Raw genomic sequence first — 48,233 nt, 5'->3', positions numbered from 1 at the left:
ATTTGAAGTAGTCATAATTCGTCCTCAATGTGTAAACACATTTCAGGACGGGACAACCTAGCCAAAAAAGCCACCAGTTTTCACTGGTGGCTTAAATCTAAATTACCGCCTTCATGACGGTGGTTACAACTTTCCCGATTACCGCGAACTCGTCGAGTTTCTCCTCATTCACGATAAACGAATCATATTCTTCTTTGTTGTCTGAGATGACGTTATAGCCCTCAGCCATGATGTCGTACTTCAGGCGCTTTATGTAAACGTGCTTACCAATGCGAACAACATAGACACCATGCTTTACTGGGTGATCGAGTTCTCGGGTATCGACTAATACTTCATCTCCGTCGCTCAAAGTGTCTTCCATTGAGTCACCGTGGCAAATAATGATACGAGCATCTTCTTCTGTCAGGCCGAAACGTCTTAACCACAAGCAAGGTAGGAATTCGGTTCTGAGTTGGTACTCGGTATCGTTTTGAGAACCAAACCCACAAGAGGCATAAACGTTGTACACGGGTACAGCGCACATATCGCCTATTTGAGAAGTGGCTTTCACAGACTTAACATTCGAAATCTCTGTGACGTTGTCATCGGTGATGTGATGAGATTTACTTAACCAATTGTTTCTCATGGTTTTATCATTCCAACAGAAAATGGACTTTGCAATAGCCTCTCTCCACAAACTCACAACCCAGTCTCCATAAAGAGACTAAAGAGCACATTAAAGCGTATTACCCTAGTAACGAAGTCATCGCATAACAAACTATAGCCGCAGTTTAAGGTCGGTATTGTATATGACTACCTGCGATAAACTGCAAACCGCTAAGAACTATAACACGCCATTACTGTGGTGGATATGATGCTAAGCCTTTGAATATTAGACATGTGTTAGACGCTGCATTTAATTTTCAATATTTTAGCTCTCTAAGCAATATTTGAGAATTAAGCTCACTGCAATCACAGCCAGAATAAATGCCGCTAAAGTCACACTGAGCACTGTTTCGATTCGTAAAAAACAGAAGCGAACAGAGTGGTAAACATCTTTCTAAAAATAGCCAGCCTCTGCTGGCTATTTTTTTACCCGCTATTCAGAGATTTAAGGTAACATCCCCTCACTATTTCTATCTAAGACACCCTATCAATGGCTCTCAAACCAACAATCTATAAGTTTCGTATTTCTTTAACCGATATGAATCGCGACTATTACGACTCTTTTAATCTAACGGTTGCTCAACACCCTTCTGAAACAGAACAACGCATGATGGCTCGTATCATTGCTTTCTGTATCAATGCATCTCCTGAACTTGAGTTCACTAAAGGGTTGTCTAGCATTGAAGAACCCGATTTATGGCAGAAGTCGTTAGATGACCAAATCTTAGAGTGGATTGATGTTGGTGAACCCGATCCAGAACGCGTTAAGAAAGCGACTCGCCTATCTAAGTCTGTTAGCGTGTTCAGCTTCAACACTAAATCGAATGTTTGGTGGGAACAGAACAAAGGTAAATTCGGTTATCTGAAGGCTCAGATCGTTCGTCTAGACAACGATGGTATTGAGCAGCTAGCAGCGATGACACAACGTACTATGGACCTTTCAGTAATGCTGTCGGGTAACTCTGCGTTCGTAAACAGCGACACGCAATCTGCAGAAGTAACGTGGGAAGAGCTACAGAGTAATGACTGAGACCCAAACTCAGACTGAACCTCAGCGCCAAACTAAGCTCGAAGCGTGTTTGCAGCTCGCAGGTCTCGATTCAGTCAAAGCGCTGACGACTGGCTATGAAAAAGAGTTAAAGTCATTTATTGATGAAAACCATGCTCTGTTCAGACACGCTTGCGAGAACAAGCCGGACAACTCTGCACGTCAGACGTTGCTCGGCCTGTTAACCAAGGTACATATCGATGCAAGCTATCGCTTTGAAAGCAATAAAGAAGCGAATGAGGCAATGCAAAATGTATTCGATACTACAGTGGGCACTGAGCACAGCGACAAGTTTCAAAACTCTAACGCTCAGCAGTTACAGTTAATCACTCATTTGTGGTTGTTCGTTCAGGGACGACTAGGAATGGATTACAGCCTTGCTAATGATCACGCAGCAGTAGCCGCTTCGTTGCTATATCGCGTATCAAGAAACACCGATGATGAGATTCGCGTAGAGTTCATGGCAAGTTTTTATGATGGTTTGAACCTCTATCAAGCTGAGAATAAGCCGTCCGGTTTTGTTCATTACTTTAAACGTTTGTTTAATCTTACTTAAGCATTCCACCAGCTGCTGTACCCAAATTTGCGCTTTATAGATTCTGTAGAGCGCATCTAATTTCCGGTCCAACCAACCCACATCGAAAATGCAGATTCCCTATTACGCTCGTTCCTCACTTTAGGGAATGACGAAAGTAACTAAGTCACTCATTCTGCAAGATCATCAGTGTTTGCTTCTAATAGGCTGGCGTAGAATACACTCTGAACCCCCACCCTCGTATTTTACCTCACTCGCCGTCATCCTCGAGAAGGAGGAACGACTGAGTTGAGGATCTAATACCAAGTCAGAAACTACACAGACAAACAGATTCCCTATTACACTCGTTCCTCGCTTTAGAGAATGACGACATTCTCAGTCATTGCAGTTTACTTCATTGCAAGCACAAAAAAGCCCCCACAAGATACCGCGCTTCAGCACTGTTGTTTATCCGATTGCAACCCAAAAACCATACGTTAGAGACGAACAAAGTCTTGTTGTGATAATGATACTTCTCATAACACGACGAATTAAAGCTACGTATATGGCAAGGTTACTTTACAACTATAACTTATCAATTTATTCAAAAAGTGCATATTTTTCAGATAATTATTCTCAAATGGAAATATCAGTTATGTGACGAGCAGAAGCATTTTCTCTTGTGATGATCAGTACACTTAATTTTATAAAATGATAATAAAAAACCTGCAAATACAACTAACGTTAACTTTAAATTATCTTGTTTTATAAGCGGAGAATTAAAATGAAAATATGGTCTGTATCCTTTCTTGCAACTGCAGTAGCTGTCGCTCTAAGCAGTAATGCGATAGCTTGTACTGGGCTTATTGTTGGCAAAGAAGCGTCGAACGACGGTAGCATTATGATTGCTCGTAATGAAGATTTTAGCATTAACAACTGGAACAAATACCTAAAGTATCGACCTGCGCAAGATAACCAAGAAGGTGACTGGCAGTTAGGTAACGGGTTAATTGTTCCGATGCCAAAGCACTTCTTTGCTTACTCTGCGATACCAGACTGGGATGCGGATACCGTTAATCGCGACGGAAAATTCTATGAAGAACGTGGGATTAATGAACACAACGTTGCCATTTCAGCAACAACCAGCGCAGAAATAAACGACAAAGTCGCCAAGGTAGATCCTTTAATCGACAATGGCGTAATCGAAGCCATTATACCTACGTTAATCCTTCCTCAGGCAGAAAACGCAAAACAAGCCGTAGAGTTACTCGGTCATTACATCGAAACCTATGGTGCTGGTGAAGGAAACAGTCTCTATATTGCAGACACCAATGAGGCGTGGTTATTTGAAATTGGTTCAGGTCACCATTGGATTGCTGTAAAAGTACCAGATGACAGTTACGCCATGATTGCAAATGGCTTACGTGTACATGGTGTGAACTTGGCAAACAAAGAGGTACTGCATTCAAAAGACATATTCGAGTTTGTAGAACAAAACAAACTGCTTGATAACGCAGATGAAAAATCTTTCAATTTTGCTAAAGCATTCGGAGTTATTGGTGATGAGTATAATATCGATCGTGAATGGTTAGGCCAAAAAATACTGACACCTTCGCTGCATCAACAAAGTCGCATGACGCAATACCCTTTGTTTATGAAACCTGATACAAAAATCTCAGTTGAAAATGTGGCAGAGGTACTTAGCGCGACTTATAAAGACACGGTTTTGGAAGGAAAATCGAAACGACCAATTAGAGTTGAACGTCAACTAGAGTCGCATATTATTCAGCTTCGCCCTGAGATGCCAGAAGAGCTTCAAGGTATTATTTGGCAAAGCTTCGGCGTGTTACCAGAATCTGTTTTAGTGCCGTTATACTCAACCCTACAAGATTACCCAAAAGCGTACCAAGTAGGCGATGATAACTACAGTGATGACTCTGCTTATTGGCAGTTCCGTAGTTTAACCGCCCTCGCTTCTACAAACCCAGATAAGTATTTACCAGTACTAAAAGCAACTTGGGACAAAGAAGAAACTCAACTATACAAGCAGGTCGCACACTTAGATAAAACGTTAACAGACATGTATAAAGTAGATAAACAAGCGGCTCTGAACATGGCTGCCGACTACTCATACGGACAGCTTAAGCGTACCTTAGATATGGCAACTGAGCTTAGATACAAAATGATTACAGATTTGACTAAAAGCACAGAGAAGAAATACTCAGAGGAAGAGTTTAAGAAAATAGTAAATCTGTAGGCTTATGAAGCAACCAATAAAAACGGAGCATAATGCTCCGTTTTTTTATCTGAATAGGTTTAGTTCTAACGCAGGCCGTGTAAGAACTCATGGCGCGTTGCTGGGTTTGATCTAAAAATACCCCCCAGAGCTGTTGTTGTTGTTTCGCTGGTTGCGTCCATTACACCACGAGATTTCACGCAGTAATGAACCGCATCCATGGTTACAGCAACATCATCCGTTTCTAGTAGCGTTTGCAATGCTACAAGGATTTGCTGTGTCATGCGCTCTTGAACTTGAGGACGTTGAGCAAAGAAACGAACGATTCTGTTGATCTTCGAAAGACCAATGATCTTACCTTGAGGAATGTAAGCGACTGCGGTTTTACCATCAATGGTGACTAAGTGATGCTCACATGTGCTGGTGACGGTAATGTCTTTTACACGAACCATTTCACGAACACCCATCTTGTTTTCGATCACGGTGATTTTAGGGAAATTGGCGTAATCCAAACCAGAGAAAATCTCATCCACATACATTTTTGCAATACGTTGCGGCGTTTCTTCCAGACTGTCATCTGCAAGATCAAGTTCAAGGAGAGTTAGAATCTCACGCATATGGTGTTCGATTCGTTCCTTTTTCTCTTCTCGGCTAACCTGGTTAGGACGCATTGGTGTCTCTAATCCGCGGCTTGCTAGCGCATCTTTAACCAACTTCGCTGATTCGCTAAGACCTGACATTGAACTTCCTCTTTTAATACCCCTTCTGGATGGCAAACAAGGATACTCGGAATTTTGATTAAATACACCCATATTTTAAGGGAGGTCATTATTTACGGGGCTTAAACTATGCTAAAGTGGCTGCAATTTCGTTGGCGAACATCTGTGATTTGATAATTATGGAGCCACTATTGCCAACCACTAAATCAAAATAATAACGACCAAAGGATTTCAATTATGGGCTGTTGCGACGCTCCGGGCTTAATGCCAATTGAAGAAGCACTAGATAAGCTGCTATCACCAATCAAACCAATCCAAGCGACTTTATCTCTACCTCTTGCTGAAGCATTAGGTTATGTCCTTGCTGAAGATATTCTTTCCCCTATTTTCGTACCTCCTTTTGATAACTCAGCAATGGATGGCTATGCACTGCGCTTAGCAGACCTAGAGAACGGTAAAGTACTACCATTAGCAGGCAAATCTTTTGCAGGCCAACCGTTCGAAGGTGAATGGCCAAGCAACACCTGTATTCGCATTATGACTGGCGCAAAGATCCCTGAAGGTTGTGACGCCGTAATCATGCAAGAAAATACAGTTGAAACTGATACTGGCATTGAAATTCAACAAGACGACATCAAGCTGAACAATAACATTCGCCCTACTGGTGATGACATCAAACAAGGTGATATCGTTCTTAGCCGCGGTGAACGTTTAACACCTCGTGACATTCCAATGATTGCTTCGCTGGGTGTGAGCCACGTGACAGTGTTACAGAAGCCTAAAGTCGCGTTCTTTTCTACCGGCGATGAGCTAAAGCCACTAGGTCAACCGCTTGAAGACGGTCAGATCTACGACAGCAACCGCTACGGCATTAAACCGCTGATTGAAGCGTTTGGTTGTGAAGCTATAGACCTAGGCATCATCCCAGATTGCCCTGCAACGCTTAAAGAGACCTTCGAGAAAGCACAGCAAATATCAGACGTGGTTGTGACTTCTGGCGGCGTAAGCGTTGGCGAAGCAGATTACACCAAAGATATTTTGGAAGAACTCGGTCAAATCGGCTTCTGGAAGCTAGCTATCAAGCCCGGTAAACCGTTCGCATTTGGTGAATTGGATAACGCGTGGTTCTGCGGCTTACCGGGTAATCCAGTGTCGGCAATGATGACCATGTATGTTTTGGTTCAACCTATGCTTGCTAAATTGGCTGGTCACACAGCGTGGACAGCTCCGGAATCTATTCCTGCTATCACCAAGTCTGCATTCAAAAAAGGCCCAGGCCGTACTGATTACCAGCGTGGCATTTACTCGATTGAAAACGGTCAATTTGTGGTAGAAACAACGGGTAACCAAAGCTCTGGCGCTTTCCGCTCAATGAGTTTAGCAAACTGCTTTGTGGTACTAGAGCGCGAACGCGGCCGTGTTGAAGTCGGTGAAACGGTTCAGATCCAACTGTTTAACTCGACGCTTTACTAACGAGGCTTACTGATGGAAATACTGTCTGACGTAGAGATGCTTCGCTACAACCGTCAAATCATTCTTAAGCAGTTTGATTTTGAAGGCCAAGAAGCACTAAAGCAGAGCTCAATCTTAGTATTAGGGGCTGGAGGCTTAGGTTGTGCCTCCGCTCAATACCTTGCGACTGCGGGCATTGGTAAGCTAACACTGATCGATGATGATATTGTCGAGCTTTCTAACTTGCAACGACAAGTCCTTCACACCGATGCTGACATTGGTAAGAAGAAAGTCAATTCTGCCGCTGAGTCGCTGCAGGTATTGAACCCTCATCTGACAATTGAAACTGTCGACCACAGGCTTGATGACCAAGCTCTTGGCAAGTTGATTGAAACTCACTCGCTTGTTCTCGACGCAAGTGACAACGTAGAAACGCGCAATCAGTTGAACCTCTTGTGCTACACATCGAAAACGCCATTAGTTTCAGGTGCTGCGATTCGCATGGAAGGTCAGATTAGCGTATTCACTTATCAAGACGCCGACGCGCCGTGTTATCAGTGCTTGAGTGCTCTATTCGGCAACGCTGCACTAAGCTGTGTTGAAGCCGGTGTGATGGCACCGGTAGTTGGCATGGTGGGCGCAGCTCAGGCTTTGGAAGCTATCAAAGTTATTGCTAAGTTTGGACAACCAAAGCAAGGCAAACTTTTAATTCTCGATGCCATGTCTCACAGCTGGCGTGAAATGAATTTAATGAAGATGCCTAATTGCTCGGTGTGCGGATAGACTAAGCATATCCCCCCTCTAATCGACAACCTAAGCCTTGACTAAAAGTCAGGGCTTTTTTAGGTCTCAACATCAGCTTCTCAAATCGATTTATCAATTTGAAATGATCTATAAAATATTAGTTTCATTTGAATTCTCATTTTGAGAATATATTGCACATCTCAGTAATTTAGAATATAAACAATAAAAATCAACAACTTAAAAGTGGCACGTAACTTGTAAAAGTATCTAGACCTTCTATGACAAGGATGTAGATATGAGAATTACAACGTTAAGTTTGCTATTAAGTGCGCCTTTGGTCGCCAACGCAGCGCCATTCGATACCTGTCCGAGCCAGGCTTACCTATTCCAATCGACACCCGTACAAGTTTGGGGCGTGAACCTAGTGACAGGCTCAACCACCCTGTTAGAAGACGATACGGGCATGAACGCCAATATCAATGGTGTTGGTTTCGACTTTCAAGACAGATATATTTATGGCTATGACACTACCAACAAACGCTTGGTGCGCCTTGGACAGGATTTCCAAGCAGAAGTGATCAATACCAGTGGATTACCAACCGATCACACTTTCTATGTCGGCGATGTCTATGACCATGTGTATTACCTTTACCGTACAGGAAAAGGCTTGTTCACCGTTGATCTATCGCCGTTAGACGCCGACCCAAACGCAACTGTTACAGTTAACAAAATAGCTGGTAGCCCGGCAACCGTAAAACTGACTGATTTCGCTTTCCACCCAAGTGATGGTTCTTTATATGGTATCGATAATAACTCCGGAGGCTTATACAGCTTCAATCCTACAACCGGTGCCGAAACTTACATCGGTGATACTGGTGAGTTAGGTACATTCGGAGCGGGTTATTTTGATGTAAACGGCTATTACTACGTATCTCGAAATCAAGACGGGAAAATCTACCGTATCAATCTGTCTCCAGACAACGCGAGCAATATCGCAGCAGGAATTGTTCCAGCCGTTGAATTTGTATCGAATGGGCCTTCTTCTAATCAAAATGATGGCGCTCGTTGTGCGAATGCGCCAGTTGTGGATGAAGATTCCAACATCGACTTTGGTGATGCGCCAGACAGCTACCTAACCCTACTCGCCAGCAATGGTCCTCGACATGAACTTGATGGTGTGACTTGGTTAGGCACTGATGCACCCGATGCCGACCTTGATGGCTACGTAACTCCACAATCGGATGAAAGTGTTGGCATTGATGACGAGTGGGCAAACGGTGGTATCGGTTTTGTTACGGCGCTTGAAGCCGGGCTTGATTCAAAAGTGGTGATTGAAGCTTCAACAACCGGTTACCTTTCGGCGTGGATAGACTGGAACCAAGATGGCAGCTTCGATGGTGCTAACGAGCAAGTATTTACCGACTACCAACTGGATGCTGGTGAAAACGATCTGTTCCTAAATGTCGATATCAACGCACTAACGGGGACTACTTGGGCTCGCTTCAGATTCAGCCAACAAACCAACCTGAGCTACTTTGGTGGTTCGACATCTGGTGAGGTAGTTGATATTCAAGTTGATGTTCTTAACGACGGCGCTACAGCCCGTTACTTCCCAAGTGCTTCTGGTTACGCAACCTTGGCGTATGAAGATAACTGGCCTTATAAAGCTGATTACGACATGAATGATGCTGTTCTTATGTATCGCATTACCGAGATCCTTAAAGATGGAAAAGTCGTTAAATCAACCATCGATGGACGTCTTGCTGCAGTAGGTGCTTCGTACAGAAATGGTTTTGCGGTTCGACTTCCTAATCTAGACCCAAGCTTAGTGAGTAGCGGAAGCTCTTACATGAAGCACAATGGTGTGTTCACTGATTTAGACTTGGAGCAAGGACGTAGCGAGGCAATCTTTGTTATTGCTAACGACCTTACAGAGAAAATCAGTACTAGTTGTACCTTCTACCGCACCATCAGCTCTTGTAAAGAAGATGAGCAATTCGCTTTCCAAATCGGGATTACGTTAGCTGGCGATGGAGTGAGTACTGGCAGTTGGACTGACATGCCTTACGACCCATTTATTTTCGCGACGCCTGGGTATTATCATGGTGAAAACCTACCTCTACATCCAGGGCGCAGCTGGGAGGTGCACTTGCCAGACCAAGCTCCAACCGAGGCGTTTGATACCGCTAATCTCTTTGAAGCAGGACTAGGCGTTGATGACAGCAATCCATCAACAGGCAAATATTTCAAAACTGCAGACAACCACCCGTGGGCACTGCTGATTACTTCAGACACGGAATGGCAATGGCCACTGGAATATGTAGATATCGTCACCGCCTATCCAAACTTTGCGAACTTTGCTGAATCCGGCGGTACTCAATCCACCGATTGGTTCCAAACACCTGCCGCTGACCAATGTTACTTGCCTTAGGAGAATGATTATGAATATGCCAATTAAACAGACAGTAACAAACGGTCGCCAAAACTTTAGCAATGCTATCTTATCTAGTCTGTCGAATGCTGCACTTAAGAAAAATACGGCTCAGTCGCAGTCAATACGTATTCCATTACTAATCGCATCACTAACGTTGGTAGGGTGTGGTGGCGGAGGCGGCGATGGAGGAGCATCAACTCCTAACCCATCGCCTTCAACACCAGTGACGTCAACACCAGTGACGTCAACACCAGCGACGTCAACACCAGTGGCGTCAGCGCCAGTTACATCACCATCAGTGGTCTCATCACCAGTCACCGTCGCTATAAATCCGGCACCGACACCAGTTAATGCGGTTATCTCCAACGGCCCGCAAGCGTACAAAATGGATGAGCTCGTAATACCTGATGGTTTCGATTATAACTCTGTAGATCAATTCGACCTCAATATTGATATCAGCCACATCTCAACCGATCGTTCGTTTGTATCTGTATATAGCCGATTTACCACAAGAGCAGATTCAACCTACAAGCCGGATTATTCAAGTAAGGTCATTGGAGGCCCTTTAGACAACGGTACATTTACATCCAACTTTTCGGCGCCGCTAAGCGAAGATATTCTGTTGATTGAGATCTGGTTTTATGATGGTCAAGCGCCGCTGCAACAAGTCGTTGCAAGTGACGGATCACAAATCACTTGGTAAACGTAAAGGAATGAAAAGTGCTGAGTTCACTTAGACAATGGCTAAATTCAGTTGGAGTTAGGCAGCAGTCTCGAAGTTGAAAGTCGAATAACAATGCATAAAGGTGAGCAATGAGGCTCACCTTTTTATTTGGGCGCAATTTCAATTTTCAGTACTGGTTATGTTCACTTTATCGAAAGCCTGTCTTATCTTTTAAAGATGACTTTCAAAGGCTTACTTTATGAAACAGTTGAAAATAGGATTCGTTATATTATCGATTGGTATTGGGCTACTTTTATTTCTCACCTATTTCCCGATGACATCTTCTACCGGAGAACGCATTGAAGCCAGAGTCATCTCCAATACGCTCACTCAATCCCTTGACGGACATAGACGCTACCTCACGGTTGAAACTCAAGACAACGAAATATTTCGCGTTTCCATTCCACCAACAACAGACTGCCCTCTTGATTCTGTGGTCGTGCTTGATACATTAAACAATCAAATAACCGGACAAAGCAGCTATCAGTACATCCACTGCCGGGCTGCGCCTTAGTCGCCGATATAACAACAAGAATGGATATAAGAAGAATGAATCAGCCACTCATTTCACCAGAACAACTTCAACAACGTTTGCTAGAAGAAGACAACATTGTAATCCTCGACGCCAGTATCGAATTTCAGATCCCAAGTGAGTCAGAAAAGATCAAAGGACAAATGATACCTAGTGCGATTCGTTTCGATTACGACAAAGACTTTTGTAACAAGCACACTCTGCTCCCTCACATGTTCCCGACCGAAAAACACTTCAATACACGCGCACAAGAAATTGGTATCAATCAAGACAGTACGATAGTGGTTTACGATAACTCAGGAACTTTTGCCTCGCCTCGCGCATGGTGGATGTTTATAGCAATGGGACATAACAACGTTTATATCTTAGATGGCGGTTTACCAGCATGGATAGATGCAGGTTACGTAACAGACACTAACTATAAAACAGAATTTCAAGCCGGGAATTTTGATGGGAGTATTCAAGACGACTATTTTGTTAATGCTCAACAAATCGAAAGCTATTCCGCTCACAAGAGCGCGAACATTGTAGATGCGCGTTCTCAAGCTCGCTTCGATTCAGAAGTTCCAGAACCACGTGAAGGCTTACGTAGTGGCCACATCCCAAACTCAGTTTGCTTGCCGTTCGCACAAGTCTTAAATGCAGGTAAATTGAAGCCTCAAGAAGAGTTAGTTGACATTTTCTCGACTCTAAACTTAACCCCCTCTCAACCAATGTTCTTTAGCTGTGGCTCTGGTGTGACGGCTTGCATCATTTTATTAGCCGCTAAACTGGCTGGTTATTCAAGTGATATGGGCGTTTACGATGGCTCATGGACTGAATGGGGCGCAAATGAAAAACTACCTATTACCGTAACTAAAAAGTAATTCAGCTTCGCTTAATGATACTGTTAGAATATACTGTACATGCATACGGAGCTCACTAAAGGTTATGGCTGAAGCCCATGACACTTAAGCATCTTATTGCTCAATCAGCTAGGCACTTATGAACTCAAGCGTTTAACACGGTTGTAACTTGAAGACGCAGTCACTTGAAGACACCTAGGTAGTGACAGAGTTAACACTACGTAGGTGTAGAGCCATCCGATTTTTAACAAAAACTGTGATTAATCATGGGTTAATTGTCAGCACGTTTATGAGTGTTAATATTTCATTCAAGAATCTCTGTTCGTAGCCGTTACACTATTTAATCATTGATATATTTTTTATGCCTCGTTGTATTAATCACACTGGCGATATAAACGTTTGTCACTTGCAGTCTGTTAAAAGTAGTCACCAACAAAAGGCATCTCATGGCTCTATTTAAGAAAAATATCTGGTCGCTGTACGCTCTGATCGTGCTGCTTACCCTGATACTTTTCAGCGCCTTTGGCATAACCAAGTGGCAATCAAACAGAGATGACTTTACTAAGCAACAACATATCCAAGTCGAGATCTTCTCTAGCTCAGTAAACTCTCTATTAACTAGCCAAGAAGCACTGCTTGAAGTGGTTGGGCATCAACTTGCTCAGCAGTCCGACTTTACCCGAACGGCTTCGATTCAAATTCGACCAATATTAGATAAACTGCTTGATACTCATCCTGCAATAGCCGCTTTCGGGTTACTAAATCCTCAAGGGGATTACCTGTCAATCAGCTCAAACCTACAGCTGTCTGACCAATTTAACTTACTGGATCTCCCATACACCAAAGACTCATTTCTAGAGGCTGTATCTAGTAATAAAATGGTTTTGGGGCGCACTTATTTCCATGATTCTCTTAACAGCCTCGTGATCCCAATGAGAAAATCCATTTCTCTCGATGGCAAGAACGTTGATGCAGTCATGACCGCAGGTTTACGCTTAGACAGCACAATTTTGTTTGAAAACAATGCGCACGCAGGCAATTACAACACGTTAACTCTACTTAGAACCGACAACTATCGTCAGTTTTTTTCTAGCGATATCGAGTCGCTAGACGCTTATTTAAAACCGGTTGATAACGTTCTAATGGATCGCATTACCAAAAGCTTTTCTGAGCAAGTGACTGTCAGCGTCAAAGAAGCGAAAACAGGAAAATACACATATTCTTTCTGTATCGATGATAGCGCTTTCCCATCGCTCGTTAGCGCTAAATACATTCCAGACTACAAGCTTTGGGTTGTCGGCCGAACAGACCTAGCACACGTTGATGGTATATTCGCAAAAGAGTTTGGTGCTCTTTTCTTTGTTTTTGTTGTTCTTCAGTTTGGTTTCTATTTTTTAGTAAAATCGATTGCGAAGAACGAACAACGAACTCGCAGCCAATTGATTTACCAAGCCAATCACGATCCATTAACCTCTCTCCCCAACCGCTCCTATATGCGTAAAAACATTGGCAAGTGGATTGAAGATGAGTCAGACCCATTCTCAATGCTGTTTATCGACATCGATAACTTCAAATGTGTTAATGATACCCATGGACATGACTTCGGAGACAAGGTGCTCAAACAAATTGCATTACGTTTGATGCGGTTTCGCTCCAGAGTCAGCCTATTGGTACGAGAATCCAGTGATGAGTTCTTGTTTTTAACAACGCTGAATAGTGAATCTGAAATTAAGCGACTATCAGAACGAATTATTGAAGTACTTTCTCAACCTTATGAAGTTGAAAGCGCTCAATTTTTGTTGAGTTGCAGTGTAGGTATTGCCCGCTTCCCAGACCACGGAAGAGATTTAGATAGCCTGTTACGCTCTGCCGATATTTCGATGTACAAAGCGAAACAGCAGCAAAACTCATACAGTATTTTTACTACTGAGATGCAAGACGCCCACCTCTACAAAATGAGAGTAGAACAAAGGCTTCGTATCGCTATCGATAAACAAGCTTTATTTATGGTTTTTCAACCATTGGTTCGTGCCGATGAAAGTACTCACGGTGTAGAAGCGCTTGTGCGTTGGGTAGATGATGAACTGGGTTTTGTCCCGCCAGACGTATTTATTCCTATTGCTGAAAGCACAGGTTTAATGCAAAAACTCGGCACCTTTATTATTGAATCCAGCGTTATGCAGATCGCTCATTTACACCGAACGATAGAACAAAAGATCGGTCTTTCGATCAATATATCCGTACGTCAGTTTTCACATAAGTCGTTCTCAGAACACCTATTCACTACGCTTGAGAAATATCAGTTCTCACCAAGCTGTTTAACGCTCGAGATTACTGAAAGCTTGTTCATTGAAGATGTGGCTATAGTGAAACCACTGTTTGAAGCCCTCAAAGAAAACGATATTAAGATTTCTCTAGATGACTTCGGTACGGGCTACTCGTCATTGAGCATGTTAAAAGCACTCCCTATCGACGAACTTAAGATTGATAAGAGTTTCATTGAAAACATAGCAGTCGATCAACAGTCACTAACAATGGTCCAGAACATCATCGCTATCGGTAAAAACTTCGGTATGGTGGTGTTGGCAGAAGGCGTAGAATCAAACGAACACTTCGCGATTCTAAAAGCATGTGGATGTGACTTGATGCAAGGTTACTACTTCTCTCGTCCTATTCCTTATGATGAACTGTGCACGTATCTCTCCTCGCTCCCCAAAATCACGAGTAAAGAGTCAGAACCTATTCTTTAGAGAGAGCAAAAGGGAGCCCAAACGGGCTCCCCAGGTTTATATTTTGCTAATCATCTAACTCAGCATGTTTCATCTGCTCATCCAAGTTAAGCACCGTCAAAGCATTACTTACGCTGGTTGCAATCACGTCTACTACGCCGGTTCTTAATGCACCTAATAAAGCTAATGGCTTACTGTTCTCGGCAGCGATGGCAATTACCTCAGCGATTGGGCGGAACTCTTCCAGGCCTAAGCCGATGACTCGGTCACTCATCACAGTGTTTGCGGCTTTGCCGTGTACATCAAAAAAGTCATAACCCGCAAAGTCACCGACCACGCCTTGTAGTAAACGAGATTGGACGACCTCTCCCGCCGTAAACCAACCTAGGTCGACCATGTAGCTGTTTTCACTCATATCACCAATACCGACTAATGCAACATCTGCCTTACGAGCTAGATCGAGTGTTTGCTTAACGGTGCTGTTTTCCATGAACGCGGATTTTTGTGCTTTGTTCTCTGCATAAGCAGGCGCATACAAGGTTTCAGAAGATCCACCGTATTTCTTGGCGAGTTGTCTACATATATGGTCGGCATTAAACATACCGCCTCTTGGGTGAATGCCGCCGATACCACATACGAATTTACAGTCACGTGGGGTAATTACCCCAGTATGGTGAGCAACCGACGATACGTTTCGGCCTTGGCCAACCGTGACTACCATGCCGTTTTTTAGGGTGCTCGTTAGGTAGTTCGACACCAAACCCGCAACCTGTAACCGCTGCTTCTCTTCATTTGGTTGGTCTAGTGCAACCAATGCACGCTTAACACCAAATCGTTCGATCAAACGTTGTTCGATCTTCGCGCTGAATACTGGGTGGTATTTCACGGTGATCTCGACAATCCCTTCATCGCGGGCTTGCTTGAGCATTCGACCAACCTTTGCACGAGAGATAGAGAATTTTTTAGAGATCTCTTCTTGTGTAGCGCCATCTTGATAGTAAGCAACGGCTACTTCAGTGAGGAGATCAGTATTTTCTTCGGAAACATCTTGGATATTCTTACTCATATACCACTCAACCAATATTTAACAATTATTTTACCTGCTGCACTTCCTAATAAAGGAGAGCTCAGTAAGTGATACACAAGCTTACACCCTGAACATATGTAACATCAAGGAGCATTTGATCAGCATAGTGTCCTTGATTTTACTGTTGATTAATTTACCTCACTTTGCCCGCTAAACGTTTGCTTGCATACCCCATGGTTACTAGAGCGAAATATATTTGACTGAAGTCACCATACAGCACTATTTACCGTTGACTTTGGGGCTAGATCGGATAAATATGGCTACATCATTTACTCATCGAGCGATCAAATGTTCTGTGCAAATGTTCGTTCGGAGAAAAATTTAAATTAATGTAAGTTTGACTCACTGGTACAACCATGAGGAACTTCATTAGTTCGCTTGCAAATGCCCACACCTCTCCCATTAAAGGGGTGTTCTGCGATACATAGGATGATCAAAATGAGCAATAAATTAGAGCAACTTCGTAAACTAACAACTGTTGTAGCTGACACTGGCGATATCGAAGCTATCAGCAAGTACACTCCTGAAGATGCAACAACTAACCCATCTCTAATTCTTAAAGCCGCTCAAATTGCTGAGTACGCACCTCTAATCGATGCTTCTATCGAATACGCTAAAGCGCAAAGTGGCGACAAAGCACAACAAGTTCAAGACACTTGTGACATGCTTAACGTGAACATCGGTAAAGAAATCCTTAACGTTGTACCTGGCCGCATCTCTACTGAAGTAGATGCTCGTCTTTCTTACGACATGGAAGGCAGCGTTGCTAAAGCTCGTCAACTTATCAAAATGTACAACGACGCTGGCATCACTAACGACCGCATCCTTATCAAACTGGCTTCTACTTGGGAAGGCATCCGTGCTGCTGAAATCCTAGAGAAAGAAGGCATCAACTGTAACCTAACGCTTCTATTCTCTTTCGCTCAAGCTCGTGCTTGTGCTGAAGCTGGCGTATTCCTAATCTCTCCTTTCGTTGGTCGCATCATGGACTGGTACAAAGCGAAAGAAGGTCGAGATTTCGAAGCTTCAGAAGATCCAGGCGTAATCTCTGTTTCAGACATCTACAACTACTACAAAGAGCACGGCTACAAGACTGTTGTTATGGGCGCAAGCTTCCGTAACATCGGCGAGATCCTTGAACTTGCTGGTTGTGACCGTCTAACTATCGCTCCTCAACTTCTAGCAGACCTAGAAGCAGCTGAAGGCGAAGTAGTAGAGAAGCTAATTGACTCTAACGGTACTAAAGAGCGTCCTGCTGCAATGACTCACGCTGAGTTCCTATGGGATCACAACCAAGACCCAATGGCTGTAGAGAAGCTAGCTGAAGGCATCCGCAACTTCGCCGTAGACCAAGGCAAACTAGAAGACATGATCGCAGCTAAGCTGTAATCACTACTTAATAAATAAGAGGAACGAATTTCGTTCCTCTTTTACATCTATCCACGAATTTTTAATTTCGAATCAATTTTGGAAGCAATTATGAACCGCAAACATCTAGCTAACGCTATTCGTGCTCTAAGCATGGACGGCGTACAACAAGCAAACTCTGGTCACCCTGGCGCACCTATGGGTATGGCTGACATCGCTGAAGTACTTTGGCGTTCTCACCTGAACCATAACCCATCAAACCCAGAGTGGGCTGACCGCGACCGTTTTATCCTGTCTAACGGCCACGGCTCAATGCTGATCTACTCTCTGCTTCACCTAGCAGGTTACGAGCTTTCAATTGAAGATCTTAAGAACTTCCGTCAACTGCACTCTAAGACTCCAGGTCACCCAGAATACGGTTACGCACCAGGTATCGAGACGACTACAGGTCCTCTAGGTCAAGGCATCACCAACGCTGTTGGTATGGCGATGGCTGAGAAAGCACTTGCGGCACAGTTCAACAAAGAAGGCCACGACATCGTAGACCACTACACTTATGCATTCATGGGTGATGGCTGTCTGATGGAAGGCATTTCTCACGAAGCATGTTCTCTAGCGGGTACGCTAGGTCTTGGTAAGCTGGTTGCTTTCTGGGATGACAACGGCATCTCTATCGATGGTGAAGTTGAAGGCTGGTTCTCTGACGATACACCTAAGCGTTTTGAAGCTTACGGCTGGCACGTAATCCCAGCGGTAGATGGCCACGACTCTGACGCTATCAACGCGGCTATCGAAGCAGCTAAAGCGGATCCTCGTCCGACTCTAATTTGTACTAAAACAGTAATCGGCTTTGGTTCTCCAAACAAAGCAGGCACGCACGACTGTCACGGTGCACCATTAGGCGCTGACGAAATCGCAGCAACTCGTAAACAACTAGGTTGGGAGCACGGTCCTTTTGAAATTCCGTCGGAAGTTTACTCAGAGTGGGATGCGAAAGAAGCAGGCGCAGCTAAGGAAGCAGCGTGGAACGAGAAACTTGCAGCTTATGAAGCAGCATACCCTGAGCTGGCAGCTGAATTCAAACGCCGCGTAAACGGTGATCTTCCTGCTGAATGGGAAGAGAAAGCATCGGCAATCATCGCTGATCTTCAAGCTAACCCTGCAAACATCGCATCACGTAAAGCATCTCAAAATGCACTAGAAGCGTTCGGTGCTATGCTACCTGAATTCATGGGCGGCTCTGCTGACCTTGCGCCTTCTAACCTGACTATGTGGTCTGGTTCTAAGTCTCTTGAAGCAAATGACTTCTCTGGTAACTACATCCACTACGGTGTACGTGAATTCGGTATGACGGCTATCATGAACGGTATCGCTCTGCACGGTGGTTTCGTACCATACGGCGCAACGTTCCTAATGTTCATGGAATACGCTCGTAACGCTATGCGTATGGCTGCTCTGATGAAAACTCAGAACATCCAAGTTTACACGCACGATTCTATCGGCCTAGGCGAAGATGGTCCTACTCACCAACCAGTTGAGCAGATCGCTTCTCTACGTCTGACTCCAAACATGAGCACATGGCGTCCATGTGACCAAGTTGAGTCTGCTGTTGCTTGGAAACTGGCAATCGAGCGTAAAGATGGTCCTTCTGCACTTATCTTCTCTCGTCAAAACCTTGCACAACAAGATCGTGACGCTGAGCAAGTAGCAAACATCGCTAAGGGTGGTTACATCCTGAAAGATTGCGCTGGCAAGCCAGAGCTTATCCTTATCGCAACGGGTTCTGAAGTTGAGCTAGCGGTTAGCGCTGCTGCTGAACTAACAGCTGAAGGCAAGAAAGTACGCGTAGTCTCTATGCCTGCTACTGACGCATTCGACAAGCAAGACGCTGAATACCGTGAGTCTGTACTTCCATCTGACGTTACGGCACGTATCGCTGTAGAAGCTGGCATCGCTGACTTCTGGTACAAGTACGTTGGTTTCGGTGGCAAGATCATCGGTATGACAACGTTCGGCGAATCTGCACCAGCAGGCGAGCTATTCAAGATGTTCGGTTTCACTACTGAAAACGTAGTAAACACAGCAAAAGAGATTCTTGCTTAGTCTTGATTAAATTGCCTCGCCCTTAATTAGGTTGATGCATTATTAGTTCTACAATACCAAACGTATAAAGTGAAACTAAAAGGCCTGACTTCGATAGTCAGGCCTTGATTACCGCTTAACAGAAATGTCTAACGTTACAGGATCATTTCACATAGCTGGCTTTTTGTTTACCAGAATCTTAACTCTCTACTTATCGCTCCATACTGCCATTTCATTACCACTTGGCTCTCTAAAATGGAAGCGTCGCCCGCCGGGAAAGCTGAATATCTCACGGTTTATCTCGCCACCAGCATCAGTCACATCACGCTTGGTTTGCTCAAGATCTTCGCTATAAAAAACCATCAACGCCGCACCACCTTCAGCATTGGACGCTAGATCCGCTAAATAAAACCCACCCATTAAGCCTTTACCTTCAAAAGCAGAATACTCAGGGCCGTAGTCTTCAAAGACCCAACCAAACACTTGGCTGAAAAATGCCTTCGTGGCGGCAATGTCTCGCGCTGCAAATTCAATGTAGTTAATTGAGCCGTGTTCCATAACGGGTTCCTTCTGCTTTATGCTTTATGCCTTTTCCCTAATGATAATATCTTACGCCCTAATTAGAATAGCTTATGCCCTAATAATAATGGGTAGCGGGCTTGAAGATCTAATCTTAGACAATCACGTCAACTGACATCACTTTTTACGAACAACGGGGTAATCAGAACCATGTAGCTCTTGCACAAAGCCAGAACCATCACCACTGTGCGTGATCCATACTTTTTCTTTCGCTCGCGTCATTGCCACGTAAAACAAACGACGCTCTTCCGCATAAGGGAACACATCCGAAGATTCAGTCAACGCGCCATCAATGTGCAATTGTTTCTTCTTCGCGGGGAACTGTCCTTCATCAACGCAAAGAATAATCACGAAATCCGCTTCTTTACCCTTACTCGCGTGACAAGTCATGAAGCTGATATCAATTGAGGTATAGATCTTTTTCCAGTCTTCCAACAGCTCTGGTTTGTGGTAATGATTTCGCCCAAGCAACATCACTGATTTATTCGCTTTACCTTTTGCTTGCCTGTTTATCTGATCGAGGATCTTCTCAACTTCTTTGCTTGGCGCACTATAAACCGACTTCTGCTTCTGTTGTTTGAAGCTGTTGAGCTCTTTTGGTAATTGAATCGGGTTTTCCTGCACAAAGCGATTGGCAACCGAACCTAACTGATTGTTAAATCGATAAGTCGTATCTAGATGATGAATTGTCGAGCTCTCAAAACGATCTTTAAAGCCCGTCGTTAGATCAACATCTGCACCCGCGAACTGGTAAATTGACTGCCAGTCATCACCTACGGCAAAAATAGAAGCTTGGTGCTGCGCTTTCGATTGATTGCACAAGGCTTCAACCAAGGCTAAACGATCTGGTGAGATATCTTGATATTCATCGATCATGATGAACTTCCAAGGCGAAATGAATTTCCCCTTCTCGACATACTGTGTCGCTCGGCTGATCATGATTGAGAAGTCGATATGATTCTGTTCTTTCAATTCCTTTTGCCAAGCGGTTACGCATGGCCAACACAGTGAAAGCTCGCTATTGAGGCGCGTATAGTCACGGTGATCAATCAGTTGTTGCTGTACTTCTTTTTTCGTTAAACCCGATGCATTCAACTGTTCAAGTTGCTTTTCAAGCCAACCAATCAATTTAAGATTTGAAACATGACTACCTAGCTCATCATCACCGGTTAAATAAGCAATTGGCCATTTAGACAAGTGCTTTTGCCAACGTTTAAAGTTGGTCGGCGTCATCCAGTGCTTCTTCAACCAATCAATGCACCATGCTTGGCGTTGGTTGTCATCGAGTGCGAGCGGAGAAATAACCACGCGTTCGGGTTCAACTTGATTCAGTATCTTTAGACCCAACTGGTGGAAAGTACTGACTTGCACCTTCTCGGCTGATATGCCAATTTTGCTGTTAAGGCGCTGCTTCATCTCTTCCGCGGCTTCACGACCAAAGGCGAGCAGTAACAACTCTTTAGCTTGAGCTTGGTGGCTTTGCAATAAATACGCGACGCGAGCGGTGAGAACACTGGTTTTACCTGAGCCTGCGCCCGCTAAAATAAGGTTGTGATCATCATTCATCAAGACCGCATATTGTTGCGACAAGTTCAGGGGTGACGACTCACATTGAGCAAACAATACTTCCCAATTTTGTCTTTCTGTCTCTAACCACTGTTGATTCCTCTCGGCTTGCTGAATTTCCGTTTCAGACAACCATGGCTGCATTCGAGCAATGCGGTTTGGCATGCGCTGTGCCGCTTCCTCTAGAGTCATCGTCATATTTTCCAGACCTGCGTTGACCATGTCGACCCAAGTCTTCACTTTAGAATGCGGTAGGAAAGCAGGAAGTTGCTCAAGACGTGTCAATTCATCTTCCCATTGAGGAACGTGCTCTGCCAACTGTTCACATTGTCTGTCATGCCACTTCTGATAAGCAGCAACCGATGCGCGCGCAAATTGACGACATTGTTCCCATGGAAGGCCTTGGACTAACCAGCTTCGCTGTTTGCCATCTTGTTGATTAGCAAAAAACTGCAACGATCCCCAAAACAATCCGCGCTTTATCGCGATCTTGCCACTCCAAATAGTGAAAGGGATACGTTCTTCACTGCCTACTGAAGATAACAGCAGGCGTGGACCATCAAGCTCAACTTGATGATATTCATTTTGAATAAAAAACTGTGCAGTCTTATTAGCGCTTAGCTGCATTGGAGCGTGCTCTTTAATTGGGAATATTGAATTTATATCATGATGCAGTGAGAATTAATAATGTCTCACTGCTTATCGACGCTTTCATAACCACCTAGGGGCAATTATGGATAAGTATCAAATTCTTGTGCTTGATTTCTGTTAGGATTATGGTTTTAGTGTGTCAAGTGAGCGACTGTGGACTTCTCAGCAAAACTACGCCTTTATTGGGCGAATAAAACCATAAATTACAGCGTATTAATTCTCATCACTCTGCTCGGTGTTGTAGTACCTGCTTGGTATTATGGTCAAAACACACTGATCACACCATTAATTTTAGGGGTTATTGCTGCGGCTCTTGCTGAAAGTGATGACAGTTTTACTGGCCGTCTCAAAGCACTCACATTGACCTTTATCTGTTTCGCTGTAGCCGCTTTCTCTATCGAGATCCTGTTCGATACACCTTGGCTGTTCGCGATAGGGCTTTTCGTTTCAACCTTCTCTTTTATTATACTCGGTGCAATTGGCCCTAAATACGCCAGTATCGCGTTTGGTTCGCTGCTTGTTGCTATCTATACCATGCTCGGTGCCCATGAGAGCACCAACCTTTGGTTTCAACCGCTTCTACTTTTAACCGGCGCCGCTTGGTACTACTTCATGTCGATGATTTGGCAGATTGTTTGGCCGATGCAGCCCGTACAGCAAAACCTGGCGACGGTATTCGATCAAATCGGCAATTACATCGGCTCAAAAGCGGAACTCTTCTACCCTGTATCTGACCTTATTCCTCAGCCACATCGCATTATTGAAGCTAAGTTAAACGCCAGTACCGTTAATGCACTCAACATGTGTAAAGCAACACTGCTTAACCGATCTAAGCGCGGGCACATTGATGGTCCGAGTGACCGATTCCTAAACACCTATTTCATCGCACAAGACATTCATGAACGCGTAAGCTCTACCCACTACCGCTATCAAGAGCTGGCAAAGCACTTTGAACGCTCTGATGTGTTGTTTCGATTCAAGTATCTACTAGAAGCCCAAGCCACAGCCTGTAAAGAAGTGGCGAGCTCATTGAAAGTCGGAGCTGAATACCAACATGGCGATAAGTCTGTATTAGCACTTGATGAGTTAATGTCTTCGCTTAACCATCTTAACCAACAGAACAAGCCCGAGTGGAAATCACTGCTCAACCAACTGGATTACTTATTCAATAACCTAGCTACCGTCGAAAAGCAGCTCTCGAATATCAGTAACCCGGATGCGGAAAAGTTGGAAGAAGACGTATTGGACGATACCAACCCTCATACTTTGACGGCAATGTGGCACAAGATCAAAGCCAACCTGAATACCGACTCGATGCTGTTTCGTCATGCAATTCGTATGGCAATCACATTGACGCTCGGCTACGGGATCATTCAAGGTTTTGAGATTGAAAGAGGTTATTGGATTTTGCTAACAACACTGTTTGTGTGCCAACCAAACTACAGTGCAACGCGACAAAAGCTGACGGCTCGTGTCATTGGCACCGTCGCAGGCTTGTTGATTGGAGTACCGTTGTTGACCTTTTTCCCATCTCAAGAGAGTCAGCTGGTATTCATTGTGGTCAGTGGCGTGATGTTCTTCGCTTTCCGTATCAATAACTACGGTTTCGCGACCGCCTTTATCACACTGCTTGTGCTCTTTTGCTTCAATCAATTAGGGGAAGGCTACGCAGTTGTATTGCCCAGACTAGCAGATACCTTCATTGGCAGCGCGCTCGCTGTTTTAGCGGTTAGCTATATTTTACCGGACTGGCAATCAAAACGACTTCACAAGGTGATGGCAGATGCGCTTGATTCCAATAAAGATTATCTCGCTCAGATCATTGGCCAATACCGTGTAGGCAAAAAAGACAGCCTTAGCTATCGTATTGCACGCCGCAGTGCACATAACAATGATGCAAATCTGACTGCCGCTGTTAGTAGCATGCTGGTTGAGCCGGGTAAGTATCGTACATCTGAAGATGAGAGCTTCCGATTCCTAACACTCAATCATGCACTACTCAGCTATATCTCTGCTCTGGGAGCTCATAGAACACGTATCGATGACGAAGCGACACACAAACTGGTACTGGACGCACACAGAGTAATACACGAGCATCTCGACGCTCTCAACGACCAGCTGTTTTGTCATCAAGAACAATGCGAAGTAAAAAACGCTTACGATCCTGAACTTGATAAGCGTTTAAGTGAATGGCGAGAAGAGGATGAGAGCTCTGTTAGAATGGTTCTACAACAGCTACATTTGATTTATCGAATGCTTCCAGAACTGCATACCTTAGCCACAAAATTTGCAGTTAAAGTTAAGATTGAAAAGCCGCTTGAAAAAGAAGTTTCAAGATAAAAAACAAAACAACAGTAAAAACAAAAAGATAATGAAGTTGCTCATTTTTTGAACACTCCGTATGTTTATACATTGCTCTACCAAAAGGCTCATCTAGGTAGAGCAACCACTTGCCTACCCTTTATCTACAAGGGCCGTTCAAATCTTACACGCATGCAAACTTGCTGACTTTGATTGACTCATCCATAACTTTGCCTAACATTCCTCGGACAAAAAACAACCAAAGGGATCTATAGTTGTCTTAGTTTTAGGAAACTTCAAACTTCATTTAATATTCACTTAATCTTGTTTGATTTATTGAATCAGTAAGCTATGCTCTATTGAGCATATGGATTTGAACTAAGGTCTCATTATGAATACACAGCAATTTGAAGCATTTAAGCAGAAAATACAGCTCCTTAACCCGCAGCAATTGAAAGCACTTCAAGGTGAAATAGACGAAAACCTTGAAACAGATCAACCTTCTCTTTTGACAGACGAAGAGTTAAACGTACTGAATGAGTTGTTCAATTAATAGACTAATGTCACTATTTTAGCTTAAATCCACCTGATCTTAGTAATTTGTAGCCGTTCTCCATTGCACTCAAAATATCGTCCGCCTAGACTCATTTCATACGTCAATAAAAGGTTCTGCTATGTCGATATCTGGTATTCAATCTGGTTACGCCATCATTCAGCAGTCAACCAACATGGCTGAAGAAGCCGCTATCGAGCTTAACCAAAACTCCAAACACTCTCCAAAAACCAACGACACTTTCCAAACTAGCGATTTGAGCTTCAATCAAATAGAACCTGAACAATCCATTTCGTTTAAAGAGAAAGAGCCTGAACCAGCTTCTTCCTCTACTGAAGCGTTATTAAAGCTGACACAGAGCGCAAATTACAACCGTGTTGGTGCGAGTGTGGTTGATCGTCAAAACGAAGCCATTGGTAGCCTTCTCGATATCCATATCTGATTCGAGCTACTATTTATCGATTTGATGGTTACCCTCTTTTTGACTAACAAATGGCTCTAAATCCATACAAACTGTAACTCATTATATCAGGCACTTGTTTCTGGTTTATTACTCGGTAGAATCAGCGCAAATCAATTTTGCTGCACAAACTTTACTTCATACTATTTATGCCAAAACTAAATCTGCATCGCCGTGACTATGTTTCTATTTTAGGAGGCGACATCTCCGCAGACGAATTAGAAAAGAAGCTCCAGCCTCATTTTGATAAGCCAGTGAATAAACTGACTCCGAGCCCTTATCTGACTGAAAAAAACCTTACACGTCGCTGGGCGGCTCTCGATAATGCAGACTCGCAGCAAGAACTGCTCGACCCTCATACTCAAAGCCAGATTCAGGCTTATGAGAAAAACATAGAGCACTTTATTGGCACGGTAAAAGTCCCTGTTGGTATATCTGGCCCTTTAAGAGTCAATGGCCTGTTTGCTAAAGGCGACTACCTAGTCCCACTTGCAACCACTGAAGCGGCGCTTGTCGCGTCGTATAACCGTGGTTCAAAGCTGATCACAGCTTGTGGTGGTGCAAGTGCAATGTTGCTCAATGAAGGCGTAACACGCACTCCTGGTTTCGCATTCCAAGGATTAGTTGAAGCAGGACAGTTTGTGGCATGGGCAGTGACCCAGTATGACCAATTTAAAACCTTAGCTGAATCAACAACGTCGCACGGCAAACTTACCGACATCAATATCAACATCGAAGGTAACCATGTTTACTTGGTGTTTGAATTTCTAACCGGAGACGCTTCTGGTCAGAATATGGTAACTATCGCGACCAACGCTGTATTTGAGTACATCATAGAAAATACGCCGGTTAAGCCCGATCATGCTTTCCTTGATGGCAACTTATCAGGCGATAAGAAAGCCAATACACAAACCTTGCGCAGCGTTCGTGGTAAAAAAGTCACAGCCGAGGTCAATATCTCTGCTGAGCTTGTCGCTAAGTACCTCCACACCACACCAGAGAAGATGGTGCAGTTCGGACAAATGACCACAGTCGGTGGCGCTCTAAGCGGTACGATTGGTATCAATGCTCATTATGCCAATGCACTTGCTGCACTCTACATTGCTTGCGGTCAAGACGCGGCGTGTGTTGCTGAGTCTGCGATTGGTATGACTCGTATGGAGCTCAACAAAGAAGGTGGTTTGTACGCGAGTGTAACGCTGCCTAACTTGATGTTAGGAACAGTCGGTGGCGGTACTGGCCTACCAAGCCAAAAAGCGTGTCTCGATTTACTAGGGCTACACGGCAACGGTAAATCACAAGCCTTAGCTGAGGTTTGTGCGGTTTTATGTTTGGCGGGTGAGCTATCGATTGTAGGCGCATTCTGTGCGGGTCACTTTTCGTGCGCTCATCACAAGTTAGCGCGCTAGTTTCTGTTATAAAACCTTAAACCGACCGTTGTCACGCATTGAGTGAGTTGTGTATGGATTACTTACATTTATCGCGAGTGAGCCTTAAACACCTCACTGCGCTTCATATTATGCTGAACACCCACAGCGTCACTCAAACGTCAGAGCAACTCTTTGTCAGCCCTTCGAGTGTGAGTAAGACATTGTCTCAGCTGCGTGACATCCTTAATGACGAACTTTTCTATCGAGACGGCACCAAGCTGATCCCGACTCCCTTTGCCCTGAAAATAGCGCCCACTGTTCACGCGATCCTTTCCAGCATGAACGGGTTACTTCACCAAAAGAGTTTTACTCCTCAGGAGTATCAAGGCAGCTTTTCACTTTCGATGCGTGAAAGTACCTTCGAAGTGTTTGCCTCGAAGATCAGCAAAATCACCACTGAACTTGCACCAAAAGCCAAACTTAATATCTATTCGAAACAGGAGCTTGGATTCGATGCTTTGCTCAGTGGTAAGGTCAACTTGATCCTGTTGCCACACGATATCTCTCAACCCCCAACGGATAATAAAGAGCTGGTGTGGGAAACAATTCTTCCTGATGAAATGGTTTGTTTGATGGGCGCACACCACCCTCTCGCTCAGCAAGAACTAACGGTTGAAGGTTATTTAGATTACAAACATATTGGAATCTTAGATAACGAACTGTCTAAGCCTTACTTTGAGCAAAACTTAGTGCAATGTCATAAGCCTAGAGAGATGGCGATATCGGTAGCGGACTTTGGCGCGGCGGCGGTGTTATGTCACCACACACCTTTCTTGTTCACTTGCTCAAAACAATGGGCTGAGCATGCCAAACAAGCACAAGGCTTGGTAAGTAAACCGCTTCCTTTTGATTACGGAAAAGTGGCGTATAGCTTGGTGTGGAACAAGCCAAACATGAATGATCAGGCGATCAAATGGTTGTGTGACTTGTTTTTAGAAGCCTAACTCTTTTCGCATTGATGACCGAAAATATTAGGTATAAACCTCAGGGGTTTGCATTGCTCTTTGAACAATTGAGTAGAGCTTATCGTGAAAGCTCTGCATTTGTTGTTCGGTGCATTTAGGCCACTCTAAAGCTTCGCCAATTACCCCATGATGTTGAAACGCATTTAACCGAATTCGAACATCACTTGGCAAACCCTTCAAGTAATACCCGACCTGCTCTACCTCGATATCTAGGTCACTTTTATTAGGAATATGCAGTAACCGAACTTCATGTAATTTGCCTTTATCAGCTAAGTAGTTAATGGTTTCAAACACTCGATGGTTCCCTCTACCCACTAACCATTGATGCGTTTCAGATTGCCATGATTTTAGGTCGATCATCGCACCATCAAGGTAAGGTAATACCTTATCCCAACCTTGCTGTGTCAACGAGCCATTACTATCAATAAAACACGTTAAGTGTGCCAATTGCGGATCGCTTTTGATCGCCTGAAATAGCTCGACGATAAACGGCAATTGCATGGTCGCCTCGCCACCCGAAACGGTAATACCGCTCAGGAAGAATTGATTGTGCCTAACCAGTTCAAGCACATCTGATACCGTCATCGTGGTGATTTTGGGGCTAGACTTATGATCACAGATATCGACGCACTGATCGCAGTTGGTACACGCTAACGGACCCCACTTCACTTTGCCTTCAATAAGACTCAGAGCACTGCTCGGGCAGCCACTCACGCAGTCTCCACAATGGTTACAGTGGTTGATGGTGTGTGGATTATGACAAGTGATGCAATCGAAATTACACCCCTGTAGGAACAGCATCAAGCGATTTCCTGGTCCATCAACACAAGAAAAGGTCAGCACACGGCTGACCTTCGCTTGTTTTTCTGTCTTATTATTTTTAACCCTAGCCATTTGAGTTGTTAGATCAGAAATTTTCATAATTCACATTGTTCGTATTCGAGAAACACATAACATGCGTACGTTAAAGCTATTCGTATGCCGGCGACATCTCTAAGCTCGCTACGCGTGGTTTACGCTCTAGTATGCCCGTATTTTTTGCAGCTTCAGCACCAAGGAAAGTGGTATTGGTGCGTGAACCTTGCTCGTCATATTTGGCAATGTCAGACAGCTTAATCATATAACCTGTCACACGAACCAAATCGTTCGATGCTACGTTAGCGGTGAACTCACGGTAACCCGCTTGAATCGCCCCTTTACACAGGTTGAACATCGCTTCTGGATTGGACTTCACCGTTTCGTCGATGGTCAGAATGTCGCTGATACCCGACGTGTAGAACTTGTGGTGACCAGCCGTCGCACGTACGTAAGACACTGGATCTGGTTCTGTTCCATAAGGGATGCGTACACCCGGCGTCACATCTTCATCGAGGCTGATACCACCTTGAGCGTGTAACAGAGCCTTACCTTCCAGCCCATATTTCACTTCCGAGTTTTCAACAATCTCAGCCAGCTTTTCAGAAATACGATGGCCTAACTGATTTGCTTGTTCATCGTGACCATAGCGCCCTGCTTTGCCTTCTTTTTCCATTAAGATGTTAACCGCCTCAGCCATGCCATAAATACCAAACATTGGCGCAAAGCGATCTTCTTCAATTAAGCCTTCTTTGGTTAAGAAGCCTTCGAAGAAGTTAGACTCTTCATGTAAGAAGCGACTACGTGCATTCATCAATTCGATCATGATGCTGCTGTAGTTAGGTAGTACTTGCTGTAAGAAGTCTACGCTGTCTTCAGATTTCAGAGCCACTTGCTTGAGGTTCATACGTACTAGCGTGTTTGAACCACCCGCCAGAGGCAAAGAGTTGTAGCAACTCACGATGCCAAAACGCTTATCTCCGTACGCAGCGGCGTGTGCAGGATAATTGGCAATGTGCGGCTTGCTGCATTCACAGATATTGCTCGCAGCATGACGAAGCAGGTCATCAGATGTGACTGCAGGGTCGTACATAAAGGTTAAGTTAGGTGCGATCTGCTTGAGTTCAGCATCCACACGTAAAATAGTGCGACATACAATGTTGTCACTAGGGCCAATATTAACGTGCATGAAGGCATCTGGCAGCGTGCGATCCAGCATGATCCAGAACAGCTTCAGCTTTTGGTATACCTGCTCATCCGTCAAACCGCCAACAAAAGGCATCAACACATCGTCCAACTGGCCTAAGTAAACCGGAATTGAAGTCACTGATGGAACGTGATGATAAAGGATGGTGAGCATGTTCAATGCTTCGTCGAAATTAGTAGCCGCGCTAAGCTCTAAATACTTGGAGCCTTGATGTAAGTATTTAGAATAATCAGGAAGCACATAGCGCGGCTTAAATGGGGCGTGACCTTCAAACATGTCACACAGCACACCTTGTTGTAAGGCTTGCTCTACTTCATTGCTTACCGGCATATACGGCAGACTGGCTTCAGCTTCTAAGGCAAGATAGCTCGACTTCTGTTTTGGGGACAGGTTGGCATCTGAAATGATATTGCTAAAGCGTTGTTGTTGTTCTGAAAGTGTTGAAGAAGTAGATGACACAGATTGGTGGCTCATGGTTAAACCCTTAATATTATTATGGGCTTATTTTATATCTCACACTTACATTTCCACTAATGAAATGTATGCAAGCCTACATTTCCAAAATGGAAAACACCATTTGTAACTTAGTAATTTATGAATAGATAGCTTGTAAATTTTGTGAATAGACAGTTTTTAAATTGGCCATTTGCCAATTAACGATGGTTGTTTATCGATGATTGTCGTTGGGGAAGGGAAAGAATGAGCAGAAGAGATTAGGCCGCTTAATTGAACCGTTTAGTTTAAAACGCAAGTGCGTATAAATAGAAAACCCACATAACGGATCCAAAGATCGTTGATGTGGGTTTAGTCAATTAAGCGTGAGTGCGGTTATCTGGAGTTATCTATACGTCAACTCCAGATACGTCAACTACAGACAAGTAACCTATAGATGAGGAACCACTTGTTTACGGCCTACACCCATCAGAACCTTCAAAGTACCTTGTGGGGTGTCGATTGAAAACGGTGTTGAGACTTCAACAATCGAAAAACCTGCTGCGCTCAATACATTCTGGGAGCGCTGTTCGCTGACCCCAAAATCTTCGCTGTCGTTTTCTAAGTACCAATCCCAGTGTACAAAAACCCCATCGTTTTCTAACAGAGTATAAATAAGGCTGACCGTATCTTGTAGGTTCGGAATAAAGCCACATACCGAAGAGGCTACCACTAAGTCAAACTGATTTCTGAATGCTGGGTGTTGGGCTGCAAGTCCGCGCGATAAGATATCAACGACAGGCTCTACATTAGACAGCTCTTTTTTATCTAACTCTTCAATCATCCCTTCTGAGATATCGAGAGCGATAATCTCTTTTGCAAAAGGAGATATTTTCTGGCTGAGTAATCCTGTACCACAACCAAAATCAAGGACACGGGTTCCGTTCAAATCAACGAGCTGTGTTAACTGGTCAAATGCGGACTGTGCGAATACAGCAGTAGCGGGGTCGTTATCCCAATCAGGTGCGTACTCGTCCCATTGTTTCGCCATCATGGCCTCCATCTTTACTTCTTGTAGGTTCGGAACGCCCCCAGAATAAACCAAATTAGTCAATTCGTCATAGAGTTATCATGCAAAGATGGACTATTTCTAAGATAGTCAGCACAATATTCAGATAATATGCACCGCCACCCGCTCAATATGGAAATGAAATGAACCTTTCTCAAGTCCAAGCCTTTTGTTCTGTTGCTGATTTAGGATCCGTCTCTGAAGCTGCGCGACAGCTTGAATGTAACCGAACCAAACTGAGCATGTCGATCAAAGCCTTGGAAAAAGAGTTAGATGTCGAACTGTTTGTTCGAAGCGGTAACCATGTCGAGCTGTCTGAGGCAGGTAAGGCCATATATAAAGACTGTGAAGGCATGTTGGTAACGGCAGCACGCATTAAGCAAACCTGCTTACATGTTTCGGGTGAATTCAACGCAGAGATTTGGATCGCACGCGACGATTCCCTACCCGATGAAATGTGGCAAAGTTTATCGCACGCCCTAAACAACAAATACCCTTCCACTTCTTTCAACTTCGTTCTCGCTTCTAGTGGCGACTTGGCTAATCTTGTCGAAACTCAGCAAGTTGATTTTGCGTTTGGTGTCGATTACGAGCGTGTCGACGACCCAAGAATTATCTACAACCCACTCGGCAAGATCCGAATGATGTCGGTATGTAAGAAAGGGCATGATTTAAGTGCGATGCGAAGAGTGTCGGATGAAGTACTAAGAAATTCGATGCAAGCGACCATGGTTTATCTCAATGAAAAAGATAACCCTGAGCTTGAGCCCTTCTCTCGCCGATACATTGGTTTTTCTAGCTTCGATTTTATGTTGGATACGATTCTACGAGAAGATGCATGGGGCGTAATGCCTGAGCCATTGATACGCCATTTATTGCGTGAACAGGAACTGGCGGTGATCAAGCACACTTATGGCCTGACTCAAGAAGACTACTGTATGTTTACCGCGGCAGGTATGGCAGAACACCCAGGAATGAATTGGTTAGCGGATCAGATCAGCGATTACTTGTTTGATTTCTAAAGTGTCAGATAATGTTCTATCTCGACACTTAAAATCGTCTAACAAATAGAAAGCCCTCTCTTTAGAAGACCATCACGTGATCCACTAAATAACGTCCGTCTTCTTCAACTAACACCATTTCTGCCACAAATTCGCCTTTCGCAATGGTATACGCTTGCTTCCAAACAAAGGCGATGGAATCGGAGCGTCTGAATAGCGCCACAGGCTCACGTTCAGCAAAAAAGCCATTACTGTGCTGATAATGATGACACACCTTTTCCAGATACTCAGGCGTCACAATATCCTTCATGCGCTGCGTAAAGTCTCGGCAGTGTTGAGCATGGTCAACCTTGGTTGAACCGTCCATCAAATTGTCCATGATCGGGTTAGCAATCGCCCACAACTCGCTATCGTTGAGATCATCAAATTTCATCTTCATCCATTCCTTTTCAAGTTCAACTCGGCTCTATGTTCAAGGTTCAGGTTCAAACCCAAGTTTAAGGTATAAAGTTTCAATGCGATTTCTGTAACCTTAACAACCTGCTCCTTTACACTGCGAGCCTATGAGACCTTCACAACCTATGTGTTTTACTAATCATAAACCATTTAGCGCCAGTTTCACATTTCCTGAAAAACAGTCATCGTCAACTTTACTGACACCAAAATCTACCACTAAGTAATTGAATAGTAACAACTTGGATGTAAAACGGGTTACCGACATATAAACGTCATCAGATAAAGTTTGTAAAGCTAGCTCAATATTAGAACAATGACGTTATCAAAAACATCTGGAAAATATTATGTGTGACAGGAAAAGCCAAAACGAAAATCGAGTACTATTGTTCTCAGCCCTTTTAGCATCAGGCTTCGCGATTGGCGGATTGGTGTTGGGTCTTCTCGTTGGCTCTCTAGTCATAGTATTTGACGGTGTCTATTCTCTTATCAGTTTACTGTTAACTTTATTGTCACTAGCTGCTTCGAAATACATTAATCGCCCATCAGACAGGGAGTTCCCGTTCGGTCGAGCAATCATTGAGCCAATCGTAATCGCCATTAAAGCGATTGTGATTCTGCTTGTGGTCGGTTATTCACTTTATTCTGCGATTGGTGCTCTGATGACAGGTGGTCGTGAAGTTGATGCTTCTATCGCAACTCTGTTTGGTATTTTCAACGTATTGGGTTGTGGTTACGCTTGGTGGTACATCGCTAACAAGAGCAAACGTATTTCTTCAGGTTTGATTCAAGCTGAGTCTAAACAGTGGCAAATGGATACGCTGTTGAGTGTGGCAGTTACGGCAGGTTTCGTTGTTGCTTGGTTGGTGGCTTACTCTCCGTTTGCTGAATACGCGGTATATGCCGATCCAATGATGATGTTGCTGATGTCTTTCTACTTTATCAAAGTGCCGTTCGACATGTTACGTGAAGCAATGCGTGAACTGCTAATGATGTCGGCAACCAAAGATATTTGTGACGCGGTAGATAAGAATGTTGTCGCTGTGGACAAAGATGCGGAGCAAGATTTGGAGCTAATGGGTGTGACTAAGGTTGGCCCGGAACTAAGAGTCAATGTTGATATTCATACTAACGACCAAGATGCGATTACGGTTGATGATATTGAACGAACACGCCATCAATTAAAGCGACGCTTATCTAAAATGCCTTATGATCTTCAATTGAATTTAAATATTACGGCTTAATGGTCTGGTCCCTAGTAACCTTTATACATCACTTTTATATTATAAGTTTTACTTTCAAATTTGTTCGCCCCTTCGTACAATACGAGATTATCTTATTTTAGTGATCGTGACATGACCCCTTCTAAGCACTTTAATTATTTTTTAAGTGAAAAAATAAACGACATAGTTGAAGCTCCTAATGAAGCAAGTATTCTTACGATTGAGGCTAAAATAAGAGAGTTTGCCTCTGAAAATGACCTGCCAATCCCAAGCGCCGTTGATTATTTTTGTACAGGATCACGGTTATTAAAATTGGGGCAAGTACATCAAGCCTTTGAACATCTAACTGAAGCACTACATCGAAGTGAAATATCCAATATTCACGACATTAAATTCTGCATAGAATACTCTATTGGCGTTGCTCTCATACGATTAGGCTGTTATTCAAAAGCCATTATTTCTCTAACTAAAGCAAGTGCATCAAAAGCCGTTAACAATGAACGCCTCCTAACTCGAATATATAATAATTTAGGTTACATTTTTTTAGAAACCCAAGATTATTCAAAAGCTCAGTACTATTGCAAGCTCGCATGGGAAATAGAAAAAAATTCTCTTCAAGCTTCATCGAGATCAATATTAAGTAACCTTGCTATCATTGATTCAACGCTAGGTAATAAAGCCGAGGCCGAAAGAAAATTCACTTTATGTCGAGAACTACTCAATAAACACCCTAGTCTTATTGGTACTTACTTTTACCACAGTTGCTATGCAGAACACCTTCAATCTATCAACCAGATTGATGAAGCACTCTCTTCTTTTAAGACTGCAATTGAAATCTGTGAATTACTGGGCGACAATTTTTACTTAATCGAAACTTTAAAAATTACTGTTCATGTGCAATAGAGCATGAAAGAAACGATATCCTTGAGCCATATTTAAGCCGTGCTATATCTTTAGGAAACAAATATGGCAGCGCTACATCACTACAAAAACTCGCCTCATCACTATTTAATTTTAGTCGCCAAGAAGCAACGGAAGCCCAACAATCTAAGATAGTTGAGAAGGCCTTTGAACTTCAGTCAATAGCATTCCAGAACCTTTCCGAGAGTAATAACGAAGCCGTTTTTCAATTGTATCAACTGTACTCAGAACGCCCCGCATTAGAGAAAGCACACTCTTTCACAACAGATTTAGATTTAATTACTTCATTTGGTGAGTATTTAAGTTCACATTCAAACCTCACCGATATGATGCAACGCCTTCACGAAGATCTGAAAAAGGTGATGCCAGTTGAGTCTCTTGGGCTAGCTTTGTATAACGAAGATACACAACAACTGACCTATGAAATTTATTTAGACCTGGGTGTTACACTCGAACCTTTCACTGTCGACTGTACAAAACAAGCGACATTAAGTGCATATTGCATTAATAACAGAATACCTTTCTGTCATGGTGCATTTACAAAAGCAGCACTGAACAAACTATTAAATAAACCACTCGGTGAGCACGCTTTAACTGGTGTAACTAAAGAAGACTACTCGTCTGTTATCATGCTGCCGCTCATTCTTGAGGGTAAGCGCCTTGGTGTTCTTACCGTCCAATCCATTGAGCCCAACGCATACCAAGAACATCACTTATCTTTAATGAAACATTTGGGTTCTTATTTATCCATTGATCTTCAGAATAAGCAGCAAAAGAAACAACTTGAAGAACAAAAAATGACGCTCAAAACACTGATGAATTTAGATCCACTCAGTCAATTATTTAACCGTTTAACCTTGGCAGAATCCATCACACAGTGGCGTGATACTGTAGAAATAGAACAACCCTACGCGTTACTATTAATTGATATTGACTACTATAAACAATTCAATGATTGCTACGGTCATGTGAAAGGGGATGAAGTTTTGGTTACCATATCAAAACAGCTTAAACATCATTTTTCAGCAGAATCTTTTAAGGTATTCCGATTTGGCGGTGACGAGTTTTTAGTTTTATGTACGGGTGAAACAAAAAACGCGTTGCTAGCAAAGACTTCTCAGCTCTTATCCGGTGTGCATGATTTAAATATCAGCCACAAGAAGTCCAAATGCAGTGATCGCTTAACTCTTTCGGTTGGTGGAGCGATATTCACACACTTTGATATTTTAAATCTAACCAATGAAGAGCTGATCCAAAAAACAGATAAAACACTCTACAAAGTAAAAGACCAAGGAAGAAATGGAATATTGATTGAAGACTAGGAAATCCTCGCACTGATATATAAGCGCAAATTAAGACTGAGAATGAACATTTTTAGAAGCCGACGCCTTAACCGTCGGCTTTTTGTCTCTGGTTACCCACCAGCAAGCCAGTGAACCAATCGTCACCATACAAACGCCCTGCCAAAAACTCATGCTCAATGACAAACCTAGAATCATAGAAGACAGTAAGGTCGCGAAGATTGGCGTAAAGTAAGACATGGTTGCAAGAAACACCATATTCCCCCCCAGAATCGCTGTGTTCCAAAGCGCGTAACCAGCCCCCATACAAGCCCCGGCAAGCACTAAGTCAATCGCAGCACTTGAAGTCATCACCATGCCTGTTTCATCACTCAATGCGTATTTGATCCACAGAGTGATCGCCGTAGCGATAAAGAAAAGCACAATCGCATTCTGCCCTTTAGCAACGCGTTGGGTGTAATTGCAATATACCGCCCAAATAATCGCGCCGAAGAATGCCATCGAATAGGTTTTAGGGTTGGTCGCAATATTAGCCGCGATTTGCTCGACAGAAAGCCCCTGATCGCCGCTGATACTCCAAGCCACGCCAAAAAACGCTAAGACGATACTTGGATAAACCAACCAGTTGATCTTTTTGTCACTCAACAGCACCGCAAACAACACCGTTAGTGCAGGCCATAGGTAGTTGATAACGGCCATTTCTAAGGCTTGATGTCGGCTATTTGCCATTCCTAAAGCCAGAGCCAAGAAGATTTCGTAGCAAACGAATAAGGCACCACCGATCATCAAATACGATTTAGAGAAGCGCGACAGCTTAGGTAACCCCATAACACAGACTAACAACAGTGAGCTCACTGTATAAAGACTGGCAGCACCACCAATTGGGCCCAGTTGTTCTGACACACTACGAGACAATGCAATTAAGCAGCTCCAAAGTAAAATGGCAGCAATGCCGTAGCAGCTATGGCGATGAGATTTCAGCACGCCTCTTCCTTCTCTTTATTGTAATTGGGTAATCAAAGCGAGCTTAAAGCAAAGATAGGCTTAAGCACCACTATCGATAACTTGCAGTAGGTAAAAATAAGTAGCCGAGCACATAACTGCACTCGGCTATCAATCATTCACTCAAAAATCTAAAAGCAATTGGCTGTTAGCTGTTATGCCAACAAAAGTGCTTGCAGGTCAGCCAAAGACTTCACTTGATAGTGAGGGTTGATGCCGGCTGGTGTTGCCTTTTCTTGACTGTTTAACCAACAGGTCTCAATACCAAAATCCAAGCCACCTAAAATATCAGAGTGTGGGTTGTCCCCGACCATCAATACTCTTTGCTTTGATGGCAATCCAATCAGCTTGTGCGCATGCTCAAAAATTTCCGCGTCTGGTTTAGCGACACCGACTTCCTCAGAAATGATCACATGATCAAAGTAGTCTGTCATTCCTGTTCGTTCCAAACGGATTGACTGCAGCTCTGTGAAACCATTGGTGATGATGCCCATGTTCACTTTGCCTTTTAACGACTCCATCAACTCTTTTGCACCAGGAAGCAGAGAACAGATGTCTGCCATTGCGGCTAAAAACGCACTGTTTAGTGCTGCCGTTGTTGTCTCTAATTTTGTTGCCCAGCTTTCAAAACGCGCGTGCTTCAGTTGTGCCGCCGTAATACGGCCATCTTGGTAATCGACCCATAATGGCAAATTAACCTCTTGATAAACTGAATAATCCTGTTCGCTAAAGTCCACGCCAAAACGGGAGAACATCAGCTTCATTCCTTGAAAAGCATCAAAGTGGAACAAAGTTTCATCTGCATCAAAGAATATCCAATCGTACTTCATTTTATTTCCTATTATTCGCGCGGTTGAGCAGTGCTTGTATTTATTTTCTCGTTGCCTCAAAGGCCAGATGTGCATTCTACTATCAATTTTGTGAGCCTGAATATAGTTCTAAGAATTTATAGAAAACAAGCAACAAGTCATGATGTATCGCAAATTTTGCCACATATTAAACCAATACCATATAAGAAATACACTTAAGTACCGGGAGGTACCATGAAGCACTTCTTACCGTCATCCGTCATGCTCACCCCATTCCTTGTTAAGTATTATGATGAACAACCAGAAGACACCTCTGACGCCTTAGATACCGATGAGTCTCAGCAACCTCAAATTGAAGCTAACGATGACTCACGCAAACCATCGACACAAACTGAACTTGAACCGACGTTGAGTGAATAGCCTTTACTTTCATGGTCATGGAACGCAATTCTGTTATTAAATCAATCAACAGTTCGCTTTCCATTACTGACAATAAACACATAAGAAAACCATAAAAACGATTGCTATATGAGCCCTATCACAACACATAATCACAAAGTGGTAGTTCGGAATCAAAGTTGTTCCAGATCAATGGTCGACCAGTTGATTGCCGACAACATGTAGGAAATTAAAAAATCATAATTAACGGAGTTTTCCAATGTCTACTGCATTTTACATCCCTACAATCAACTTCATGGGTACTGGCTGTTTGAAAGATGCTGCTGATAGCATTCAGTCTCAAGGCTTCAAAAAAGGTCTGATCGTAACGGATAAGATCCTTAACCAAATTGGCGTGGTTAAACAGGTACAAGACCTACTTAGCCAACGTGGCGTAGACGCAGTTGTATTCGACGGTACTCAACCAAACCCAACCATCACTAACGTGAACGATGGTCTTGAGTTACTGACTGACAACGATTGTGATTTCGTTGTTTCACTAGGTGGCGGTTCGCCACACGACTGTGCAAAAGGTATCGCGTTAGTTGCTTCTAACGGTGGAAAAATTGCAGATTACGAAGGTGTAGATCAATCTGAAAAGCCAATGATGCCTCTAATTGCTATCAATACAACAGCAGGTACAGCTTCTGAAATGACGCGTTTCTGCATCATTACTGACGAAGCTCGTCACATTAAAATGGCTATCGTTGATAAGCACACAACACCACTTATTTCAGTAAACGATCCTGAGTTGATGCTTGCAAAACCTGCATCACTAACGGCAGCAACAGGCATGGATGCGTTGACACACGCAATCGAAGCTTACGTTTCAATCGCAGCAACGCCAATCACAGACGCAGTTGCGATTAAAGCAATCGAACTTGTGCAAGCACATCTAAGAACAGCAGTAGCGCACGGTGAAGACATTGAAGCTCGCGAGCAAATGGCTTACGCACAGTTCATGGCGGGGATGGCATTCAACAACGCTTCTCTTGGCTATGTTCATGCAATGGCGCACCAACTGGGTGGTTTCTACGACCTTCCACACGGTGTATGTAACGCTATCTTGCTACCACACGTTCAACGTTACAACGCTCAAGTTTGTCCAGATCGTCTACGTGATGTTGCAAAAGCGATGGGTGTGAATGTTGAAGGTATGACAGCAGAGCAAGGCGCAGAAGCAGCTATCAACGCGATTGTTCAACTAGCAAATGACGTGAACATCCCAACAGGTATTGCTCAACTTGGTGCTAAATTGGAAGACATCCCGACTCTGTCTGACAACGCACTAAAAGACGCTTGTGGTTTCACTAACCCTAAACAAGCGACTCACGAAGAAATCTCAGCGATCTTCGAAGCGGCAATGTAATCTAGCGACAAGTTATTCGAGCTAAAAACACCCGGCTCTTGCTAAAAACAAATAGCTAACACAAACGGGCTCACCTTCTGAGCCCGTTTTTTTATCTGCCCGATACCTTTCAGATCTTTACCCTCATCACTAATCAGTAGTGACTAATCACTCACTGCTCACCACTAAAAAGTCGCATTGTTGCGATCGCTTGGTTATAGTTAAACTATTGATATATAGAATGACAAACAGGTTCCATTGAGTCGTTGGATAGTTAGCACCTCATTATTAGCTTCACTCGTTACCCACTCCGCTCAAGCAGAGGAACAAAATGAGTGCCACAGTCAGCCGCTAGAAGACGCCCCTGTCGAAAAAGCCTATCACTACCTAAACAGTAAATTTTGCCAACCCGCATTATGGTTTGACAGTTTCTTTGTCGATGACCGCATTACCGAAGATGCTCGAGCGGGCACGTCTGTGCGTTGGTACAACGATTTTATTTACTCAGAAGGTGGTGACGTCGACTACTCAACCAAGCTCAACGCACGTTTACATCTTCCCTTTGCAAGTAAGCGCCTAAAATTAATCTACGAATCTGTCAGCGATGAAGAGTTCTTTGATTTCTTTCCACAAGATTCAGAGGAATTAGAGAGCGCACTCGGCCTTCGTTACGATGCTTATGCGAAGGGTTACAGTAGCTTCAATATTAAAGCGACACTGCGTCCGCGTATTGAAGCTCGTTATCGCTTTACCTACCCTCTCACTACCGATGCCGTATTCAGGCTGACCCAACGTGTGTATCAAGAAAAGCAAGAAACTGGCGAGATCACCGATATCGATTTTGATCTTTCTTTGAGTGATGACTTCTTAGCGCGATGGTCGAACTTTGCAGGTTATAACGACGACCTTAAAGGCTGGGAGTACGGTACGGGGCTAACTTTGTATCACTATCTTTCTCAAGACCAAGCTCTGCAATACAGCGCGACGATTGCAGCAACCAGCGAGCCGTATAACCACTACGAATACTCACAGGTGTCGATAACCTACCGAGAAAACGTTTGGAAAGAATGGCTGTTCTACGAATTGATTCCGCGCTACCAATGGGAACGAAAGCCCTATGAGAAACATACCGAAGAAGCCAACATCACCCTTAGGCTTGAAGTCTTGTTCAACAATGTCTAGTGGAACTATTATCTAGTGAGTGTTTGTGAGATTGGGGCATCGTTAGATAGAAAACGAGGCACAAAAAAGCACATCATGTGATGTGCTTTTTCAGTTCTATATAAGGCTTAAACTGTAGTCTTAACCCTTGTAGTTTCTTACTCGTGCCGCTTCTGCTTCACGCTTGTCGACAACGGTTTTACCGATTGGCGCCAATGAGATAACCGCGAGCTTAAGGTGCTGAATCGCAAACGGAATACCTATAATAGTAATGAAACACGCTACTGCTGACATGATGTGACCAATCGCCAACCAGATTCCAGCAAATAAGAACCAAATGATGTTACCAATCATACCAAGTGGGCTGGTCCCGATGTCAGTTTCATTGGTCAATTCATCACGTGAAATCGCTTCTTGACCAAATGGGAAGAATGAGAAGTTACCCATTACAAAACACGCTCTACCCCATGGAATACCAACGATGGTGAGGAATGCGAGCAGTCCGAAGAACCACCATGCCAGTCCCATAAATACGCCACCAAACAGAAACCAAATGATGTTTCCTATTGTTCTCATGTTGTCTTCTCCAAATCTTTGAATGCTGTTTATCTCATATGCCGAGTAAGGCAATACTTGTTCTAATAGGTTCATTATTATTGAGTCTTTATGAACCGCTTATGAATCGCCTAGATTTTCTGTGATTGATACACACCACGAAACGCCAAATCCGCATAGGGATCATCGATTTTATTTGATACCATGTTCGTAGATTTTTAGTATCACAAAGCTAAACAACTACAACAACTACAACAACTAATTTAAGGCCGAATTTATGAGCAACACTGAGCAACCTAAAAAGAAAATGAAAAACTGGGTGCCAATCGTCTTCTTCGGACTTCTCAGCACGGTGCCTGTATTCATGTTTTTAGTCGACGTGTACATCAACCAATACATGTAACAAGACCCCGCCATCCTATCGGCGTAAAAATGAATACAGGAAACATGTCCTGTATTCATCTCAGTTAAATCACTTCTACTGTAATTAATTCAATTCTTCTGCGATCAAATCAACTCTTAGTTAATTAAATCAGCTCTTCGTTAATAAAGTCTAGAATGTCGATCAGCTCATGATCTGGCAAGTTTAGTAAGTTATCACCCACATACCATTCAATCTTACATTGGGTAGGCAGTTCGCTGATCGCTGGGTTTCCTATCCAAACCTTGTGCTTCTTAGCTATATTGTCGCGCAGGATAATGCCATCCTCAAAACTCACCGGTAAATAGAGGTGAAGCATGTTTACTTGGGGTTGCTGCGGGTTCACTTTGAACTGCGGGTAATCTTGTAAGATTTGATAGATTTGCTTGGTACGCTCATACAATGCTGGCATCAACTCGATCCGTTGATCAAACTGCATTGCTGCCGAAACCACGTAAGGCGTGCGATGATAAACATTTCCGCCCTGACGCTTCATCCACGCTGAAGCTTTTGCTACGAAAGCCTTATCACCTAGTAGGAGTGACCCCCCAAGACCATTTAACCCTTTATAGAGCGAAACATAAGCTGTATCGAACCCCTTCGCGATCTCGCTGTATGGCTTTTGATAATACGCGCCACACTCCCACAAACGAGCACCATCCATATGCAGATGAATCGATTGTTCTTTGCAGTACTGCTTTATCGCTTCAAGCTCTTCCCACTCAGGCAGCTGACCACCAATCTCTCGCATCGGTAGTTCATACAATGCCGCGGCAATCTCATCAGGCCAAGCCTTTAAGTCGTCGACATTCCAAGTGCGAAATACATTACCAACCGGAAGTATATTGAAACGGTTCTGGAGCTGATACCCTTGGCGTTCATGGCGCATAATATGGCTGGATTCGTGCATCGCCACCAAAGGATTTCTTTTTTCTTGGCAAGCAATCTCTAACGCTGTCGGTTGATTCATTGTGCCAGTAATCACAAATACAGCCGCTTCATAACCTAGCAGTTCCGCGACTTTGTTTTCGAAGCTCTCGATAAACTCACCATCGCCGTAGCTATCATGGCTCACATTATGTGCCTCACACCATTCAGCCATCTGAGCGAATGTTTGTGCTGGAGTCGGTTCTAGGTGACCGGAAAGCAACAAATCACATTGTTGACGCAAGTCCATGCTCATAGTTTTTCCTTTATTCATTGTCGTTCTATGTAGGGTGATTGAATTATTTACGTTAGCCTTCAACGGTGACATAAAGTGCACCTCTTCGCTTTTATTATTAGCGAATAATTAGTTTTACGCAGTCATCGGCTGCGTGTGCCGGAAATACTCAAATTGACGGGTGTTTTATATAATTAAGTCCCTAAAAACACGCGCATCTAACTAGATAAGTATGGGCTAATTCGTTGTTGTTCAACCATTCTTCTATTATTGTATATCTATAATTCCAATAAATATTATTCGTTAATGGACAAAGAGGGCTATATGTCGAAAAATCGAGTCTTGGTGCTATTCGCCCACCCTTCTCAGCATCGCTCTGAAGCGAACAAACCCTTATTTGAGCAAGCCAAGCGTATTGAAGGCGTCACCTGTGTCGATCTTTATGCTGAATACCCGACCTTCAAGATCAATATCGATCGTGAACAGAAACGCCTGTTGGACCATGACATCATCATTTTTCAGTTCCCACTATATTGGTACTCAACACCCGCGATTCTTAAAGAATGGCAAGACCTCGTCCTAGAATACGGATTTGCTTACGGCACCGACGGTAATGAACTGCAAGGTAAGAGCTTGTTATGCAGTATCACCGCTGGCGGCAAAAAAGAGGCTTATCAAACTGACGGTTATAACCACTTCACCATCCGTGAACTGCTTCACCCAATCGAACAAACGGCGTCTTTGTGCGGCATGAACTACTTGGCTCCATTGGCTTTGTTTGGTTCACGTACTGCGTTAGAAGAAGGCCGAATTCAAGATCATGTAAATAGCTACAAATCGCTTTTAGAGGCTTTTGTTGCGGGCGAAGTCGATCTTAAAAAGGCAAGCAAGGCTGAAAAGCTAAACCATTATGTCGATGAAATGATGAGCAGAGGTTAGATCATGACAGGATATTTTCTACAAGCATTTATCTATTTGCTCGCGGCAGTCATCGCCGTCCCTATCGCCAAAAGGCTTGGCCTCGGCTCTGTGCTTGGTTACCTGATTGCCGGTGTGGTGATTGGCCCAATCATCGGCTTAGTGGGTGAAGAGACCACGACCATTCAACACTTTGCCGAATTCGGTGTAGTAATGATGCTGTTCTTGGTCGGGCTTGAGCTTGAGCCGAAGATGCTTTGGGCAATGAGAAACCGCCTGATGGGGCTCGGCGGCCTACAAGTCGGTGGCACAACGGCCATAGTCATGGGGATTGCTCTGTTCTTCGGGCAACCTTGGACGATCGCGCTGACTATCGGTTTGATCTTCGCACTGTCATCTACCGCGATTGTTCTCCAAACCTTTAATGAGAAAGGGCTCTCCAAGACAGAAGGCGGCAAGAATGCTTTCTCGGTCTTACTGTTCCAAGATATCGCTGTCATTCCGATGCTGGCATTTATCCCTCTATTGGCATTGCCAGAATTAATCGAAGCTGCACAAAGCGCGGTCGCTTCGACTTCTGATCACCATGAAGAGTTGAGTCTTGTTGCTGGCCTACCCGGCTGGGCTTATGGCCTTGTGATCACAGCATCTATTGCGATTGTTGTGGTCGGCGGGCACTTCTTGAGTCGTCCACTGTTCCGCTTTGTGGCGAGCTCAGGCTTGCGAGAAATCTTTACTGCAACCGCACTGATGTTGGTTATTGGTATTGCTGCACTAATGAGCCTAGTCGGCCTCTCACCAGCTTTAGGAACCTTCCTTGCAGGTGTGGTATTGGCGAACAGTGAATTCCGCCACGAGCTTGAGTCTAATATAGACCCGTTTAAAGGGCTGCTACTTGGCTTGTTCTTCATTACGGTAGGTGCGGGCATCAACTTTGATGTTCTATTCAACGACTTTGGTTTGATCATTGGCCTCACTCTTGGCGTTATGCTACTTAAAGCCTTGGTGTTGTTTACATTGGCGTTGATCTTCAAAATTAGAAATAGCGACCGTTGGTTGTTTACGTTGAGCTTGGCGCAAGCCGGTGAATTTGGTTTTGTACTACTGAGCTTCTCGGCTCAAAACCACGTATTGCCTGCTGATATAGTCCAAACTCTGTCGCTGGTTGTTGCTCTTTCAATGTTCCTAACACCAGGCTTATTCATTCTATTTGATAAAGTGATACTTCCTCGTTACGAGCAAAAGTCTAACGACCGAGAAGCCGATACTATCGAAGAGAAAGGTACGGTGATCATTGCTGGTATTGGCCGATTCGGTCAAATCGTTAACCGCTTATTGGTGTCGAATGATGTCAAGACTGTGGTTTTGGATCACCAAGCCAACCAAGTCGATTTACTTCGCTCTATCAACATCAAATCTTACTTTGGTGATGCGACTCGTCATGACTTATTGCATACAGCAGGGATCGAAGAAGCCGCAATGTTTGTCGTCGCTATCGATAACCAAGACTCAAGCGTTGAATTAGTAAAATACGTTAAACACACCTACCCTAAAGTGAAAATTTTAGCGCGTGCGTTCGACCGTGGTCACAGTTACCGCCTACGAGAAGCTGGTGCAGATTCTGTAGTCTCAGAAACGTACCACTCGGCACTCGAAATGGGCGCAGAAGCTCTACGTTCTTTAGGGCACCATCCATTCTTCGTTGAACAGCAAAAATCAACGTATCAACGTGTTGAAAGCCGTAAGTCTGAAAAACTATACCAAGCTTGGTCTGAAGCGGAAGAGAACCCACGTTACGACAACAACTACCGACAAATCTTCATTCACCTTGAAGAAGCAATGAAAGAAGACATGAAAAAAGACCGTTCAGACAAGCACTCTCGCTCAGAACGAGGTTGGACACCGCCACCGAAAGGCTATGCAGATGGCTTTGAGGAAGAACAAACCTAAGCAGAGCTCAAATTCGAGGTTAACAACCACTCAAAAAGCGGCTTTCGGGTCGCTTTTTCATTCTCTAAATACGAATAGCACGACCGATGAAGCCAAAACACGGAACCTAAATCAGATGAACCACGACATTTATGTGATCCAGTTATAATTTTCAATCTCAAGCTACCCGTCAAAAATGAATTCACTTTTTACATTTATAAAACATTACCTCTCCACATAAACCATACCGTCAATATGGGTATATATGCATTCTTTTAAGCCCTTCAGTCGTCGTTCTAATTCGTAGCGACCATCCTCTAACGTTTGAGTTACATTGCATATATCTAAACACGCCTCACAAGTCGCCACTAAAGCATTCACATCGCCAATAATTAACGCTCCGCACTCACAAATTCAAACCATAAAAATTAACACAAACGTTTCAAAGCATGTCTATCGTTACAATTTGTAACGAATACCAGTTGTCGGTATAGTCCTGCACTTCAAAAAGTGAGGCGGTTGCGCTCACCTTAAAGGAGATATAATAATGATTACTAATGATGCAGTAATAATGGGCATGTTAGCTGTTATTCTTGGCGGTGTTTTTATCACGGAAAGTAGCCAAAATAGCGCACTGAAAAAATTCTACTCGTTCGTTCCGGGTCTATTGCTCTGTTACTTTGTTCCTTCTCTATTGAATAGTTTAGGCATCATCGATGCGTCAAACTCAAAGCTATACTTCGTTGCAAGTCGCTACCTATTACCGAGTGCACTCGTTCTTCTGATCATCTCAGCAGACCTTCGTAAAATATTTGGCCTTGGTTCTAAAGCCGTCATCATGTTCCTAACCGGTACTGTCGGCATTATCATTGGCGGACCTTTAGCGATTCTAATTATCGACCAAGTTAACCCTGACCTTGTATCTGGCGATGTATGGCGCGGCCTTACAACAGTGGCTGGCTCTTGGATTGGCGGCGGTGCAAATCAAGCAGCAATGAAAGAAGTGTTCGAGGTTGATGACCAATTATTCTCTGCAATGATTACGGTTGATGTTATCTGTGCGAACATTTGGATGGCCGTGTTACTTATCATGGCAGGTCGCCAAAAGAAGATTGATGCATGGTTAAAAGCAGACACATCATCTATCGAAGAGCTAAAAGAGACGGTTTCTAAATACCAAGAAGAGAACGCTCGCCCAACAACCACAACAGATCTAATGAAGATCACGGGAATTGCATTCGGTCTTACCGGTCTAGCTCACTTATTCAGTGACCTAATCGCACCTTGGATCTCGACCAACGCTCCAGAACTCGCGAAATACAGCCTTACATCAGGCTTCTTCTGGTTAATCGTAATGGTGACAACGTTCGCGCTCATCGCTTCATGCTTCAAATCTACACGCAGCCTTGAGCACAGCGGCGCGTCTAAAGTTGGTTCAGCGTTCATCTACATCCTAGTTGCAACCATCGGTATGCAAATGGATGTGACGGCTATCTTAGACAATCCAGGCTACTTCTTCATTGGTATCACATGGCTAACTATCCATGCCATTCTAATGATTGTGATGGCGAAGCTTATCCGTGCACCACTGTTCTTCATGGCTGTCGGTAGCCAAGCTAACGTTGGCGGCGCAGCATCGGCTCCTATCGTAGCAGCTGCATTCCACCCAGCACTGGCGCCAGTAGGTATCCTAATGGCAGTATTGGGTTACGCTCTCGGTACATACGGCGCTTACATCTGTGGTCTCATCATGCAGGCTGCTGCGGGTTAATAGAATCGCTTCAATCCAATAACACAAAAGGCTGAACGATGATCGTTCAGCCTTTTTCGTTTCTAAAACTGTATTTCAAATAACGGCTTAATCGAACAAAGACGCCAGCTTATTTTCAACAACTGGGCTGATATTAAAGCTCAACATAAAATCTGGACGCGTTTCTTCGTCTTTCTCAAGGTAATAGTTCGCTTCAATGCCAAACTTCCAAGGACGTCCGTTCAACACAGTAGTCTTGCTTACGCTTATATTCAACGGAATTTCCGCCTGATCCTTATTCCAATCATACGAGAATGTCGGCGCAGAGCGGCTTTGTTGCGTAATTCAGTTTAGAGACAGAGCAGCCCCATTTCGTGCGTTTCTTAGTCAATACGGCAAGTTTCAGGCATACCTAACCCAGTGAGCTTGTTCAACGCTTTTATCATCGCGTAAGTTTCTCCCACTTGTGCATTGTAATTTCTTAAACTTAACGACCACCAAATAACTGTTTAACTCGATACATCGCTGTTTCTGACAGGGAGCGTTTGTGGTAACCATACCGCTCTTTCCAATACTTATTTGAGCCATATAACTTCTGGCAACCTACTGCGAGA

Annotated in this window: 41 protein-coding genes and 2 pseudogenes; 28 read left to right on the top strand and 15 right to left on the bottom strand. The window is 43.7% G+C overall.

Annotated features, from left to right (window positions below; all coding sequences use genetic code 11):
- Positions 1–97 precede the first annotated feature (97 nt).
- Positions 98–625 (bottom strand): S24 family peptidase, encoded by a 528-nt coding sequence (locus ACED59_RS19220; RefSeq protein WP_017098864.1) that lies wholly within the window; start codon positions 623–625, stop codon positions 98–100.
- A gap of 510 nt (positions 626–1,135) precedes the next feature.
- Here ACED59_RS19220 and ACED59_RS19215 point away from each other — a divergent pair.
- From ACED59_RS19215 to ACED59_RS19205, 3 genes are all read left to right on the top strand, one after another.
- Positions 1,136–1,675, top strand: coding sequence for a YaeQ family protein (locus ACED59_RS19215; RefSeq protein WP_004731545.1), 540 nt, complete (start codon positions 1,136–1,138; stop codon positions 1,673–1,675).
- Entirely contained in the window at positions 1,668–2,249 is a 582-nt protein-coding gene (locus ACED59_RS19210; RefSeq protein ID WP_017098452.1) for a hypothetical protein, read from the top strand. The genes ACED59_RS19215 and ACED59_RS19210 overlap by 8 nt, the downstream gene beginning before the upstream one ends.
- Positions 2,250–2,991: 742 nt before the next feature.
- Positions 2,992–4,464, top strand: a complete 1,473-nt coding sequence (locus tag ACED59_RS19205; protein ID WP_029223053.1) for a C69 family dipeptidase — start codon at positions 2,992–2,994, stop codon at positions 4,462–4,464.
- 65 nt (positions 4,465–4,529) lie between these two features.
- Here ACED59_RS19205 and folE read toward each other — a convergent pair whose 3' ends face one another.
- Positions 4,530–5,183, bottom strand: coding sequence for a GTP cyclohydrolase I FolE (gene folE / locus ACED59_RS19200; protein WP_004731548.1), 654 nt, complete (start codon positions 5,181–5,183; stop codon positions 4,530–4,532).
- A gap of 216 nt (positions 5,184–5,399) precedes the next feature.
- Between folE and moeA the strand changes: the two genes are divergently transcribed.
- The 7 genes from moeA (at position 5,400) to ACED59_RS19165 (ending at position 14,643) form a co-directional block, all read left to right on the top strand.
- Complete coding sequence (gene moeA / locus ACED59_RS19195; RefSeq protein WP_017098454.1) at positions 5,400–6,635, top strand: molybdopterin molybdotransferase MoeA; 1,236 nt, start codon at positions 5,400–5,402, stop codon at positions 6,633–6,635.
- A gap of 12 nt (positions 6,636–6,647) precedes the next feature.
- Positions 6,648–7,397, top strand: a complete 750-nt coding sequence (moeB, locus tag ACED59_RS19190) for a molybdopterin-synthase adenylyltransferase MoeB (protein ID WP_017098455.1) — start codon at positions 6,648–6,650, stop codon at positions 7,395–7,397.
- Positions 7,398–7,653: 256 nt separating this feature from the next.
- Complete coding sequence (locus ACED59_RS19185) at positions 7,654–9,789, top strand: LruC domain-containing protein (protein ID WP_371705074.1); 2,136 nt, start codon at positions 7,654–7,656, stop codon at positions 9,787–9,789.
- A gap of 10 nt (positions 9,790–9,799) precedes the next feature.
- Positions 9,800–10,495 (top strand): hypothetical protein, encoded by a 696-nt coding sequence (locus ACED59_RS19180; RefSeq protein ID WP_371705073.1) that lies wholly within the window; start codon positions 9,800–9,802, stop codon positions 10,493–10,495.
- Positions 10,496–10,715: 220 nt separating this feature from the next.
- A complete protein-coding gene (locus ACED59_RS19175) occupies positions 10,716–11,030 on the top strand; it encodes a hypothetical protein (protein ID WP_017098459.1) in 315 nt (104 codons plus the stop codon).
- 35 nt (positions 11,031–11,065) lie between these two features.
- Positions 11,066–11,914: a sulfurtransferase gene (locus tag ACED59_RS19170; RefSeq protein ID WP_029224000.1), complete on the top strand. Its 849-nt coding sequence runs from the start codon at positions 11,066–11,068 to the stop codon at positions 11,912–11,914.
- Between the two features lie 425 nt (positions 11,915–12,339).
- Positions 12,340–14,643 carry a bifunctional diguanylate cyclase/phosphodiesterase gene (locus ACED59_RS19165; RefSeq protein WP_029224001.1) on the top strand — a complete coding sequence of 768 codons (2,304 nt, stop codon included), beginning with the start codon at positions 12,340–12,342 and terminating at the stop codon, positions 14,641–14,643.
- Positions 14,644–14,689: 46 nt separating this feature from the next.
- Here the strand turns inward: ACED59_RS19165 and ACED59_RS19160 are convergent, their stop codons facing one another.
- A complete protein-coding gene (locus tag ACED59_RS19160; RefSeq protein ID WP_017098461.1) occupies positions 14,690–15,688 on the bottom strand; it encodes a sugar-binding transcriptional regulator in 999 nt (332 codons plus the stop codon).
- Positions 15,689–16,147: 459 nt separating this feature from the next.
- Here ACED59_RS19160 and tal point away from each other — a divergent pair, with 459 nt between their 5' ends.
- Positions 16,148–17,098 (top strand): transaldolase, encoded by a 951-nt coding sequence (gene tal / locus ACED59_RS19155; RefSeq protein ID WP_029223051.1) that lies wholly within the window; start codon positions 16,148–16,150, stop codon positions 17,096–17,098.
- A gap of 90 nt (positions 17,099–17,188) precedes the next feature.
- Positions 17,189–19,180 carry a transketolase gene (tkt, locus tag ACED59_RS19150; RefSeq protein ID WP_371705072.1) on the top strand — a complete coding sequence of 664 codons (1,992 nt, stop codon included), beginning with the start codon at positions 17,189–17,191 and terminating at the stop codon, positions 19,178–19,180.
- 186 nt (positions 19,181–19,366) lie between these two features.
- Here the strand turns inward: tkt and ACED59_RS19145 are convergent, their stop codons facing one another.
- Both ACED59_RS19145 and helD read right to left on the bottom strand, forming a co-directional pair.
- Positions 19,367–19,717: a VOC family protein gene (locus ACED59_RS19145; RefSeq protein ID WP_017098464.1), complete on the bottom strand. Its 351-nt coding sequence runs from the start codon at positions 19,715–19,717 to the stop codon at positions 19,367–19,369.
- A gap of 138 nt (positions 19,718–19,855) precedes the next feature.
- Positions 19,856–21,931, bottom strand: a complete 2,076-nt coding sequence (gene helD / locus ACED59_RS19140) for a DNA helicase IV (protein WP_017098465.1) — start codon at positions 21,929–21,931, stop codon at positions 19,856–19,858.
- Positions 21,932–22,108: 177 nt separating this feature from the next.
- On the opposite strand from helD, the gene yccS reads away from it, so the two are divergent.
- The 5 genes from yccS to ACED59_RS19115 all read left to right on the top strand — a co-directional run bounded on the left by yccS (position 22,109) and on the right by ACED59_RS19115 (position 27,643).
- A complete protein-coding gene (gene yccS / locus ACED59_RS19135) occupies positions 22,109–24,295 on the top strand; it encodes a YccS family putative transporter (RefSeq protein ID WP_017098466.1) in 2,187 nt (728 codons plus the stop codon).
- 352 nt (positions 24,296–24,647) lie between these two features.
- Positions 24,648–24,809, top strand: a complete 162-nt coding sequence (locus ACED59_RS19130) for a hypothetical protein (protein WP_009845576.1) — start codon at positions 24,648–24,650, stop codon at positions 24,807–24,809.
- Between the two features lie 121 nt (positions 24,810–24,930).
- A complete protein-coding gene (locus ACED59_RS19125) occupies positions 24,931–25,251 on the top strand; it encodes a hypothetical protein (RefSeq protein ID WP_017098467.1) in 321 nt (106 codons plus the stop codon).
- Between the two features lie 167 nt (positions 25,252–25,418).
- Complete coding sequence (locus ACED59_RS19120; RefSeq protein WP_371705071.1) at positions 25,419–26,678, top strand: hydroxymethylglutaryl-CoA reductase; 1,260 nt, start codon at positions 25,419–25,421, stop codon at positions 26,676–26,678.
- A 53-nt stretch (positions 26,679–26,731) separates the two neighbouring features.
- Positions 26,732–27,643 (top strand): LysR family transcriptional regulator, encoded by a 912-nt coding sequence (locus tag ACED59_RS19115; RefSeq protein WP_029224004.1) that lies wholly within the window; start codon positions 26,732–26,734, stop codon positions 27,641–27,643.
- A 27-nt stretch (positions 27,644–27,670) separates the two neighbouring features.
- On the opposite strand, the gene ACED59_RS19110 is transcribed toward ACED59_RS19115, so the two are convergent.
- From ACED59_RS19110 to ACED59_RS19100, 3 genes are all read right to left on the bottom strand, one after another.
- Positions 27,671–28,585 (bottom strand): YjjW family glycine radical enzyme activase, encoded by a 915-nt coding sequence (locus tag ACED59_RS19110; RefSeq protein WP_017098470.1) that lies wholly within the window; start codon positions 28,583–28,585, stop codon positions 27,671–27,673.
- A gap of 49 nt (positions 28,586–28,634) precedes the next feature.
- Positions 28,635–30,200 (bottom strand): YjjI family glycine radical enzyme, encoded by a 1,566-nt coding sequence (locus tag ACED59_RS19105; protein WP_017098471.1) that lies wholly within the window; start codon positions 30,198–30,200, stop codon positions 28,635–28,637.
- A 409-nt stretch (positions 30,201–30,609) separates the two neighbouring features.
- Entirely contained in the window at positions 30,610–31,209 is a 600-nt protein-coding gene (locus ACED59_RS19100) for a class I SAM-dependent methyltransferase (RefSeq protein ID WP_009845582.1), read from the bottom strand.
- Between the two features lie 161 nt (positions 31,210–31,370).
- Here ACED59_RS19100 and ACED59_RS19095 point away from each other — a divergent pair, with 161 nt between their 5' ends.
- A complete protein-coding gene (locus tag ACED59_RS19095; protein WP_009845583.1) occupies positions 31,371–32,249 on the top strand; it encodes a LysR family transcriptional regulator in 879 nt (292 codons plus the stop codon).
- Between the two features lie 61 nt (positions 32,250–32,310).
- Here ACED59_RS19095 and ACED59_RS19090 read toward each other — a convergent pair whose 3' ends face one another.
- Positions 32,311–32,661: a hypothetical protein gene (locus tag ACED59_RS19090; RefSeq protein ID WP_009845584.1), complete on the bottom strand. Its 351-nt coding sequence runs from the start codon at positions 32,659–32,661 to the stop codon at positions 32,311–32,313.
- Between the two features lie 367 nt (positions 32,662–33,028).
- On the opposite strand from ACED59_RS19090, the gene ACED59_RS19085 reads away from it, so the two are divergent.
- The 3 genes from ACED59_RS19085 (at position 33,029) to ACED59_RS19075 (ending at position 36,147) form a co-directional block, all read left to right on the top strand.
- Positions 33,029–33,925, top strand: a complete 897-nt coding sequence (locus tag ACED59_RS19085; RefSeq protein ID WP_017098472.1) for a cation diffusion facilitator family transporter — start codon at positions 33,029–33,031, stop codon at positions 33,923–33,925.
- A 111-nt stretch (positions 33,926–34,036) separates the two neighbouring features.
- Positions 34,037–34,807: a tetratricopeptide repeat protein gene (locus tag ACED59_RS19080; protein WP_371705070.1), complete on the top strand. Its 771-nt coding sequence runs from the start codon at positions 34,037–34,039 to the stop codon at positions 34,805–34,807.
- Between the two features lie 227 nt (positions 34,808–35,034).
- Positions 35,035–36,147, top strand: a complete 1,113-nt coding sequence (locus tag ACED59_RS19075; RefSeq protein WP_017098474.1) for a sensor domain-containing diguanylate cyclase — start codon at positions 35,035–35,037, stop codon at positions 36,145–36,147.
- A gap of 30 nt (positions 36,148–36,177) precedes the next feature.
- Here ACED59_RS19075 and yddG read toward each other — a convergent pair whose 3' ends face one another.
- Positions 36,178–37,110 (bottom strand): aromatic amino acid DMT transporter YddG, encoded by a 933-nt coding sequence (gene yddG / locus ACED59_RS19070; protein ID WP_017098475.1) that lies wholly within the window; start codon positions 37,108–37,110, stop codon positions 36,178–36,180.
- 173 nt (positions 37,111–37,283) lie between these two features.
- Complete coding sequence (yjjG, locus tag ACED59_RS19065; RefSeq protein WP_017098476.1) at positions 37,284–37,958, bottom strand: pyrimidine 5'-nucleotidase; 675 nt, start codon at positions 37,956–37,958, stop codon at positions 37,284–37,286.
- A gap of 213 nt (positions 37,959–38,171) precedes the next feature.
- Between yjjG and ACED59_RS19060 the strand changes: the two genes are divergently transcribed.
- The 3 genes from ACED59_RS19060 (at position 38,172) to ACED59_RS19050 (ending at position 40,905) form a co-directional block, all read left to right on the top strand.
- Positions 38,172–38,357 (top strand): hypothetical protein, encoded by a 186-nt coding sequence (locus tag ACED59_RS19060; protein ID WP_009845588.1) that lies wholly within the window; start codon positions 38,172–38,174, stop codon positions 38,355–38,357.
- Positions 38,358–38,595: 238 nt separating this feature from the next.
- The gene (gene yiaY, locus ACED59_RS19055) at positions 38,596–39,744 is read left to right on the top strand and encodes an L-threonine dehydrogenase (RefSeq protein ID WP_012600397.1); all 1,149 of its coding nucleotides are present in this window, start codon (positions 38,596–38,598) and stop codon (positions 39,742–39,744) included.
- A gap of 237 nt (positions 39,745–39,981) precedes the next feature.
- On the top strand, positions 39,982–40,905 hold the full coding sequence (locus ACED59_RS19050) for a hypothetical protein (protein WP_017098477.1): 924 nt from the start codon (positions 39,982–39,984) through the stop codon (positions 40,903–40,905).
- 120 nt (positions 40,906–41,025) lie between these two features.
- On the opposite strand, the gene ACED59_RS19045 is transcribed toward ACED59_RS19050, so the two are convergent.
- Positions 41,026–41,460 (bottom strand): YccF domain-containing protein, encoded by a 435-nt coding sequence (locus ACED59_RS19045; RefSeq protein ID WP_017075771.1) that lies wholly within the window; start codon positions 41,458–41,460, stop codon positions 41,026–41,028.
- Between the two features lie 256 nt (positions 41,461–41,716).
- Here ACED59_RS19045 and ACED59_RS19040 point away from each other — a divergent pair, with 256 nt between their 5' ends.
- Positions 41,717–41,842: a hypothetical protein gene (locus tag ACED59_RS19040; RefSeq protein WP_017098479.1), complete on the top strand. Its 126-nt coding sequence runs from the start codon at positions 41,717–41,719 to the stop codon at positions 41,840–41,842.
- A 124-nt stretch (positions 41,843–41,966) separates the two neighbouring features.
- Here ACED59_RS19040 and ACED59_RS19035 read toward each other — a convergent pair whose 3' ends face one another.
- On the bottom strand, positions 41,967–43,043 hold the full coding sequence (locus tag ACED59_RS19035; RefSeq protein WP_017098480.1) for a low specificity L-threonine aldolase: 1,077 nt from the start codon (positions 43,041–43,043) through the stop codon (positions 41,967–41,969).
- 303 nt (positions 43,044–43,346) lie between these two features.
- On the opposite strand from ACED59_RS19035, the gene ACED59_RS19030 reads away from it, so the two are divergent.
- The 3 genes from ACED59_RS19030 (at position 43,347) to ACED59_RS19020 (ending at position 47,640) form a co-directional block, all read left to right on the top strand.
- Positions 43,347–43,961, top strand: a complete 615-nt coding sequence (locus ACED59_RS19030; protein WP_009845593.1) for an NAD(P)H-dependent oxidoreductase — start codon at positions 43,347–43,349, stop codon at positions 43,959–43,961.
- Positions 43,962–43,964: 3 nt separating this feature from the next.
- Positions 43,965–45,890 (top strand): monovalent cation:proton antiporter-2 (CPA2) family protein, encoded by a 1,926-nt coding sequence (locus ACED59_RS19025; protein ID WP_017098481.1) that lies wholly within the window; start codon positions 43,965–43,967, stop codon positions 45,888–45,890.
- Positions 45,891–46,416: 526 nt separating this feature from the next.
- Positions 46,417–47,640, top strand: a complete 1,224-nt coding sequence (locus ACED59_RS19020) for a DUF819 domain-containing protein (protein WP_009845595.1) — start codon at positions 46,417–46,419, stop codon at positions 47,638–47,640.
- A gap of 87 nt (positions 47,641–47,727) precedes the next feature.
- Here ACED59_RS19020 and ACED59_RS19015 read toward each other — a convergent pair.
- Positions 47,728–47,946 (bottom strand): annotated as a pseudogene (locus ACED59_RS19015) (hypothetical protein); the annotation flags it as partial.
- 56 nt (positions 47,947–48,002) lie between these two features.
- A pseudogene (locus ACED59_RS19010) lies at positions 48,003–48,233 on the bottom strand (IS5/IS1182 family transposase); the annotation flags it as partial.

The sequence above is a fragment of the Vibrio sp. FF266 genome (assembly GCF_041439695.1).
In the GTDB taxonomy this organism is placed as follows: domain Bacteria; phylum Pseudomonadota; class Gammaproteobacteria; order Enterobacterales; family Vibrionaceae; genus Vibrio; species Vibrio tasmaniensis_A.
Note: the sequence above shows the minus strand (reverse complement) of the source record. Positions and strands in the feature narration are given on the sequence as shown.

Coding starts and splice junctions, on each gene's coding strand:
- ACED59_RS19220 (WP_017098864.1), bottom strand. CDS start 625: ATGAGAAACAATTGGTTAAGTAAATCTCATCACATCACCGATGACAAC.
- ACED59_RS19215 (WP_004731545.1), top strand. CDS start 1,136: ATGGCTCTCAAACCAACAATCTATAAGTTTCGTATTTCTTTAACCGAT.
- ACED59_RS19210 (WP_017098452.1), top strand. CDS start 1,668: ATGACTGAGACCCAAACTCAGACTGAACCTCAGCGCCAAACTAAGCTC.
- ACED59_RS19205 (WP_029223053.1), top strand. CDS start 2,992: ATGAAAATATGGTCTGTATCCTTTCTTGCAACTGCAGTAGCTGTCGCT.
- folE (WP_004731548.1), bottom strand. CDS start 5,183: ATGTCAGGTCTTAGCGAATCAGCGAAGTTGGTTAAAGATGCGCTAGCA.
- moeA (WP_017098454.1), top strand. CDS start 5,400: ATGGGCTGTTGCGACGCTCCGGGCTTAATGCCAATTGAAGAAGCACTA.
- moeB (WP_017098455.1), top strand. CDS start 6,648: ATGGAAATACTGTCTGACGTAGAGATGCTTCGCTACAACCGTCAAATC.
- ACED59_RS19185 (WP_371705074.1), top strand. CDS start 7,654: ATGAGAATTACAACGTTAAGTTTGCTATTAAGTGCGCCTTTGGTCGCC.
- ACED59_RS19180 (WP_371705073.1), top strand. CDS start 9,800: ATGAATATGCCAATTAAACAGACAGTAACAAACGGTCGCCAAAACTTT.
- ACED59_RS19175 (WP_017098459.1), top strand. CDS start 10,716: ATGAAACAGTTGAAAATAGGATTCGTTATATTATCGATTGGTATTGGG.
- ACED59_RS19170 (WP_029224000.1), top strand. CDS start 11,066: ATGAATCAGCCACTCATTTCACCAGAACAACTTCAACAACGTTTGCTA.
- ACED59_RS19165 (WP_029224001.1), top strand. CDS start 12,340: ATGGCTCTATTTAAGAAAAATATCTGGTCGCTGTACGCTCTGATCGTG.
- ACED59_RS19160 (WP_017098461.1), bottom strand. CDS start 15,688: ATGAGTAAGAATATCCAAGATGTTTCCGAAGAAAATACTGATCTCCTC.
- tal (WP_029223051.1), top strand. CDS start 16,148: ATGAGCAATAAATTAGAGCAACTTCGTAAACTAACAACTGTTGTAGCT.
- tkt (WP_371705072.1), top strand. CDS start 17,189: ATGAACCGCAAACATCTAGCTAACGCTATTCGTGCTCTAAGCATGGAC.
- ACED59_RS19145 (WP_017098464.1), bottom strand. CDS start 19,717: ATGGAACACGGCTCAATTAACTACATTGAATTTGCAGCGCGAGACATT.
- helD (WP_017098465.1), bottom strand. CDS start 21,931: ATGCAGCTAAGCGCTAATAAGACTGCACAGTTTTTTATTCAAAATGAA.
- ACED59_RS19130 (WP_009845576.1), top strand. CDS start 24,648: ATGAATACACAGCAATTTGAAGCATTTAAGCAGAAAATACAGCTCCTT.
- ACED59_RS19125 (WP_017098467.1), top strand. CDS start 24,931: ATGTCGATATCTGGTATTCAATCTGGTTACGCCATCATTCAGCAGTCA.
- ACED59_RS19120 (WP_371705071.1), top strand. CDS start 25,419: ATGCCAAAACTAAATCTGCATCGCCGTGACTATGTTTCTATTTTAGGA.
- ACED59_RS19115 (WP_029224004.1), top strand. CDS start 26,732: ATGGATTACTTACATTTATCGCGAGTGAGCCTTAAACACCTCACTGCG.
- ACED59_RS19110 (WP_017098470.1), bottom strand. CDS start 28,585: ATGAAAATTTCTGATCTAACAACTCAAATGGCTAGGGTTAAAAATAAT.
- ACED59_RS19105 (WP_017098471.1), bottom strand. CDS start 30,200: ATGAGCCACCAATCTGTGTCATCTACTTCTTCAACACTTTCAGAACAA.
- ACED59_RS19100 (WP_009845582.1), bottom strand. CDS start 31,209: ATGGCGAAACAATGGGACGAGTACGCACCTGATTGGGATAACGACCCC.
- ACED59_RS19095 (WP_009845583.1), top strand. CDS start 31,371: ATGAACCTTTCTCAAGTCCAAGCCTTTTGTTCTGTTGCTGATTTAGGA.
- ACED59_RS19090 (WP_009845584.1), bottom strand. CDS start 32,661: ATGAAATTTGATGATCTCAACGATAGCGAGTTGTGGGCGATTGCTAAC.
- ACED59_RS19085 (WP_017098472.1), top strand. CDS start 33,029: ATGTGTGACAGGAAAAGCCAAAACGAAAATCGAGTACTATTGTTCTCA.
- ACED59_RS19080 (WP_371705070.1), top strand. CDS start 34,037: ATGACCCCTTCTAAGCACTTTAATTATTTTTTAAGTGAAAAAATAAAC.
- yjjG (WP_017098476.1), bottom strand. CDS start 37,958: ATGAAGTACGATTGGATATTCTTTGATGCAGATGAAACTTTGTTCCAC.
- ACED59_RS19060 (WP_009845588.1), top strand. CDS start 38,172: ATGAAGCACTTCTTACCGTCATCCGTCATGCTCACCCCATTCCTTGTT.
- yiaY (WP_012600397.1), top strand. CDS start 38,596: ATGTCTACTGCATTTTACATCCCTACAATCAACTTCATGGGTACTGGC.
- ACED59_RS19045 (WP_017075771.1), bottom strand. CDS start 41,460: ATGAGAACAATAGGAAACATCATTTGGTTTCTGTTTGGTGGCGTATTT.
- ACED59_RS19040 (WP_017098479.1), top strand. CDS start 41,717: ATGAGCAACACTGAGCAACCTAAAAAGAAAATGAAAAACTGGGTGCCA.
- ACED59_RS19035 (WP_017098480.1), bottom strand. CDS start 43,043: ATGAGCATGGACTTGCGTCAACAATGTGATTTGTTGCTTTCCGGTCAC.
- ACED59_RS19030 (WP_009845593.1), top strand. CDS start 43,347: ATGTCGAAAAATCGAGTCTTGGTGCTATTCGCCCACCCTTCTCAGCAT.
- ACED59_RS19025 (WP_017098481.1), top strand. CDS start 43,965: ATGACAGGATATTTTCTACAAGCATTTATCTATTTGCTCGCGGCAGTC.
- ACED59_RS19020 (WP_009845595.1), top strand. CDS start 46,417: ATGATTACTAATGATGCAGTAATAATGGGCATGTTAGCTGTTATTCTT.